Raw genomic sequence first — 50,152 nt, forward strand, 5'->3', positions numbered from 1 at the left:
TTTTGTTCCATAAAAAAAGGGTAGACGATTTCTCATCTACCCTGCGGAATGTGCACTAGTTGTGTGTTTGGCAAGCGTCGCATACACCTTCAAACTCAATATATGCGGCATGGATAGTAAAGCCGGGGGCGATCGCACCCTGAGCTGAGGCAATGTACTCTGCGTTCATTACGTCACCAACTTTACCACAAATGCTGCAACGGACATGAGCATGAGGGTTTGTATTACCGTCAAACCTTTTCTGTGATCCTGCATGTTCGAGCTTGAGAATATCTCCGCTCTCTGCAAGTACATCAAGGTTACGGTACACTGTGCCCAGACTAATGCGCGGCAACCGCTGTCTGACCATGTCGTACACTTCGTCTGCTGTCGGATGAGTAGTAACCTTGCAGAGCTCTTCCAAAATGACTTTGCGCTGCTTGGTCATACGAGTCTGTACAGCCATAGGTGCACCCCCTGTTAATAGTAATAGTTTTTACTATCGTCTTATCATAGGGATGTCAACAACCATTCACATAATATTTAGTGTACTGACTTACAAAGAAAAAGCCCTTGCTCAACGCAAGGGCTTTAACTCTTTGTCCTGTGTCCAGTACAATTATTCGGCCTGAAACACGCCACTCTTGCCGCCGGCCTTATATACAAGACGACAATCGCGGATGATAATATCTTTCTGCACAGCTTTGCACATGTCATAAATGGTCATAGCAGCAGTCTGAGCTGCCATGAGGGCTTCCATTTCTACACCAGTTTGAGATGTGGTGCGGGCTTCAGCCTCAATATGAATAGCGTTCTGTGCTTCTTTGATTTCAAAGCGTACGTCAACATAGCTCAAAAAGAGCGGATGACACAAGGGGATAAGTTCCCATGTGCGTTTTGCAGCCTGAATACCGGCTACTTTTGCAGTCGTCAGCACGTCACCTTTTGGCAGTGCCTGACGGAGAAGCAGATCAAGGGTGTTTGAAGAGACTTCAACCACAGTCCGTACAATTGCGGTTCGGCGGGTGTCATCCTTGTCGCCTACATCCACCATAGTGATGGAGCCATCTGTATCCATGTGGGAAAAACTCTTCTCGTCCATTAATCCACTCCCATTGCTTTTCCGGCTTTCTTGAACATTTTCTTAACTTTGGAAAGCGGTTTATCTTCTTCAAGTTCCGCAAATTCTTGAAGCAGCTCTTCTTGGCGTTTGGAGAGCTTAGTAGGGGTTTTAACGATAATTTCTACCATTAAATCACCCTGAGAAGCGCCGTAACCGAGGTTTGGCAAGCCGTATCCTTTCATGCGGAATACTTCACCACTTTGAGTTCCTTTCGGAATATCCATGGTGATTGGCTCGTCAAGTGTAGGCACTTCAATTTTGTCACCTAACGCGGCCTGTACGAAGGAGATTTCTTTGCTGATGATCAGGTGTTGGCCCTGACGTTCAAAGGTTTTATCTTCTTCAACAGTTAGCACGACATACAGGTCGCCCGGAGGGCCACCGTGAACGCCCGGTTCACCTTCACCACGAAGACGGAGACGGTTGCCAGTATCAACGCCGGCAGGAACTTTAACTTGCAGCTCTTTGGTTTCTTTGACAATTCCTACACCACGACATTTTGGACATGGGTTAGGGATTATCTGCCCTGAGCCGCCACAAACCGGACAAGGTCGGGATATTGAGAACGGTCCCTGACTCTGGCGAACTTGGCCTGAGCCATGACAGTGATTACATGTTTCGACAGAAGAACCCGGAGCAGCGCCGGAGCCGTCACACTCATCACAAACGACATTCTTAGGAATTTTTAAAGTGACTTCGTCACCGTGTGCAGCCTGACGGAAAGAAACAGTCAGGTTGTAACGTAAGTCTGCACCGGCTTGAGCGCGGGGGCCACGAGAGCCTCCACCCATATTGAAGCCGAAGAAGTCGCCAAAGATATCGCCAAAAGAGCCGAAGATATCTTCTGCGTTATTGAAGCCACCAAAGCCGTTGCCATCCACGCCGGCATGACCGAACTGGTCATAGCGGCTGCGTTTTTCCGCATCATGCAAAACTTCGTAGGCCTGGGAAGCTTCCTTGAATTTCTGCTCAGCTTCAGGGTTGTCCGGGTTCCTGTCCGGATGAAACTCCATAGCTTTTTTGCGGTACGCGCGTTTGATCTCATCTGCAGAGGATGATCGGGAAACCCCGAGTACCTCGTAATAATCTCTCTGGCTCATAGGAACTATTCAGCGTTATCCTGTTCGTAATTAATCTTCATGTCCACGCCATCAGCAAGTACTTTACCGGCAGCGATTTCACGAAGGGCAGTAACAACTTCTTTGTTTTTACTGTCTACGAGAGGCTCGTAGCCTTCACGGAACTGGTGAACACGTTTAATTGCCATCTGAACAAGAAGGAAACGGTTGTCTACACGTTCCTGACAGTCTTCTACTGTAATGCGGGCCATTGAGGACTCCTTATGTATGAATGCGGCTGTGCCGTTTTTTCAACAAAAATGTTACTGAGTAAAAGGAAGGCGCGCCCGTAAGTCCCGCAACAGCTGGCTCGAAACGGGGTACCACACACTTTCCCTTTGTAGCCGAACCCAACAAATTCCTTCAGGAAGTTCAGGGTCGGAATAGAAATACAATTCAACAAGCGGAATGCCTTCCGCTGCGTAAATATTCCAACTTAATGAAAGCAGGGCACTTTCCGGTCGATTTCGAACCGGCAGGCTTTGATACTGCATTTCACCAAGTCGCCAAATAAACAAATCCATCCCTGTAAGTTCACGATTGGTCAGGTCGTCGACCCATCCTTCCGCGGTCTTGGTGATGGTAATATTTCGAACTTGTTTGCCGTCAATGCGGGTAAGAGTTTGTTTAACTGCTTCCCCGACATTCACGTCGAAAATTGGTTTTTCCTGCAAGGCGAAAGCTGTAGTTTTAAGCTGTTTAACAAGGCCTTCAGAAAGTTTGATAGGCTCAGGCTGCCGGCTGTCTTTAGCTTTAAAACTGCCAGTTTCTTCATCTCGTTTAAAAATAACAAGTGTTGTCGGCTCCGACGAGCCTTCCTGCCATACAGAAATAGAAAAATCAGCAACGGCACCGAGCAGCGTTTCAGCTGACTCGCAGGATGCCCCGCCAGTTACAAGCGTGTGTATGAATAATTCGGCTGAGTTCTGGTTTACCGCGTGCTTCATAAGAGCTTCAGGATATGAAAAGGTAAATCCGTTATCAGTCCGTTCAAATTCCCAAGTTCCTGTGTCTTCTCCTTGCATCCGGATTTTTGTGATGCTGTCGGAAGGTATAGCAACAAGTCGGGAATCAATAAAAGTGGCAACGGGCTGATCTATAAGGGAAACCACTTCTGGGGTTACCATGCAGACCTGTCCATCGCCTCTGCGAGCATAAAAGACTTCGCCGCTTACTGCGGAGCGTCCAATTCCGAGATGCCAGAGGTCTTTGCCAGATAAAGTAATCCGGATTTTCGGGTTGTCCAGACCATAATCGAGTATCTTTTGAGGCTCGACTTCCGCACAATTTTGCGGAGGCATTTCACGTAGTTTTGTGAATAACAGTTCAATAACATCTTGGCGGGCAAGACATTTTTTTCCATTAAACAAAACAAACCAGCGTCCCTTTTCCCTGATAAAAGAAAAATGGCCGCTGTTATTAAGTAGATCAATCTTCTCTACAACCTCAGATGGTTGTGTAAACCAAGAAGCATTGCTCACGCGCGATGAGTTAGTGCGCTGATATTTTTGTACTCCTGCTACAACTCCGGCAGACAGGAGGAGCAGAGCAATAGCTACTAGTAGTGTTCTTTTCATAAACAACCGATCTGACGGTTTAGTTAATGATAACGTTTGGAACCATCGCCATCATCGCAATATTGTGCCTGTCTGCATTGGCAGAGTGTTCCCTGCTGATGAAGGTAATAAAAAAAATGCAGACTATCCGGCAAGCTTTGCAGTATACTTCGCAGTATAATGTCTGTCAATATGTCAAAAGGTTTTTAGGACAACTGTTCTAGCCGCCTGTCATTACAGCCCCTTTCTTTTTTTATTTTCAGTCCATCATAGAGGATGGGAAATCGTGCTTGCAGTATGCAGCACCAGCCTGTTAATGCCTCTACATCCTTCTGTGCGTTGATTACATTATTACCGCACGTATTATAGGTAATCTTGAGAAAAAAAGACCAGCTTGCACAGCACGGCTCATGTATCTGCACAATGCATGTTTTTAGCCATGAGCTGGTCGGGAGTTAGTGATGGCAAAAGAAAAATTAACCTATGTCCAGAAGCAATGCATCGGAAGTGCTGGCAAGTTGATGCAGCAAACAGAGATGATCCACCCCGGGGCACGGATTGGTGTTGCGATGTCGGGCGGTATGGATAGCTGGGTGCTGATGCGCACTTTGCTGCACCGTCAGAAAATAGTGCCGTTTACTTTTGAGATGATGGCGCTGCACATTAATCCGGGGTTTGATCATACCTGTCATGCACCTCTTGCCCCATGGCTTGTTGAGCACGGAATTCCCTATCATATAGAAACAACGACTGACGGCCCAGACGCACATTCGGATGTTAACCGCAATAACTCACCGTGTTTTTATTGTGCTATGAAGCGCAGAACGCGACTTTTTGAACTGTGTAAACAGTACAAGCTGACACATCTTGCATTTGGTCACAATGCTGACGATTTGGTCGGAACCTTCCTTATGAATTTATATGAGGGCGGCAGCGTTCGAGGAATGTCAATTAAAGAAGATTTCTTTGGTGGCGATCTTGCTGTTATCCGACCGTTACTTATGGTTAAAAAGGATGTTATTAGAAAGTGCGTTAAGCAGTGGGAGCTTCCATTGTGGGATAATCCATGCCCCTCAGCGTTTGATTCTCGCAGAAAGGATGTAATGGATGACTTCTGGGAGCTCGCAGGCAAGTATAAGAACCTGAAGCAAAACGTTTTTAACGGACTTTCCAGATGGCAGCTCGGCTTGACACTTGACTCTAAAGAGAAGTAACCTCGAAAATTATTTTTTTCACCCTAACTTCCGAGTATTCGAAAGATAATATGCTGTTTAATCGTTATCACGTTGTTGTCTTCAAGGACAATCAGGGACATTGCAAAAAAGTAAGCTTACGTGGCTGGTTTTTTGCCGGTGTCTTTCTGCTTATTCTTTCGTTAACCGCAGGTAACCTTTACTTGTGGAAGTTCTACCATCAATCTCAGACTCTTGCTCACGGGCTTGCTGAATCAGAAAAAACTATTTCTGAACAGAACAGTCAGATTTTAAGTATGGTAGATAAATTACGTATTGTTCAAAAAGACCTACAGCGTGTTCAGCAGTTTGATACCAAATTGCGTATTATGATTAATCTGGATAAAGATCAGGGTGATACTGCCACAGCTGTAGGTGGGGCAAAGACCAAAGATTTTGCTGATAATTACCTGCCGATTCACAGGCAGGAGTTGCTTGCGCGTAAGATTCATAGCTTTTTGAAAGATCTTAATACAGAAGTTCGTCTCGAAGAGGTTAACCAGCAGGAGCTAATTCAGACCTTCCGTAAAAATCAGCGATTACTGGCTGCTACGCCATCTATCTGGCCGACTGAGGGTTGGATTGCATCGCCGTTCGGTACTCGAAGATCTCCTTTTACAGGTCGTAAAGACTTTCATAAGGGGATCGATATCGCGAACAGAATTGGTACCCCTATTTATGCTACTGCGAACGGGCGAGTATCATTTACCGGTTCCGGTGGTGGATACGGTATCAACATGATGATTAACCACGGAGCGGGAGTAATTACTCGGTACGCTCATATGAAGCGATATGTGGTTAAGAAGGGGCAGAAAGTTAAGCGCGGAGAATTGATTGGTTACATGGGTAACACAGGACGTTCTACAGGCCCTCACCTTCATTATGAAGTAAAACTGAACGGCGTGGCGTTAAACCCAAAGAAATTTATTTTGAACTAAGATTGCATACGTTAAAGAGTCGTCCCCTGAGGGGCGGCTCTTTTTTTATGTGCGTTGTCTGCCCGTGGGCGGAATATTACGGCAATTGCTGCATTAGCGGAGTAGTGGTGAGCCTTATGCGATATTGTTAGTGCGCGGCTTAGTGCACAACAATAGAAAGGGTTTGTGTTACGTTTTGATAAGAAGAAAGCCTCGGGCAACATGTGTTGCCCGAGGCTTAACAGCAATAATCGACTGATAGAGGCTAGATTTTAGCGTTCAGTTTTTTCTGAGCGCCCATGCCACCAGCAGAAGCTTTAATGTTTTCAATACCGAGTTCTGACGCCAGAAGCATAGCTTCGTATGAGCGAAGACCGGTATTGCAGATCATGATAACCTCTTTGTCCTTTGGAATTTCACTGATGCGTTCAGCAATTTCTTCGTTAGGAATGTTGTGCCAGTGTTCAGGATGTGCTTCGCACATATCTTTTGCACCACCGGCAAGGCGGGTATCAATAAAGTAGTAATCGCCGCAGTCGCGCTCAGCCCAGCAAGTTTCAAAGTCTGCTGGATCCATGTATTTGTTCTGACCTGCGAGTACGTTATCAGCAACGTTTGCTACTGCGTTTACGATATCCATAGCAGAGGAGAACGGCGGAGAGTAAACAACTTCGAGGTTGGATACATCGTCGATGGTTGCGTGAGAAGAAATAAGTGGCACAACTGCGTTAATACGTGCAGTCAGTGCGTCGCCGAATTCGTTCATACCCTGCATGCCGAGGATACGGCGGGAAGGACGGTCAACAACGATCTGAAGAGACATAAGAGCTTTTTCAGGGAAGAAGTGTGCTCTGTCCATCTGTTCTACGTGAACGGAGATTGCGTCGAAATCGTTAGCAAGAGCCTGTTCAAGGGTAAGGCCGGCACCGCTGCAAGACATTTCAAAGAGTTTTACGCACCAGCTGCCGATACCGCCAGCCATGCTTGCGTCACCACCAGCGAGGTTTGTACCGATGATACGACCCTGACGGTTAGCCATTGAGCCGAGTGGGTAGAAACCGCGTTTTCCGGTTACGAGGTTAGGGATGGTTACGCAGTCACCACCGGAGTAAATTGCTGGATCAGAAGTCTGGAAGTGGTCGTTAACGATGATAGCACCGCGTTTGTCGCATTCGATACCTGCTTCAACAGCGATATCGGTGTTTGGAGAAACACCGACAGCAAGAATAACAAGGTCTGCTTCGATTTCGCGCTTGTTAGTGATAACTTTAGCAACCTTGCCGTCTTTGCCCTCAAAGCGAACAACAGATTCGTCAAGATATACGTTAACATCGTTGTTTTCGAGGTCTGCCTGAGCCATTTTTGCCAAAGACTTAGGCATGAAACCAGGAAGAACTTGACTCTGAAGCTCTACAACACTTGTGTTGATACCCCACATATCAGCAAATGCAACAGCCATTTCAAGGCCGATGAAGCCTGCACCAACAACTACAGCGTTGTTAACTTCACCGTTAGCAACAGCGTTTTTGATAACTTCAGCTTCTTCGAGGTTGGTTGCAGGTGTGATACCTTTAAGGTTTATGCCTTCAAATGGAGGCATATTAGGTTTGGAGCCGGTTGCGATTACGAGTTCATCGTAAGAAAGAACTTCTTTTTCACCGGTCATAACGTTTTCGATAGAAACTGTTTTGGCTTCGCGGTCAATAGAAGTAGCGCGGGTGTTAACAAGAACATCAACGTCTTTGTTCTGTTTGAAGAACGCAGCGTCGCGAACAATATGGTACGGAGTAGACTGAAGGTCTACTACGGTGTTTACTTCACCGGAAACAAAGTAAGGGATGCCGCAACCGCCGTAGGAAATACGCGGAGCCTGATCGATCATTGTTACTTTTGCGTCTGGACAAAGACGTTTGTAACGACAGGCAGCTTTTGGACCAAGGGCAACAGCACCAATAACAATTACGTGCTTAGACATAAGACATCCTCCGCAAAAGATGTGTAAGTCGGCGGCAGGCTCGCTCTCACAATGAACTGTCTGTCGCACAATTTACTGTAAAAATAAAAAGAAACAAATCAGTTAATACGTGCTCGCTGATGCAGCTGAACACCCCGTATAGCAGCAGGTTAGTAAAAAGCTAATTAGTAACCGCTGCGCCGTTACGGCGTTTTGTCCTTTAGCAAATCAAAAGGACAAGTGTGTGTCTGTACGTGCTCACCTTCGTTATTGATGGTGCATATACAGGCTGATACGACAGGGTCGTATCGCGTGTGGGTAGGACTAGCATGTTTTGCTTTTTTTGCAAGCAGTGTTTGTATGCTTGTTATATGCTACCAACAAAGTAGGATATTTGCCAATCATATTGATACTCATGTCCTTACAGGAACACAACTTTGCCGGTTCCAACTCTTACACGATGCCTTTCAGGCTTTCATTGATGCACATCAAGAGTAGTAACTACAATTCTGCTTCTGTCAAAAGAGTTGTTCCTGAGAACTTTGTTGGTCTTCAAACAAACCCGTCTGAGATATAATTATACCATGCTGTTCCGGCTACTATTTTACGGATTATTTTGAAGGTAGGAGCGTGTGGTGGAGAAAAGAAAGATGCCAGCTTGTTAAGCTGGCATCTTTTGTTGTTTGTATGAGGTCGGTTTATCCGAAATGGGTGGTGCTTGCTTTCATACCGTTTTTGGTAACAAAGAGTGCTTCACGTCCGTTAAGTCCTTCAATGAACTGAAGACCACGGTGTGTTTGCATGATAAAAGCAGCTGTTGCAAGAGCATCTGCTTCCATAACACTTGGTGCCATGACTGAGACTGATGCAACGTTATTCGGACTCATCCCAGACTGCGGGCTTACAAGGTGGTGGTACATATGGTTCTTGTCATAGAACACTTCGTAGCCACCAGATGTAGCCAACGCACCGGTATTCATTTGAATAACAGCCGGGTAATTTCCATTTTTATCCGGGTCTTGAACGGCAACAACCCATGGCTTGCTTCCGGCTTTTTCACCCATTGTGCGGATGTCGCCACCAGCATTAATCATGTGATTTTTGGCACCGTAAGCTGCGAGTACTGCGGATGCTTTATCAACAATGAAACCTTTTGCGATACCGTCAAGCGTTACGCCCATACCTTCACGATTAAGGCGGATGGAGTCACGTTTCTGAATAAGGGAGCTAGCATCAACAAGAGCAAGTGCTTCTTTGAATTCTGCTTTTGAGAGTTTCATTTCGCCGTTGCGGTTTGCTTTTTCAGTGAAAAGATCCACAACTGGTTTGATGGTGACGTCAAAAGCATTGTCAGAAAGCTTACTGATCAAGCGCGCATTGCGAACGACCTCTGCAAGTTCCTGAGGAATGCCTGAGAGACGTCCGTCTCTGTTTAAAACAGAAACCGGTGAATCGTTTTTGTATCGGCTGAGCAGGGCTTCAAGGCGAACCATTTCTTCAAAACTGCGGCCGATAGCTTCCTCTCCAAGTTGTTTGGATGGATGCAGAGCAGTTATGGTAACAACGGTTCCCATTAAGAAGCGGGTTTCCTGCACTTTGTAGTCTTTACCCACACGGGCGGCAGACGCTACTGCTGGCACGCCGGAGACAGCGGCACCAAGACCGAGCACACCGCAAGCCTGCAGGAACTGTCGACGAGATGTAGTCATAGTCTTCGCTCCTATTAGGCGTTAGTCTGTGGCTTTTCTGCTTCAGCGGCTTGCGCAGCTTCAGCAGCTTGTTTGGCGGCAGCTGCTTCCTGTGCCTTGGCAGAAATACCGACAGGGCACATCAAACGCAGGATGTCACGCGGACAGGCATCAACACATGCTTCTTCACAATCAGGACCGTATGCAAGACATGCAGCCTGATCGATTCGGATTTGACCGTCAACGTGGGAAATGGCTTTTGCAGGACATTTCTTCACGCACTTCATGCAGTTGATACAACCAGCTTCACACACATTCATAACAGCTTTCATTTTGTCCTTTGTGGAGCAGTAAACCTGAACGCGTGCGCGGCGTGGAATCATTTCGAGAACTTGGTTTGGACAAACGTTAATGCAAGCACCGCAAGCAACGCATTTGTCCGGATCAATTACAACCAAATCGTTCTCGATGTACATGGCATCAAACGGACATGCTTTAACGCAGTCTCCATAGCCAAGACAGGAGTATTTACAAGCATCAGCGCCGTCTTCAAGTAGGCCGGCTGCTGTACAGGACATAACACCCTGATACTCGAATTTCTTTTGAACTTTACCTTCATCCTTCACACAGCGGCGGAAGGAGATTTCCGGATCATCGCTACCGGCAGATTTGCCTGAGAGTTCTGCAACTGCAATAGAAACTTCCGCACCGCCTGCACAACACAGACCGGCAGAAACGTCTGGGTCAGTAATTACGGCAATAGCGTAGGCTTCACAGCCAGCATAGCCGCAACCACCGCAGTTAGCACCCGGAAGTGCTTCGCAAATTGCCTCTACTCTTGGGTCCTCTTCTACATAGAAGACACGGGATGCTGCTGAAAGCACAACCGCACAGAAAAAGCCCAGAGCTAGCAATGAAAGGACAGATGTTAAAACCATAATGCTATCCTTGTTGGTTTATCCCTCAATGGGAGTCTCATGTATATACCTCTGTACTAGGAGATCATGCCTTTAAAGGCCATGAAGGACAGAGACATGATACCAGCCATTACCAGAGCTGCAGGAACACCCTGCATGGACTTTGGCAGATGGGTCACTTCCAGTCGTTCGCGAATGGCGGCAAGCAAAACAAGTGCAAGCAGGAAACCTAATCCGGAAGCAAATGCATAGAACATTGAGAGCCCCAGATCGAATTCTTTACGCTGAACCAGAATTGCTACACCAAGCACTGCGCAGTTTGTTGTGATGAGGGGAAGGAAAATACCCAGCGCGTTGTAAAGCGGTGGAATAGATTTCTTCAGGAACATCTCAACGAGCTGTACGAGTGAAGCGATAACAAGAATAAACATGATGGTCTGCAAGTACCCGAGATCAAGCGGCAGAAGTACAAACTCCTGAATGAGCCAAGTCAACGGGGTTGCAATAACCATAACAAAGATAACCGCGCCGCCCATGCCCAGAGACACCCCTTTTTCCTTGGAACAACCAAGGTACGGGCACTGCCCCAGATATTGAGCAAGAACGATGTTGTTAACAAAGATCGCGGAGATAAACATCAGGAAATATTCCATACTATACTACCTCCTGTTACTTGCGGCCTGCACAGGCGCGGCAAGCGTGGCAACCTGTAGATGGGTTTTCCGGAGCAGGCTCACCACGACGTTTAGCCTGGACAATGCTCAAGTAGTTCATACCCGCAAGGATAAGACCGAGAGCGACAAAAGCGCCGGGAGCTGCAACCATGAATTTCACAGGCTCAAAAGAGGCGCCCATGATTTCCATGCCGAAGACAGAACCGGTACCGAACAATTCTCGAACTGCGCCGAGGAAGGTAAGAGACAGGGTAAAGCCGAGTCCCATTCCCAGGCCGTCAGCAACAGCCAGATGCACAGGGTTTTTTCCTGCAAATGCTTCTGCCCTGCCGAGAATAAGGCAGTTAACAACAATCAGCGGTACAAAGATACCAAGCTGCTGATATAATGGATAAGCGTATGCCTGCATCAGCAGTTCTACAGCTACTACAAGCGATGCAGCAACGGTAATGTAACAGGCAATACGAACTTTTTTAGGTATGATCTTGCGTATCAACGAAACAATAAAACTGGACAGGGTGATAACGAACACTACCGCCATCCCCATACCGAAACCGTTTTCTGCTGTGGTTGTAACCGCAAGAGTCGGACACAGACCAAGCAGGAGTCGGAACGGTGGAAGCTCCGCCCACAAGCCTTTGGAAAACTCTTTCCACATGCCGGCCATATTTTCCTCCTCAAATCGCGCAGGAAAGCGCGTTCACATTATTCTGAAGCCTTATTTGAAGGCCTGCAGAATCTCTTCTTTCAAGGCACCGTAGATTTTACCGGCATCTTGAACCGCAGCCACAGTACCACCGGAAGAAATGGTTGCGCCGGAAAGGGCGTCAATCACACCACCTTGAGACTTTAATTTAGCCTCATTCTCTGAGATGCCGCTGAACTGAGCTCGGAAATCCGGTTCAGCAATGCGGGTACCCAGTCCCGGGGTTTCTTTCATTGTGGTAATGCCGATACCCACAAGCTTGTTGTCAGCTGGATCAAACCCGACCATTACGCCGATGTTGTCACCGTAGCCGCCACCGAAGCCTTCAATAGCAACAGCTTTCAGTTCGCCGTCTACTTTGAGAGGGAATACGTTTACCGGCTTGTCGGTAAGAGGGTTTGTGAACTTTTTACGTTCCTGCACAGGGTCATTCGTATAGTCAGGCAGTACCTGTTTTAAGGAAGGGCCTTGTACGAATGTAAGCAACTGCAATTCAATGGTCGGTGCTGTCATCTGCTTGAGAGAAGATAACGCGAAGCCTGAGATACCACTGATGCAGGTTAACACAACGATCATCTTTAAGATTTCACGCATAGCTTACCTCGCTCCGAACGGTTTAGGCTTAATCATATCACAAAGCGGAGTGATCATATTTGCAAGAAGAACCGCAAAGAGAACACCGTCAGGGTACTGACCGTATGTGCGAATGAGTATGATAAGGAAACCGGCCATAAGTCCGAAAACAATTTTACCACCGCGCGTATTAGGCGAAGAGGTAAAGTCCGGCAGCAGGAAGAAAATAGCAAGCATTGTAGAGCCGGTGAACAAATGGAACAATGGGTTCGCATAGAGTTCAGGATCAATTGAGTAGTAGATGCCGCCGACAATAAGAACTGCAGCAACAGTGGCTACAGGAATTTCCCAAGTAATAACCTTACGGACGAGCAGTGCGATACCGCCAAGAAGGAGTGCTCCGACTTGAACAGCACCAAGTGCACCTAATTGATTGCCCATGAGGTATTCTTTCATTGACGCGTCTGCTATTGCGTCCATGCCGAAGTACTTAAGCTGGGAAAGCGGGTTAACCAGCGTGGTGTTCAGCATTGTTGCATCAATATTCATTTGCAGAGGCCATGATACTGTGCAGAATGCCCAGCCGACTGCGATTGCACAGATAGGTGCGCCACCGAAGTTACCCCAGAGCATTTTACCTAAAACCATGGTTGCTGCAGAGCCGGCTACTACCAGCCACCATTCGGCACCTGCCGGAAGGATGAACGCAAACAGTAAACCGGTTACGACGGCATGAAAATCGTCTATGCGAATTTCTTTTTCCATGATTTTGGAACAAAGAGCTTCAACGATAACTGCAGTGGCTATGGAAAGTGCCATAACCCGTACTGCTTCCATGCCGTACCAATAAATTGCACCGACGGCAGCCGGAAGCAATGCCAATAATATAGTTGTCATCATTCCCTTGATGGAAGTGCCGCAATGCATATGCGGTGCGGAGGCAACCTTCAGGAATGGAGCGGTGGGCAAAGATTGTTTCGCCATAATATCCCCTACTCTTCAACCTGCAGAGCACAAGCGGTGACCTGTGCTTCTTCAAGGGCTATTTTGTGTTTTCCAAGACGGATGTATTGGAGCATCGGACGGCGAGCTGGACAGTAATATGTGCAGAGACCGCATTCCATACAGGCACTGATGTTTTCCTGACGGCAGAAGTCAAGCTCGTTGAATTCTACGTAGCGGGAAATCATGTTCGGCTGAATACGCGAAGGACAATGCTGAATACAAGCACCGCAGCTGAAGCAGGCGTGATCCGAGATTGGTGCAGTTGCACCGGAAGGCATTACAAAAAGTGCATTTGTCTCTTTACTGATACCTTTATTCAGATCGCCTGTGGCAACGCCTCGCATTGGACCACCCATAATCACGGTGTCACCGTCAGCCACTTCAATGGAAGCGTCCTTGAGTAAAGCACCTACAGGAGTTCCGATTGCTGCAACAATATTTTTGCCTTCTACACAAACCACGGTGTGTGTAAGCGGCATACCGCTTTCAGCAACAGCACCAAGGTTATAGAGTGTGTGTAGATCAATAACGTTTACACCTTTCATGCTCTCTTTGCCGGTAATATTGGCAACAACGAGTTCATTAAGACTGTTTGGATATTGAGGGTTGATAAAAGCAATGTCGGAATCGTCAAAAGCTGCATTGGAACCTGTAGGCAAAGCTACAACTGATCGTGTGGCAGGAGACAGGCGTTTGAGCATTTCCATGCCGGCATTGATAGTTCCTTTCGCGTGCACAAGCATGCTTTCTGCATAGGTAATTCCCGGTTCGGGATTCAATGCATTGATAATGAGCAGCTCACAGCGTTTGATAAGTGGACGGATATCCACACCAAGACCTTTAAGAGCTGCCTGTAATTCTTCGCCTTCAAGGGCATCGAGAGAAACAGGATCAACGCTTGTCGGTTTTGGCTCTTCACCTTCAGCAGGAGCAGCAAGGTCTTGTGCTTTGACGATGACATAGCTGTCAGAAACTTCGGTTACAACACCGGTAATGCCGCAATGCATATCACCGATTTTTGCGTTCTTGTGGTCTGCCACAAGAAGGCCCGGGTATACTTCAGCTTTTTTCTTTACCGATTTTTTACCATGTCCATTAAGGGGGATACGCACTTCGAAAGGAACTGAACCAGTCTCAAATGCTCCTGTGTCCCCATGAGTCAGAATGAAAATATTCTTATTCATAAGACATCCCTATTTGAAATGACACTGGTTACACTGGTCTTTAGTATAAGGACCGACTTCGATTTCTTCATGACAACCCATACAAGATTGATGATAAGCATCCATCAAGTTAGGTACATCCGGATCATCGGAAACTTTAGAGTGACAGTCGCTACATGGTATAGGCTCTGCGTCTTCAGGAATGTTCCCGTCTTCATCAGCTTCATCAAGAAGTTCATGATGGCAGGTCTCACATTCCACGCCGTAATCGTCTACGTGTTTGGCATGGTCAAACACGACCATACCTGCGCTGTTGTCTAACAGCACACGCATAGGAACGGCCGCAGTTTCTGCGGGACGCAAAAAGCCGTAGCATGCAACGGCAATTAGAATCGCAGTGAGAATTGCGATTGGAAAGTATCTCGTTGGCAAGGCACACCTTCCTGATACTGGTGTTAAACCCGACCGACCGAGTAAGGGGGAAGAGATAGTCTGTTGGCGCCTTTTAACTAGAACATTTTTCCATTTTTGAAAAGGCTCACGGCGCCTTGTGTTCAGGAAAAATAACGGTATGTTATGACTATCAAAGTTCTTTTGTTTGGTTTCTCAATCAAATCAATATGTAATCGTTTTTCAATGAGTTTTTCAAAAGAATTTATTGTTGTTTCATACTGTTACTGAAAAAAGCTACTTGTTTTCAAAGCACCAAAACTACGATACAACACCTACACTTCAAAGAAATATACGGTGTAAAATATGCTTACTCAGACCAGTTCACAGGCGTTTAAAAAAATATTTACTTTTTCTGCCGGCTCCGAAACATTCGGCCTGCCGCTGCATCTTTTGCACGAGGTTGTTTATCCCGAACATATTACCAGAGTTCCGAAGGCTCCCGCTTTTATGGCGGGTATTCTTACCTATGGCTCTGAAACAATTCCCGTGCTTGATATCAGCAAAAAACTATGTCTTGCTGCACCATCGATCCGCGTTCACCATCCGGCAATCATAGTTAATGTTAATATTGATGGTGAAACAATGCAACTGGCTTTACTTGTTGAGAGATTTGGTAAAATAGTTCAGTTCAAGCATGCAGAAACTATTAAGCGAAAGAATATCCCGTTCAGCTCTAATTCTTCGAAAAGTAGTCAATTAGGGCAAAATTCAGCTGTCTACACTCAGTCGCGTGAAGCAATCCGAAAGTTTGTAAGTGAAGAGCTGTACAGGGCGGGGGTTCGTATCCGGCTTATTAATGAGGCAACGCTGTTTACGAAAGCGGAACTTACTTAATACAAGATTATTGTATTAATATGAGCCGTGTTTTTTTCTGTGGATCGCTTTAAAAGCATTGCGGAGATATTGCATGTTGCTTTTTTAGGACTGCATTTCTTTTTTATTTGATTTTATCGGTACTTCAGAACTGCTTTGTTAAGGCCATAAAATAGAAGGCATAAAAAAAGGGTCAACGACCCTTTTTTTATGCCTTAAGACGCGTGTTATGCTCTGCGTTCCCACAGTCGCATATCTTTCATCTTTTTACGACGCTCACGCTGGAGAGATTTACACACCAGCGGAGTGTTTTTCTTGTATCCACAACGAGCACGGTACTCTTCTGGTGTAAGTCCGTGTGTTGCAAGATGCTTTTTGGTTAATATTTTAAAGGATTTTCCACACTCAACACATGTAATAGATTTTTCCTTAATCGCCTTTTTAGGATCAATCATTTTACTTGCTGAATCATCATCAACTGCGCAGCTTGCACTAATTTCCTTAATTCCCCCGGCAAGCTTACGAACCATTGTTGTGATTTCTTCTTCTGTCATTGTCCTTACACTAGCTTGTGCTTTGACAATTTCCAGAGCTTCCTTCAAATAACTTTCCATGTAAAACTACCCCTCCTATCCATTAAATGAACAAGTATTATACCCAGAAAATGAAAAAATATTTAAAATAGTATCGCTGAAGCACGAATTATCTATTTATATGTCGGCATAAGAAAACTACTAAATCGTACTTAAGCACTAATAAACTCATGTTAAATGCACTGAAGATATACTACAGAACTGCATATGCACACAATAGAATTTTTTGCAGTTTTTTTTATAATACTACCGTATACAAATTACATTTTTCAACTATCGTAAATGTACAAATACTGTAAATTGTGTAGGTAGGACGCTATCGGGAGGAAGAGTGATATCTATAATTTTGATCACTTTTCAAATTCTTATGCATTTTGATAATAATCAGTAAGAGTAAATGTTTTTTCCTATTAAAATTAATCTGCTGGATGGTTAGATATTTTTTCTATTGAAAATGAAGCATAACAGCTGGAGTTATCAGATTGTTACTTTTTGTAGAAATATGTTCATGCATATAGCAAATTGATAAAGAAAGAAGGAGAAACACATCTGTATACTTAAATTTTCAAGAAGATGATGTTGAAGGTAGTAACATAACATGTTTTTTTACTTGAAACATTTTGCAGAGAGATTGATTGATGATACATAGCATTATGTATTTGTGGCGTTTTGTTTTAAAAAAGTAAGCAGTTACAAAGTAAGAAACTTTTTATGGATTTCTTTTTATCGCACTAGTTTGTAGTTCAAATCTTTTGTTTTTCATCACAATCCATTGAGATTGTATTGAAAAAAAATGTAATGCGGGAAATCAATTTTTATATGATCGTTATATTCTCTCTATTTTTCGCGAACGTTGTAGCTTATGATACATGTGCAGTTATTTTTATCAGAAATACCTTTTTCAGCTTATTGTAACACCTCAAGGAGAACTGCATAAATGGCTAAAACCATAGTTATTGGCGGAACACAGAGCGGCAGCGGAAAAACGTTGGTAAGTCTTGCTGTTATGGCTGCACTGACTCGACGAGGTTTAAAGGTTCAGCCATTTAAGTGCGGGCCGGATTTTATTGATCCGGGACTTCATAGAGCGGTGACTGGAAATGCCAGTATCAATCTAGATGGGTGGATGTTGTCGCAAGAGGCATGTGTAAATTCATTTGTAACAGCAATGAATTCAACTGAGGAGAAGCCTGATATTGCAGTAGTAGAAGGGGTGATGGGGCTCTTCGACGGCGCAAGTGGAAGCTCAGATGCCGGTTCCACAGCACAGATAGCGAAGTGGTTACAGGCGCAAGTTTTGTTAGTTATAGACGGCCGCTCCATGGCTCGGTCATTTGCTGCAATCGCGCATGGCTTTACAACCCTTGATCCTGACATTACTTTTGCAGGGTGCATTGCTAACAGAGTTGGTTCTCCCAACCATATTTCGCTAGTGCGTGAAGCGATGCAGACGTATTGCCCTGATATTTATGTGGCTGGTTACATGTCTCGTAATGAGGCTCTCACTCTTCCTTCGCGGCATTTAGGATTGGTGACAGCTGAAGAAGGTATTGTCTCCCCTGAGCGTATTACTGCTTTGGCTGACTGGGCAGATGCGCATATTGACTTTGAGCAGCTGTTATCCCGACTTCCTGAGCAGTCTTTGTTCCTTTCACAGAAAATTCACCGCAGTTCTGACATTGGTAGCAAGGTGCGGATTGCCGTTGCCCGTGATACTGCGTTTAGTTTTTGTTATCCCGACAACCTTCGCTTGCTTGAGGAAGCGGGAGCAGAAATTGTCTTTTTTTCACCGCTTAATGATCAAAGATTACCCGAATCCATTGACGGGGTATATTTGCCCGGCGGATACCCTGAGCTGTATGCAGAGCGGTTAAGTCTTAACGGTTCTATACGTTCAGCTATCCGAAACTTTGCTTTTTCAGGTAAGCCAGTTTATGCCGAATGTGGTGGATTTATGTTTCTGGCGAAAGATATTACGACTGATACCGGAACATTTCCAATGTGCGGTGTGTTTAATTTGCATTGTACAATGGACAAGCGCCATAGAGCTCTCGGGTATCGTGAAGTGGTTACAACTGAAGACTCTATACTTGGATCGGCCGGCATGACAGCCCGTGGTCACGAATTTCATTACTCCTATGTTGGAGAAGAATCTGACAGTGGCGCATTGTATTCAGTGACAGACCGTAAGGGAAACAAAACATCAACGTCCGGCTATGTTACGCACAACACTGTCGGCTCATATGTACATCTGCATTTTGCTTCACAACCGGAGCTTGCCGGGGAAATTGTTAAAGCGTGTTTAAGTACAAGGAATATTCATGACTAAGACTTCATTGCAGCCATATTTTTCCCCCGGGAATATAGAACAGCGGTCTTTTGAAATTATTGACAGCGAAGTACCAGAACCACGCCCGTTCTCCGGTCACGAATGGACAATAGCAAGGCGTTTAATTCATACGACTGCTGATTTTGATCTTTTGAATCATATCATGTTTCATGCAGACGCGATTGAAGCTGGTGTCAACGCAATCAAGAGTGGTTGTACTATTTTTACAGATACCGAGATGGCACGTTCAGGTATTCCTGTGCGTAGAACAACACCATTTGGTTGTTCTACTCAGTGTTTGCTTAATCGTCCCGATGTTGTCGAACAAGCTCAGAAAACAGGATCGACAAGAGCAAAAGCTGCTATGGATGCAGCCGCTCCAGAGATTGGCGGTTCTATTATAGCTATTGGTAATGCTCCCACCGCACTTATTCGTCTTATGCAGCATTTGGAGAACGGCGGAACTGCTCCTGCACTTATTGTAGGAATGCCTGTAGGCTTTGTTAATGCTGCTGAATCCAAAGAAATACTTCTTGCACAATCTAGTGTTCCTTATATAACCATTCGCGGACGAAAAGGTGGTTCGCCACTTGCAGCCGCTACAGTGAATGCTTTGGCGATACTCGCCGCCTCATAGATCTCTATTTTTTATTAACCGTTTTTTCAGCAAGTTGCAGTAAATCACTACAGTTGCTATAGTGATCTGTGGAGTTTTGACTTTTGCTAATGACAGTCTTTGACTGATAGGATGAAAAATGACAGATGACCCCCGTAATAATAACGGTTCGAGCGATGCCCCTAGTAATGAAAAGAAATTTGTAGATCCTGCTGATAGAATTGCAGCAGAGATTACTGGCATTACAGAACCTGAAGATGCCCTGCCGCCGATTACTCTGGATGAACTTCCGGAAACCATTCGTGAAGCCTGTACCCGAGCCGGATGGAATAAGTTGATGCCTGTTCAGGCTCATGCCATTCCATACGAGCTTGCCCGTAGAGACATTATGGTGCAGTCCCGAACCGGCAGCGGTAAAACCGGAACATACTTGCTTCCGGCTCTTGAGCGGGTCGATACATCGAAAAGTTATACACAGATGCTGGTACTTGTACCAACTCGTGAACTTGCGTTGCAGGTTGAGTATGAAGCTGAAACTCTTTTTAAAGATACAGGCATTACTTCTTGCGCAGTTTACGGTGGTGTTGGTTACGGGAAGCAGGTTGATAAGCTTAATAGCGGCGCACATGTTGTTATCGGCACACCGGGGCGTGTTCTTGATCATCTTATTCGTCATACATTAAATCTTTCAAAAACACGTATTCTTGTTTTTGATGAAGCAGATAGAATGCTTTCCATTGGTTTCTATCCTGATATGGTTGAAATCAAAGGGTATCTTCCACGTAATCGTTCAACATTCCTGCTTTCTGCGACATACCCTCCACGGGTTATTCAGCTTGCCGGCGAGTTTATGCACAAGCCGTCTATGCTGAGCCTTTCTCATCAGCAGGTGCACGTTGTTGATACTCCACATGTTTTTTACAACGCAAAGCCTATGGATAAAGACCGTGTTCTTGTTCGTGTGCTTGAGGTTGAAAATCCATCTTCAGCAATTATCTTCTGTAATACCAAAGCAAATGTGCATTACGTCACAGCTGTACTTAAAGGCTTCGGATATGATGCAGATGAACTTTCCGCAGATTTATCTCAGTCGAAGCGTGAGCGTGTATTGAAAAAACTGCGTGAAGGAAGGGTTCGTTTTCTTGTAGCAACAGATGTTGCAGCACGAGGAATTGATATTCCAGAACTTTCTCATGTGATTCTGTATGAGCCGCCTGAAGATCGTGAATCATATATTCACCGTGCGGGGAGAACAGGCCGTGCCGGTGCCAGTGGTGAAGTTATTTCACTTGTAGATATCATGCAGAAGCTGGAGCTTGAGCGCATAGGTAACTACTATAAAATTTCTCTTCAGGAACGTGAAACGCCTACAGATGAAGATGTTGCCGGTGTTGCGGGGCTTCGTCTCACCGCTATGCTTGAAGGGCGGTTGCGTGGGAAAACAGGTCTTGAGAAGGAACGTATGAAACGATTTGTTCCTCTTCTTAAAGAACTTGCACAAGATGACGAACAGCTTCTTCTGGCTGCTCAACTTTTAGATGAGCTTTATCAGCAGACATTGCATACGCCGCCTCCAGCTCCGGAAGCAAAAAAAGCGCAGCAGACTGGTGATGGTCAGAAAGGCCAGCGCAAGAAAAGCGGACAACAACGACGCCATACTCGTCCAAGGCGCAGAAAGCCCGCTCAAAAGCGCACTGAACAGCAATAGAATTTACCTCTTACAGGATGGTGCAATTAGTGCAGACGACGTATTCTGAATCCGATTTATTCGACAACTTTGATGCACTGCTTGATACATACGACGTAAGCAACGAACTCATGGTTTTTGAGTTTGGGAGGTTTAACTTTCTTCGTAAGAAGAAGGCGAAGCATGAAATGACAGCATTATTTTATGCGTTGTGGAAGCTGGCGCTAAAGCAATCTTTCCCAGAAGATTATGAATTGTATTTTTCCAGCTATTGTAAAGAGAAAAAGCTGGAAACGGATTCGACCGGAAATGCTACAATGCTCTACCGTAGCGTGGAAGTGTATAATACCTTGCTTGCGGAGCAAGGAACGAAAAACTTTTCTAATGTTGCAGACTTTTTAACTGAACAATTGATCAGTGATTCTGATAGAAAAGAGTATATTACGCTCAAACTGGCTTTATCGATCCGTTCTACGTACAACGTTATTTTTCAAAAGCTTATTTCGAACTAGCATTATATTTCAATTGGATACCGTACAATAGATCCAAAAAAAGGCGACCTCGCAACTGGTCGCCTTTTTTTTGGGAGGTTACCCCATAGGTAGTAAAACGTCTTTAGTTACAAATCTTATCGGCACCCCAGGCGAAGGCTTAATTTTTTTATGCTATTTTTTTGACACTCATGATGTTTTTAAGGTTATTTTAGCTCTTTTCAGCTTTTTTGTGCTTTTCATGTTGACAAAAACGTCCGCTATTCGATAAACACCGTCTTCACACGATGTGGGGCTATAGCTCAGTTGGGAGAGCGCTTGACTGGCAGTCAAGAGGTCATCGGTTCAACCCCGTTTAGCTCCACCACATTGCTTGTTAAGGCTTACAGATTTTCTGTAAGCCTTTTTTTGTGTCTTTTGAACATGTCCCTCGGCGTAGTCATGTCCCTGCATATCATTTCTTCCGTAACTGTATCCCGTATAACAAAGGGAGGTATCTTGTTGGAGGAAGGGATGGGCGAAAAGTGGGATTTTTATAAAGACTATGCTGATGAATGGCGCTGGCGCAGAAAAGATGCCGATGGAAAGCTTATCGCTGCCTCTCCCAGAGGTTTTTTGGAAAAGCGTGAATGTTTGGCGCACGCTATAGAATATGGGTATGTGCCGTAGATTTGCACCTTCTACGCTGGCGAATATCTTATGTTCAATCTCTCTGGTCTTAATCTAGATCATTGTAAGATACCTGTGATTATCAGACGCTTTTACATACTTTCGTAGTTAGTGCTTTGCGTATGTAAAATGTGTTCCACAAGATGGTGTGGCACATATGTTTTCAATTATTCAGGTGTCAAAATGAAGAAAATCCCTTCAATTTCAAGGCGTTCTTTTTTTAAAACGGCAGGTGTTGCCATCTGTGCTTCCGCTGTGTCCAGTCGAGATGCCCAAGGTTCTGGGTTTTCAGAAGAGTTGATGACTGTTCTTGATATTTCGAAATGTATTGGATGCGGTGAGTGCGTTGCTGCTTGTAAGGAGACAAATGCGCACAAATTTCCAAAGGTAAAAAAGCCGATTCCTAAAATGTTTCCCCCCCGTGTTAAAGTTGAAGACTGGTCAGATAAAAAAGATATTGATGATCGGTTAACGCCTTACAACTGGCTGTATATACAAAGTGCAGAAGTTGAACATCGCGGCAAAGAGTATGAACTTCACATTCCTCGAAGGTGTTTGCATTGTATTAATCCCCCGTGTGCAAATTTGTGCCCTTGGGGAGCAGCTCGAAAAGAGCATTCAGGCACTGTTCGTATTGATGAGGATATTTGTCTTGGCGGTGCAAAGTGTCGTACTGTCTGCCCTTGGCATATTCCTCAACGACAAAGCGGAGCCGGCTTGTATTTGGACTTACTTCCACGTTTTGCCGGTAATGGCACAATGCTCAAATGTGATCGGTGTTATGACAAGGTAGCGGAAGGCTCCTTGCCTGCTTGCATTGATGCGTGTCCCGAAGGTGTTCAGACAATAGGTCCTCGCAGTGAGATGATACGGTATGCAAAAGGCTTGGCTCTAGAAATGGACGGCTATTTGTATGGATTGAATGAAAATGGTGGAACCAACACTGTGTATGTTTCTCCTGTACCTTTCGAAGCTTTGGATCTTGTTGTTGAAAAAGGAAAAGGTAAACCGCATCTTGCTGCTGTTGAAAATTCGATGGCAAACGAAGAAACTCTGACTTCCGCGTTGATAGCTGCTCCTCTTGCAGGGTTTGCAGCTGGTGTTATTAAAGTTGTTTCTGATATTCGAAAGGGAAAGAGGTATGACTAATCTTTTGTTAAAGCTCTGGACTCCCGTACTCGTGTTATTGGGAATAACCGGAATGGGGCAGATGCCTATTTTTAAAAGGTATTATGTAGCGGATATTCCAGGGCTTGGCTGGTTGGGTGAGCCATATATAGTACACTGGATTCATTACGCAGCTGCCGCGCTTTTTATTTTTCTGGCAGCATGGTTTATCACGATATGGATAACAGAGCGAGGTAAGGTAACATCAACAGGTTGGATTCGGATTACGCTGTTGGCGTTACTTATTGTGACTGGGTATGTTCGTGTGATTAAAAATTTACCGGATGTTCATTTCTCTCCTCCGGTCATAATGCTCATTGACTGGACGCACCTCTTCTTTGCATTTCTTTTTGGAGTGGTGGCGTTATGGAGCTTGCTGACAGGAAAGCGACCCTACTTACGCGTAAGGGAATAACCAACGGCTAGCATAACCAATTTTGAAAAGACTCCTCTTTTTTGAGGAGTCTTTTTTTTGTGCTTGAAAATGGTGTTCATAATATGTTCGTAAAAGTGTTCGTAACTTTTTACTGTTATACACAAGTTAGCAACATTTAACGAACAATCTGTTGATAACTTTTTTAACTATTTAAATTTAAAAGAATAAGTTTGGTAGCGTGGTTGTTAATGGAGCCCAGAATGTAATGAGCAGAAGGTCTATGAGAAGCACCAGCAGAAAAGGAACAATTGCTGACGCTAATGTTCCTATACGTGTGTGGGCGATTGAACATGCAACGATGGTGCACACTCCAAGAGGAGGTGTAAGCATTCCTATAGCAAGGTTAACAACAACGATGGCTCCGAGTTGTACCGGATCAATTCCCAAAGCGGGAAGCATGGGAGTGAGAACCGGAACAAAAAGAATGAGCGCGGCGGTGGTTTCTAAGATAGTACCGGCTGCGAGCAACAGAATATTAATGAGCAGTAAAAGAAGTATTCTATTTTCAGTGAGAGAGAGGATGGATGTAGCGATGGTAGAAGGAATATCCTGAATCGCCATGTACCATGAGAAAATAGAAGCTGCGCAGATAATAAACATAACCACACTTGAGGTTATACTGGCAGAGATAATAAGATGCGGCAGAGCGCTGAGTCGGATTTCTTTATGAATAAAAAGTCCGACAAAGAGCGCGTATACAACAGCAACAGCAGCAGATTCTGTAGCAGTGAAAACACCGCCGAGAATCCCGCCGATAATGATAAACGGTGCACCGAGTGCCCAGATTGCTGAGCTAAAGGCGGTAAAAGCGTTGCGAAGAGAAAAGTTTTTTCGGGGGAGGTTCTGGTGCAGTTCAGACCGTTTAGCATTCCAGATGCAGACTCCCATTAGGCTGAGTCCCATAAGGATACCCGGGAGTATGCCGGCAGCAAAGAGTTTACCTATTGAGGTGCCTGTAAGTACGCCAAAGATAATCATAGGTATTGAAGGGGGAATAATAACCCCGATTGAACCGGCTGCTGCCTGTACTGCTCCTGAGAATGCCGGTGTGTATCCACGGCGAACCATGGAAGGGATAAGGATTGCACCGATGGCTGCGGTATCCGCGGCTGCAGAACCGGAAATACCGGCAAAAAACATGGCAGAAACTACAGAGACTGCTGCCAGTCCTCCAGAGAAATGTCCCACAAGTGCGTCAGCAAATGTAACAATTCTTCGTGAAATTCCACCTGCTCCCATGAACTGTCCTGCAATCATAAAAAGTGGAACAGCCATTAGAGGAAAAGAATCGGCTCCTGCATAGAGACGCTGGGTAATAAGGATCATGTTCATATTACCGTCAATGAGGAATGCTATAACAGCACTTAATCCGACAGAAACAGCAATAGGTACATTCAGACAGAAGAGAATAATGAGTGTGGCGAAGAGGAGTATGGTCATATTAACTCTCCTCAGTTGCAGAGGAGTCAGGGGTGTGAACCGTAGATCTCAACATGTCCGGTTGTGGAGTAAATTCTAAAATTTCAAAAATGCACGAAAGTGAGTGGACAAGCATGATTGCCCCACTGATAGGAATTGCTAAAAAAGGAATCATGCGTGAGATACCGAGCGTTGCCGTAGATTGGCTTTTAAGGAAAAAAGCAAATTGGAAACCGTACCACATCATGACAAAGAAAAAGACTGAACTGAGAATTTGTACTAGGATGGCTGCATGTTTTCTATTCTTTTCAGACAGCCCCCGCACAACGATGTCCAGTCCGATGTGAGCATGAGCTTTTAAAGCAACGGTAGCACCTAAAAAGGTAAGCTGGATAAGGAGGACTCGACCTAATTCTTCAGACCAGAAAAGTGAGTTGTTAAGCACATAGCGGAAGAATACTTGTGAGGCCGTAATGATAGCCATGGCTGCTCCGCATATACACAGTAGCCAACGGCAGAGCGTATCCAGAGTGTTACTGATAGTTGTGATCAAAGAAGCAATTGTGCGGAACATACAAGCAATCCGTTTACAGAGTTTGGGGAAACAGGTTCGATGGTATTTGTCAGAATCGCTAAAAATAAGGCCGCGCAGGTGCACGGCCATAAAGTTTTATTGTGTGGCGTTGAGAAGTTTTTCAAGTAGCGCCCGAGTGTTGGGTTCCTTGTACATGTCTATCTCTTTCATAGGGGCAACTTTTTTTCGGAATGAAGCCATGTCAGGTTTTTCATCTATAATCATTCCTTTTTCCTTGAGGGTAGCAAGATACTCAGCTTCTTTAGCACGGTTAACTGCCCGTTGGTATATTGCTGCATCTCGCATTGCTTTCATGAACATGCTTTGCGTTTTCTCTGGTAACGACTCAAACCAGTTGAGGTTCGCAATGTCGATATGTACGGAGTAAACGTGACCGGTTAAAGCGAGATATTTTTGCACTTCGTACAGTTTATATTCATCGAAAACCCATAGAGGGTTTTCTTGACCGTCAATGGTTCCTTGCTGAAGTTCCGAGTAGATTGGCCATCCCATCGGGGTCGGGTTTGCATCCAGAGTGCGCCACAGTTCTTTGTGGAATGTGGACTGCATGACTCGGAGCTTAAGCCCCTTAACGTCCTTTGCAGAATGGATTGCGCCGCGATTATTTGACAGATTGCGGAAGCCGTTTTCAGAAAATTGCAGCCCTTTAAAGCCAGCCTGTTCAAGGGAGTCGAGAGCTTCTCTGCCGACGGGGCCGTCAAGAACACGGTCTGCGGTGGCGTAATCTTTAAAGAGGAACGGGAAGGCGATAGCTTTGATTTCCGGTACGAAAGTATCGAAAGGCCCGAGAGTTACAATTGCCATTTGGATTGCGCCAAGTTGAACCTGTTGTAAGATTTCTGTCTCTTTTCCGAGAGAACCGGAGTGGTAAATTTTTACAGAGTAGTCGCCCGCAGAACGTTCTTTAATGAGTTCAGCAAATTTTTCAGCTGCAACGTACTGGGCGGAACCAGGTTTTGTTACTACGGCTAATTGCACCTGTGTGGCCGCCATCGCTGGAATTGCAAGGCAGATCATTGCAAGGACAAGAATACTATATTTACCCAGTTTCATAAGATCTCCGGTCTTGTTACATCTCAAGAAGGGCGGGAATGCCTACTGAAATCATATCATAATTACGGTTTCGCAACCATTGTTCACAACGTATTCAGCTTGTTTGTTACTGGATAGACTGCAATTGTAATAAAAATGGCAAACTATCGGATAACGGTAGCCCGTTATTTATTGTAACAGGAGGGAAAGTCAACAGACCTTTTTGTGAACATTTTTTTACAGAAAGCTGGTGCCAGATAATGTAGCTTCTTCATGCTGTATGATGAAAAGATATATATTTTATTTTGCTTTTTCGATTAGTTGAGTTGTTTGAGAGTGTAGAAGAGAATGCTATCTATGTCGTATGGACAGTTGCACTCTTCGAGTAAATAACTTATCGATTACGGTACCGTTATACTACTGAAGTTGCGAGGAAATCATGAGCCAGATGCCTTTGACTCACAAACGAATCGCCCGAATTCTGGGTGTTTCAGAGACAACTGTAAAAAGTTACAGACGTAAATTCCCTGATTGTATTCCTGTAGCAAGCAAGGGGAAGCCGATCCAGTTTACTGAAGAGGCGCTTGAAGTATGCCGTACCATACGTGATTTATTCAGTGCAGGGCTTTCTGTTGAAGAAACACACAGCAGACTTGCGGAGCTTTTTGAGTTTATTTCTCCACCGGTTTTTGAAGAACCGGAGGAAGAAAGTGAGGTTGTTGAAGTTGTTTTGCCTGATGACTACAAGCAGGCTATGAGCAGTCTTGCAACAAGTATGGTTAATCTCTCGTTGAAGCAGGAACAAATGTTGAAAAAAATGAGTTCAATTGAATCTCGTCTTCAACAGCTTGGATTGGCTGATGTGAATTCTGCTCCACCGTCCGCAGACCCTGTTTTATCTGAACTTCGTGTGTTAACGGAACGGACGGAGGCATTGTGGGATGCCATTTCTTGCTCAGTACCGCAGCAGACAGACTCTGGACAGAACGGTCAAGACTTGTCCACAGAAGTCGTTGATCAGTGCCAAAAGGCGAAGGTACATCGTCTGGTTCCATTGCGGGAAGCTATTTCACATGATCCACCAAGGACTATTTTAACACTCCCTCTACTGATTCAGGAGCGGGAAGGTGTCTATACTCCGCTCCACGGACGAGGTAACAGTCGTATTACCTTGAATGACTTGCGGGCATCATTGATGACACATTTTATTGATGATGACAGGTATACTATTCGCTGGTCAGAGAATAATTCCGGTTGGCAGCTTGATTTGTTGCAGGAAAGAGCCCACGTCCCGCATAATATTTGCTTAACAATGGCACAAACCTCAACGCTTCGCGGGTCGGTGATGGTTATTAAAGATATGACTACAAATGGTCATGAAATAACTCCCGGTGCACTTCAGGATTTTATTTCAGACGTGTACTCGCGCTAAACGGTGATAAAAAATAAGATAAGAGAAGGCTGGCAGTTACAAGATGCCAGCCTTTTTTTGTAGCTTTCAGTCTGAGTGCATTTTTGAAAAATACTGTAATTTTACGATGATGCTTTACTCGGTGTCATTGTGTACTCTAGACACAAATGGTGGTAATACGGTAATAGTTTAACGTACTCTACGTAAAGAATGTGGTGTGGTATCCATTCTTTTTAAGAATAACGGGGTATTGAGATGGGACAAGTTTTAGCTATTTGTGTGAGCACGAAAAAAGGCGAGCAAAAAAAGCCGGTAGACACTGCCGTACTTATTGAAGAGCATGGAATAGAAGGTGATGCGCATGCAGGCAGCGGCCGTCAGGTAAGTTTGTTGGCGGTTGAAAGTGTTGATAAAATGCGTCATAAACTGCCGACGTTGAAAGCAGGTGATTTTGCGGAAAACTTGTTGGTAAGTGGCTTTCCTATCACCTTTTTGCGTGTCGGTCAGCAGTTTACTATTGGCGATACATTGCTTGAATTAACGCAGATTGGTAAGAAATGTCATTCCAAGTGTGAAATCCATAAGGCTGTCGGTTTTTGCGTAATGCCAACAGAAGGGATTTTTGCACGGGTGCTTAAAGGCGGTACCATAAAAACGAATGATAAAATCACACTTATTTCATAGTGTGTTTAAATTGTTATATTAGCTTAGGCTGAAAAAAAGGGCTGTCCAACCATTGGTTGGGCAGCCCTTTTGATTGCTAGGTGCCGTATTGGCTTAGTAGCGGTAGTGGTCTGCTTTAAACGGACCGCTCTGGTCAACACCAAGGTATTCAGCTTGAGCTTCTGTAAGCTTGGTGAGTTTAGCGCCGAGGCGATCAAGGTGCAGGCGGGCAACTTCTTCATCGAGATGTTTTGGAAGAGTGTAAACTTTGTTCTCGAGAGAAGCATTGGACGCAAGTTCAATCTGAGCAAGCGCCTGGTTGGTGAAGGAGTTGGACATTACGAAAGATGGGTGGCCGGTTGCGCAGCCAAGGTTAACAAGGCGGCCTTCAGCAAGTACGATGATTGTACGACCGGACTGGAGAGTCCATTTATCAACCTGAGGCTTAATGTTGAGAACTTTACAACCGTTGTCGCCTTCAAGGTATGCCATGTCAATTTCGTTATCGAAGTGACCGATGTTACAAACGATGGCTTCATCTTTCATTTTTTCCATGTGTGCGCCGGTGATAACGTTAAAGTTACCGGTAGCAGTAACAAAGATATCTGCGGTATCGATAACGTCATCAATGGTAACTACGTCGTAGCCTTCCATTGCAGCCTGAAGAGCACAAATAGGGTCGATTTCAGTAACTGCTACACGAGCACCGAAGCCGCGCATGGACTGTGCACAACCTTTACCTACGTCGCCGTAACCGAGAATTACAACGGATTTACCAGCGATCATGATGTCTGTAGCACGTTTGATGCCGTCAGCGAGAGATTCGCGGCAACCGTAGAGGTTGTCAAATTTGGATTTAGTAACAGAGTCGTTAACGTTGATAGCTGGGAAAAGAAGTTTGTTTTCTTTTTCCATCTGGTAGAGGCGGTGAACACCAGTAGTAGTTTCTTCAGAAACACCTTTGATGTTTGCTGCGATGCGTGTCCATTTACCAGGGTTTTCCTGAAGAGAAAGCGCAACACGATCCATAACAATCTGGAATTCTTTGTTGTCGTATGCTTTTTCAACAATGGAAGCATCTTTTTCTGCTTCAACGCCTTTGTGGATGAGCATTGTTGCGTCGCCACCGTCATCAACGATGAGATCCGGGCCGGAACCGTCAGGCCATGTGAGTGCCTGCTCGGTGCACCACCAGTATTCTTCCAGTGTTTCACCTTTCCAGGCAAAAACTTTTGCCATACCGGAATCAACGATAGCTGCTGCTGCGTGATCCTGAGTGGAGAAGATGTTACAAGAAGCCCAGCGGATATCTGCGCCGAGAGCGTGTAATGTTTTGATAAGCATTGCAGTCTGAATGGTCATGTGCAGGGAACCCATAACTTTCAGACCTTTTAATGGCTTGGTTTCACCATATTTTCTAATGGTCTCCATGAGACCCGGCATTTCACGTTCGGAAAGCTGCATTTCTTTGTGACCAAAGTCGGCAAGAGACATATCGGCAACTTTATTTTCAAGGCTCAGATCGAGCTTGATGGCGCGGCTTGCGTCTGTCATTTCTCAATTTCTCCTAAGAAATTTATTGTGTATTTTCTGCTACAATAAGATGAATGGTAAGCCCGTTACGAACAGGGTGGAGTGAGCTTTGACGTAATGAAAAGCCCGCTTCTGTAAGTTTTAGAGCTAAATTTGTCATATCAAAACCGAGCCAGCGGTCACCGTAATCTGCACGCATTTTTTCATTATCGTGCTTATCAAAGTCGGCCAGAACAAGCAGACCGCCTTTGCGGAGAACGCGTCGGATTTCTTTCAGTGACTTTCCTGGATGGGAAAGGTGATGCAATACCATGTTGATAGTTGCGAAGTCTGCTTCTCCGTCACGTAACGGCAGGTGTTCCAGATCGCCGATACGCAGGGAAACTCTATCTTCGTCTTCAACAAGTCTTCGTTTGGCAAGCTCAAGCATGCGCGGAGAACCGTCTACACCGATAATTTTCAGTGAACGTTCCAGCATACGCTCGAGAAGGGTGCCTGTGCCGCAACCCAGATCAACAGCAACTTTGCAGCGCGGCATACGCTCTATAATAGCACCCGGTAAATCGAATTCGCCGATAACCTCGCGGTTCAACTGATCCCAGTCTTCAGCAATGGCATTAAAGAACTGCTTTGTTTTACGAACGCGTTCTTCAATAATGGTTGCTGCCATTTCCATGTCTGATTCGAGGGTTTCATCTTCATCGATGAATGCTGAGACAGCATCAATAAACTCTCTTCCTTCGCCTTCTGTCGGGGCACTGTAGAAAACCCATAATCCGTCACGGCGGGAGCTGAGAAGCCCTGCTCCTGTGAGGATTTTAAGATGGCGGGATACACGGGACTGCCCCATCTCAAGAATGGTAACAAGCTCGTTTACACTGAGCTCGTACCTGTTGAGGACGTGCAGTAATCGTAAGCGGGTTTCATCTGCCAGCGCTTTGAATACAGGAAGAATGGTCGACATATTATAATCCTATGCTATTTTCGGCTGTCTTGATTGAGTTGCATCAAGAAAAGTTGATACAGCTTTATCTAAGGTTGGAGATACAGTCAAGTAAATCAAACCGGATTAACAATAAGTGCATTTTCCGGAAAAGCGTTGGGGGGAAACGATTTTCGACTTTCATAATTGCGCTACGTTTGGATAACTCGCACTATTACTGAATGGGGATCTACGTGATTCGAGAGGAGTTTTTCATATAAATTGACTGTAACAAGTGGCGTACAATGATGGGTAGGCATTCAGAGCGGAAGAAAAGTAAGCGGGTGGCTGTGATCGGTGCGGGGCCGTCAGGGATTGCCTGTGCCCGCTATCTTATAAAGCACGGGGCTTCGGTTACTGTTTTTGAAAGGCATTCTTCTGTCGGTGGGCAGTGGGATCATACTTCTCCCTACAGTGCGGTGTGGCCTTCAATGCATTCAAACTCCTGTTCCCTGACGACACGCTTCAGTGATTGTACCTATTCTTCAGATATTCCAATATTTGCCTCCTGTTCTGATATTGCAGATTATTTACGACGCTACGTAATACAGTTTAAAATTGCAGAAAATGTGTTGTTGAACACAGAGGTAACTCATCTAGATAACGTTACAGATCAGACCGATATGACAGGGCGTTGGCTGCTTACATGGCGACACAAGAACGGACATGAATTTACCGGTCTGTTTGATGCGGTTGTACTTGCTACAGGTAGATGCTCCGTTCCTATTTTGCCTGAGGTTTCTGGGGCAGCATCATTTTCCGGCTCGCTGGGGGTGATTCACTCTAAAAATTATTCTGGTGCAGATGTATATGCCGGGAAACGGGTTGTTGTTGTGGGTGGTAGCACAAGCGGGTGCGAGATTGCCTCAGATATAGCCAAGGTGGCTTCTGCAACAATCTCTTCTGTACGCAGGTCTCGATACGTTTTTCAAAAAATAATGGGTGGAAAGCCTGCCGAATACATTAACCTGACTCGGTATGGTGCGTTGCGAAGTGAGGTGATTGCGCCTGAGCAGGGGCTTGCAGAGTTTAAAGAATTTATTGTGTCGCGCTGTGGTACACCGGATCAATATGGTGGAATCAGACCTTCCGAAAATATAGCGGAGGCCGGAGCGACTATGAATCAGGAGTACCTGCTTTTTATTGCTGAAGACAGAATAGTGCAGAAGCCTTCAATCTCACACATTGCCGGACAGAACGTATACTTTTCAGATGGCTCACGGGTGGAAGGCATCGATGGAATTGTTTTATGTACAGGTTTTGCGCTTTCGCTTCCTTTTCTTAGTGAGCAGGTTCGCGAGGTGCTAAAAGCTGAAGCACATCATATTCCTTTGGCGTGGTATACCATTCACCCAGAGTTGGGCGGGCTTTATTTCGCGGGGTTTGGTTTGCCTATTGGTTCAATGTGTCTTGTAGCAGAGCAGCAGGCTCGATTTATTGCGTACCAATGTTGTGAGGTGCTTCCTCACTATTCCAAAGCTGAAGTTTCTCAGACTGTTTCTGAGTATATGTCTGCACCCATGTTACATGGCAATTTTTATGTGCATCAATTGGCAATTCAATATGCACGAATGGGCGGTTTTGAGGCAAATATTGAAGCATACCCAGAGTTAGCACGGTATCTGCTTTTCGGCCCACTGACTCCTGCATCATTCAGGCTTTCTGGAGTTGATGCACTCCCCGATGCTCCAAAGCGTGTGGTTCAAGAGGCTGGGACATTTAATCAGATGATAACTCCCGTGTTTACACAGCAAGAGGTAGGGCTTTTACAGGAACTTGAAGCGATGAAAAAGAGTGCTGAGTTCTCCGCATGTGTTCGTCGCATCATGAAAGCACAGAAAGTTTTGAAAGGTGGAAGTCGATGAACCATACGTCGCGTTCTTCTTCAGGACAGACTCGAGTTGCTGTAATCGGTGCCGGTGCATCCGGTCTTGTTGCTGCTCGTTTTTTATTGAAACACGGGACGGATGTTGTGGTGTACGAACAACATAGCGGGCTTGGTGGGCAATGGGATCATACGTCTCCTTACAGTGCTGTCTGGTCGGATATGCGCACGAATACATGTTCTGTGACCACACGTTTTAGTGACATGAAGCATCATGAAAACGTCCCTCTTTATCCGCGAAATCAAACTATCCTTGAATACTTAAATAGATATGCAGATGTTTTTGGCATTGTGGAGTCCATTCGATTTGAAACGCGGGTATTGCTTTTGGAACAGCTCGAAAATGTGTGGAAAATTACTTCCGTGTATCAAGAGCGTGTTGAGTATACGGATGAATATGATGCTGTGGTGATTGCCTCAGGAAGATTCAGAAAACCTTATGTTCCTGACGTTGAAGGGCTGCATACCTTTACCGGTAAGGGGGGCATTTCACATTCGTATCGATACAAGGAGCCGGATACATTTAGAGGTCTGCGTGTACTGGTCGCCGGTGGGAGCATTAGTGCATATGAAATCTCTACGTCATTAGCTATGGAAGGTGCCAAGCAGGTCATTACGGCAGGGCGCAGAGCGAAATATATTTCCGGACGGCTCTATCAGGGGCGTTCGGTAGAATATCTCAGGCATACACGATATGCTAGAATGCTGAGTGAGTTGATGCCCCGAAAGGAAATATTGGAACGAACGAAAGCGTTTTTACTCAAGACGATGGGGGCTCCGGAGCAGTTCGGGGCTATTGCACCGGATGTTGATCCTGAAGTTGCGGGATTTTCAACAAGTGAAACGTATCTACCGATGGTTGCAGAGGGACTTATTCAACCAAAACCTTGGATTTCACGTATTGCTGGTACCACAGTTTATTTCTCAGACGGCAGTGTTGAGCGTGAAGTAGATGCGATTGTATTTTGCACAGGATATGACCTTGAGATTCCTTTTTTGAGTGAAGCGTTGAGAGATCAGTTACAACCGACACGTCAACATTTGCCGCTTGCGTGGTACACTTTTCATCCTGATATTCCAACACTGGCTTTTCTTGGGTTTTGGTTTCATTCCGGTTCGGTGTTTGTTTCCACTGAACAGCAGGCACGAATGGTTGCATATGAATTTTGCGGTGTTAATAAGGCAACTACACGTGCAACACGCATGAAGGATTATAAAAAATATCTGGCAACGCAGCATATGCACGCGAAAGTGAGTTTGTACACGTTTTCTCACTTGTTATCTGAACTTGGAAGATTTTCACCAGATTTGTCTGAGCATCCAGATTTGGCGAGATATTTACTGTTTGGCCCTATTACACCCTCAACTTTTCGTTTGAGCGGGATTGATGCGGTAAGTGATGCCCCGCAACGGATTATTTTTGAGGCTAGTCAATATGGTATTATGAAGGAGGGAGTGTTTAGTGAAGATGAAAAGGCAAAGCTTAGGGCGTTAGCCGTATTAAAAAATGATTCTAATTTTACACGCTATGTTCAAAAAGTTATTCGGCGCAACTGATGATGAGCAGACGCTTTTCTAGCGAGTGACTGGCTTTTTTTGTTGGTAACACTGCTTTTTCGGCAAAGTAATCTGGACAAAATTCTTGCATGTGGTTTCAGCTTGCTATACTGCTTGCTCGAAGTACACAGGCACATAGATACGGATATTTTAACTTGCAGAACAGATTTTGCTGCGAGACATCCGCACAGACTGCCTGCCCAACAGGAGCGTTTTAAATGCTGTTATCAGGTTCGCGCCAGCGAACAGAGTTTATTAAGTACGGTATAAAAACCGCACTTGCTGCACTTCTTTCTTACTTTTTAGCTTCACTCACTGATCCGGACTTAGGATTCTGGGCTGTCATTAGCGCTGTTATTGTTATGCAGCGTAACGTTGCCGCATCTATGCAAATGTGCGGGTATCGCCTTGTGGGCACCGCCATCGGCGCGACAATGGGGATGACTGCTTTGTATATAGTTCCACCTACAGATCACGGACGTCTTGCAGGGTTTCTTGTAACAGTAGGGCTTTGTGCCTATCTAAAACGCTACACCAACCGCTTTTCCATGGCAGCCATCACTGTCACTATTGTCATGCTCGCTCCTCAAGCCTCGGGCGACTATATTCACTATGCTCTCTTCCGTGTTGCAGAAATCACCATTGGTGTCTGTTCAACGTTTATTGTTGCGCTTCTTATCTGGCCGCATCATGCCAGTGCGGAGCTGAAAGAGCGCCTTCAGGAGCAGTTCACGCGCTGTGCAGATAAGTACGATATAATCGTCAATTCATTCATGGCACTTACATGTACATCTTGCAAAGGGATGCTGGCTGATCTTGAAGGAGAGATTCACTACAACCGTGAATTATTTCGGGGATATCTTCGTCATGAACGATTGTTTGTTGATGATGATTCCGCAATGCTTGATATTAAAATAGAGACGCTTGTTCAGTGTGTAGAACACCTCCACGCCATGCTCCATGTTGTAATGGAGTTGCGTGACAGCAAATATTGCATTGTTATGGAAGCAGAAATACGTAAGGTTGTAAAAGAATCACAGGATGTGATGCGGGCAGTCGGTCGAAATATGATTCCAGATACACGCAAGCTTGAGCAGGCGCTGTACAGTGCGGATAAGCATCTTGAAGGTCTACGCGCGGACGGTATGATCCAACGAATTTCTATGCGCGATATGATGCAGATTGTCAGCTTCTACCATAGTGCTCAGCAGCTTGGTGAAGATCTACTTATTTCTGTTAAGAAACAGAACAAATACAAAAGAGTGTAAGGGTGGCTGGCTTCCATACAGAGCCGGCTTACCTTATCAAGACTTTTTATGCACCCTTTGACCTCGAATGTTTTGTCTTGTTTCAAAGGCTACTGGATTTGAAAACGTAGTTTTTTGTTTGAACTATTTGATATAAAAACGTTTTTTGTAACAGGTACGTGTCGTGAGGACGTATGGAACATCGCGCAAGTAAAATGCTGACAAAGCTATTGTACGAAAAGGGCGGGGATAGAAATATGCCGCTTGTGCCGTTATGGCAGAACTGGGATATGGTTATGGGAGAAGAGCTTGCAGAGCTTGGACGCCCGCTCGGTCACAAAAATCGTACGATTATCATCGGCGCTGAAGATAACATGGCGCAGTATGAACTTTCTGCTCAGACATATGAGATACTTGAGCGTGTGAATGCATTTCTTGGTAAAGATATGTTTGATACTGTGCAGGTAGAGCTTATGCAAGGGAGAGAGCCTTTGGATAAGCTGACTATTCCTGTATTCAAAGAAGCACGGCCGAAAATTCCGCCGCGTCCTAAAGATCTTGGAAACTTGGAGCACATTCTTGATCCAGATTCCCCAGTAACAAAATGCTACAAAAAGTATGTTGCTATGTATGATGGAAAAAAGAACGATTCTGAGGAGTAAGACTCACTGCTTTTTTGCTGATTCTATCTGAAATTACAAAGTAAAGAGCAGTTTTTTGTAATGGATTAAGGGTACTGGTATTATCTCGGTGCGGTGTGTCTGTTGAGGACTTACTCAGCAATAGAGATGGGAGTACCCGTTTTGTATTCGCGTGCTGCACGGACGAAATTGACAGCCCAGTGTGGTTCTCCAAGAGCAAATAGATGTGTGTAGGATGCAAACACATTCTTGTAGATAACCCCATCAAGGCGTTCGCCCATTCCAAATCCTTTCGACATGCGGAAACCGAATGTCGGTTTTTCATTTTCAACGATACATTTTGAGTAGTGAAACTCGTGTCCGCGAACTACTGTTCCAACAGGATGGTACGGGTTTGGTTCAATGACTTCTGCGTCAATGTAGCCGAGTCCTTGTGGACGTTTGCAGAGTTGGGTTTCAACAGGAAGCACGCCTGCCATGGGGGAGATGGTTTCTTCCTGCACCAGTGCCTTGCAAAGATACATAAAACCACCGCATTCAGCATAGATAGGCATTTCATTTTCTGCGAGCATACGTACGTGTTCGCAGATTTTTTTGTTTGCAGTAATTGCCTCATGCATGGTTTCTGGAAAACCGCCTCCTAGGTACAGAGCATCGATTTCCGGCCAGTCATCATGGGCGGTTACTGAAAGACGAATAAGCTGAGCGCCTGCGTGTTGCAGAGCTTGCAGGTTTTCATCGTAGTAGAACCAGAGAGCGTCGTCATGCACATAGCCGATACGAGGAGCAGTGGTTGGAACGAGTTCTGGGCAGCTTGGCATTGTGGTTGCGCATGGAGTGTCTATTTTTTTAGCTTCATTTGCCCCTCTAGAGACTTTTTCGGTCACATCCCACACATTCGGTTGCTCAGGAGTTTTAGAGGCAGCAGAAGCTATTTGCCACATTTTTTCTACATCAAGGTGCTCTTCGATAATATCTGCGACTTGTTCCAGTGCGCTATTGGTTCCTTCGTACTCTGCGTTGGAGATAAGCCCCATATGGCGTTCAGGAATCGGGTTGTGTTTTATTTTTGGAAGACAGCCGAGCACAGGGACATCTGTGTAGTGCTCAATAGTTTGACGAAGGATGGAACGGTGACGGTCTGTTGCAGTCCTGTTCAACACAACACCTGCGATATGGACACCTTCTTCAAAATTAAGCATGCCCGTCAGGATAGCCGCGGCAGTACGCGTCATCTTTGTGCAGTCCATAGCCAAAACGACCGGAGCATCGATGATGCGAGCCAGCTCAGCTGTGGAACAGGTTCCAGTTACATCTTTTCCGTCAAAGAGACCGCGATTTCCTTCAATAAGCGCACCCTGATAGCCGGAAGATGCGGTGGCAAAGAGTGAGGTCAGTGTAGCGTTATCGAGAAGATATGGATCTAGATTTGTGCATGGGTGTTGTGCAGCAAGCGCCAGCCATTTTGCGTCGATGTAGTCAGGTCCTTTTTTGAAAGGCTTGATTACTCGACCTGTTCGACTCCACGCTCTGGTAGTGCCGAGACTGGTAATGGTTTTTCCAGTGCCGCCGTTAAGACCGGCAATTATGAGTCTTGGAAGGGTCATACTGTACCTGCTGCACATGCTTGCTGATAGGATAAAACAAGGGCTTAAAAACAGAAAGAGCGTATGGACCTAAGCCCATACGCCTTACGCTCTGTAGAACAAAGAAATTAATCTTCGTGCTCAGCTGCAGCCTGTTTGCCTGCACCTTTAAGACCGTACATAGTAGTGGAACCGGAAGACCAGTATTCCATTACTTCGGATTTAACGAGCTCGGAGAGAATCTTTTTTACAGCACGAGGTTTCATATCCGGGAAGAGCGGAAGAAAGTCGTTGAAGTAAAATTTAGATTTGCTCTTAGATTTGGACTCAATGAAGTCAACAATAATTTTAGTTGATTCTTCCATGGGAAGCCCCTTTAGCGTTTAAGCGTTAAACCGGGCGAGGGAAAACCCTCGCCCGGCGTATATTCTAATGTAGCCAGTGCTTAGAACTTGAACTGGGTAGTCTGACGCCAGGTGTAGTAAGCGTGGTCACGGAAGTCATCGATGAGGTGGTGGGAGAATTCGAAGCCGGTAAGCTCGAAGAATTTTTCCCAACCGATACGCTCAATCCAATCGCCGAGACGCTCGTATTTCATAGCGCTGTCAGCGTAGATGTCGATGATCTTTTTGATTTTCTCAGTAAGTGTAGGCCAACGAGGAGTTTCGTTAGGAATGTACGCTACAACTACTTTAGAGAATTTAGGCTGGGAGATACGGTTAGAAACCTTACCACCAACCATGATTACTACGCCGTCGCCTTCGCCATCGGAGATAGGAAGAGCTGGACACATGGTGTAGCAGTTACCACAGTACATGCAACGCTCGTTCTTAATAGCGATGGTGTTAACTTTCTTACCTTCGAGTTCAACCTTAGTAGGACGAACTGCAGCGGTAGGACAAGAAGCAACTGCAAGAGGAATCTCACAAAGCTGGTCAGTCCACTCGTGGTCGATCATAGGTGGTTTACGGTGAATACCTACGATACCGATGTCGGAGCAGTGTACAGCACCACACATGTTGAGACAACATGCGAGGGAGATACGTACAGGTGCTGGGAGACGGTGATCCTGGAAGTCAGCGAAAACTGTATCCATTACAGCTTTAACTGGACCGGATGCGTCAGTAGCAGGGGTGTGGCAGTGTACCCAACCCTGAGTGTGAACGATGTTGGAAATACCAGCACCAGTACCACCTACAGGGAATTTGTTGGAGCCACCATCGAATTTACGAGAAGCAAGATCTTCTTTGAGAGCAGCGAGTTTGTCTTCGCTGTCAGTCATAAATTCAACGTTGTTACGAGTAGTGAAGCGGAGGTAGCCGTCACAATGTTTGTCAGCAATTTCGCAGATTTCGCGAATGTGAGTAACAGACATAAGACGAGCAGCACCTACACGAACGGTAAATACTTTATCACCGGATTCACCAACGTGTACCAGTACGCCTGGCTCGAGGATTTCGTGGTATGCCCACTTACCTTTGTTAGCCTTGATTACTGGAGGAAGGAATTCGGTAAATTCACGAGGACCGATATCTGTGATACGGCCTTCCATTGGTTTAGCTGGATTGTAACCAGAAGAGATGAATGCCATGTTATTGTACTCCTCTTCTTAGCGCTGGTGGCGCTTACGGTATTCGTTGATGTCACGGTCCCAACCACCAGGTACTTCTTCTTCTTTGAAGAAGATGTATGGGTTGTGACGAGGTTCCTGAACGTTGTGAGCAGTTGGTTCCTGACCTACAACTTCGAGGAGTTTCTGGAGGGAAAGACGACGCATGGTCTCACCGAGACGCTCGCGGTTTTTGCCTTCTTCCATCCACCAATCCCAAATGTTTTCTACAACTTCTTTGATTTCATCAAAGTCGTCTTTAGCTTCAACAAATGGAACTACGAGGGAGGACATCTGTGCGCCATCAAGGATAGGTGCTTTAGCACCACACAGGATGGATGCGCCACGCTCGTCACCAATGCGGAGAGCACGAGGCATGGTGTTGATGCAGTGCATACAACGTACACATTCAGAACGATCGATAGCGAGTTTGCCACCTTCCCACTTCATAGCAGAAGAAGGACAACGGTTGATAACTTCAGCTTCGATGTCAAATGCACCCCAATCTTTACCGGAGTGTGCGCCTGCGTTTGGCTTGAATTCGCCAGCAACGTAAGCAGCTACAGCTTCCTGATCGATTTTGATGCTGTCTTTCCAAGTACCAACAACTGAGAAGTCGGAGCGAGCCATAGCAGCTACACAACCGTTAGGACAGCCGTCGAACTTGAATTTGAACTTGTATGGGAATGCTGGACGGTGAAGTTCGTCCTGGTATTCCATGGTCAAGTTGTAAGAAGCAGCCTGAGTGTCGTAACATGCGTATTCACAACGGGACTCGCCGAGACAAGCAGCAGGAGTACGCAGGTTAGAACCGGAACCACCAAGGTCGTTGTTAAGATCGTGGGTTACTTCCCAGAAGATCTCTTCAAGCTGAGGAGTGGTAGTACCGAGGAGTACGATGTCACCGGTAGCGCCGTGCATGTTGGTAAGACCAGAGCCACGGAGATCCCAGATGTCACAGAGCTGACGAAGGAAGTCGGTGGTGTAGTATTTACCAGCAGGCTGGTTCAAACGTACGGTGTGGAAATGTGCAACGCCAGGGAACATTTCTGGCTGGTCACAGTAACGACCGATAACGCCGCCGCCGTAACCGAATACGCCTACGATGCCGCCGTGTTTCCAGTGAGTTTCACCGTCGTTGTAAGAAAGTTCCAGAACACCGAGGAGATCGTCAGGACAATCTACAGGGATCTGGTAATCAAGGCCTTTAGGGTTAGCAGCACGCATTGCTGCTTCCTGCTTAATGTCGGATACGAAACTTGGCCATGGGCCGGTTTCGAGCTGATCCAACATAGGAGTTGCGTGTTTCGCCATTACCTTACCTCCACAAAAAGTTGGTATGTGTTTTTACACCAGACACTTTCCATCCCACCGCAGGCGATCTGAGGAGCGGTCAAGATGGACGCACCTTACACGGAGCAAATCTGGTCTAAGATTTTGTTCCTGAAAAAGGGCGTGATTTTTTGGACAAAGTTATCTCTTGCTAGAAAGAACGCCTCGGTTTGTCAAGTGGATTTGACAAGTTTATGTATAGCATTCTCTATTTGTAAGTTGCAGAAAAACAACGCAAACCCCCCGTCATATGCTGACAATTTAAGTTTGCAGTGCAGGGGTAACATAACGAACTTTCATAGAAAGAAAGTATATAATTTCCTAAGTTCTTTTTTTCACAAATCTGACCCTCTACAAAAAAGATAGAAAGATTAAAGTGTAATAAAATGTAAAAATTTTTTGATGGAGGAAAATGCGGTTCAATCTTCTTAAAATCGGGGTTCTCCAGACTTGACCTTGAGGCATAAATGAGGTCAAAGCCACACAAGAACTAAGTGAGGTTTGTGATGAAAGATCAGCTTGGACACTACTACCATCCGGCACCGAATGATAAAAAAACCCGTGTGTATGTTCGTCGTAATGCAGATGATATAGAATTTCGTCTTTGGCGTTCTGACAACGAGCAGGTATGGGACCAGCACGGCTGGGTGCCTTATGAAGCCATTAAGCAGGCAGCAGAAATGTACAAAGAAATGGGGCGCGATGCTGACCCGATGCTTTTTTATGATATCTCTGTTGCAAAAGTATTGCTTAACGAAAATTAGCAACACTGTGCATACGTACAAAGCATATTGTATTTTTTGTGCAATTAACGGCAGTTCCTTTACGAAAGGAACTGCCGTTATTTTTTTGTCGTCTGTCTTGGTTGTAGGTGGTGGTTATATAATGTTACGGGAAATACGACGGGTATTTTGTGATATCTTGAAATTCGGGTGAGTAATTTTTTTCGGGCGCAAAAACATGTTGCGCAGATTGCGTATCAGTTGAATAATCAACGAGTTCTGAGCGTTGATTCTGTCGTCCTCTTTACCTTCGTGTAATGGGGACTTTGTTTAGTTCATGATTTTGCCTTTTTTGTAAAATCGTGTACTGTGACCGATGCAACAAGAGATGAGGTGATCATGTCCCGCCGATGGATTGAAGCCAACAGGGAAGAGTTTGCACGCGATATCCTGCGTGATTTCTGTATGGTATCGAGTATTCTTGAAGAACAGTTTGAGCGTTTTGCAGACTCGGGTGCGGTATCGTTTACCCAGGTTCGGGATCTGCTGGGCAGTACTATGAACAAGGGATTGCTCTGGCGCTTGAAGGATACAGCACATCATTTGCTCAGAACTGATTCACAGGCTCCTGTGGTCGCGAAAGCTTTGGATTGGGCTATCAGTTATGTATTCCATGAATGCATTAAGCTGAAAGAGGATGCCTACCAGCAACAGCACTATGCGCCGATGTTTAAGGCTCTTGAGCAACCCGCCGCTGAAAATGGCATTCAGGATGTTGTTGAACCCTTTTCACAACTTCTTGGAGAAACCCGCGAGAGTATGTCCCGCGAGGTAGCTCGTATCTCTTTCCTGCTTGCACGCTGTAAAACTCTCTTTTGTATTTATTGCGCTCATAATAAGCAGAACTTGTTACTTTCACGTTTACTGTATTCGCGAAATAGACTGGTTCGAAGAGTTTTCGGCGAAGACTATGAAACACTAATCTCATCTATTTACGGAACGGTGCCGGAAGAAATGTATGTTCTGGCAGCAGAAGGGCTTTCGGAAGGAGGACGCCTGGATGAGGCGTTAGAGGCAGCTATAGAAGCAGAGCAGATTAATCCTGCGTGTACCAGAGCTGCTACAGTGCGCCAAAAAATTGAAGAATTGTTAAAGGACTCGTCTCCAAGGAGGGTAAAGAACTGTGACCTTGTTTCATCTAAACCGCGCGACATCGAAGCTTAAACTTGAAAACCTTGAACAAGGTGAGTACTTCCGCGATCTGTTTCCTTACAAACAGATAAGCCGTATCGCGTTTGATGATGTTTTTGTGGCACCGCGCCCTGCGGAGCCAATGTTCATCACCGATACGACATTTCGTGATGGTCAGCAGGCAAGACCCCCGTATACGGTTAAGCAAATTGAAACCATTTTCGACATGCTGCACAGACTTGGTGGCAGAAGCGGACTTATCCGTGCCTCCGAGTTTTTCATGTACTCAGATAAAGACAAGCGCGCCATTGATGCCTGCCGATCAAGGGGCTACAAATATCCGGAAATTACCGGATGGATTCGTGCCCATAAAAATGACTTGAAAATAGCTAAAAGTATGGAGTTTAAAGAAGTAGGCATGCTTACTTCTGTTTCTGACTACCATATCTACCTTAAGCTGGGACTTGATCGAGAGCAGGCAATGCGTAACTACCTTGAGGTAGTAGAACAGGCGTTAGCCTGGGGTATTTCTCCGCGTTGTCATTTTGAAGACATTACCCGTGCAGATATTTATGGTTTCTGCCTGCCGTTTGCTGAAAAACTTATGGATCTCTCTCGTCAGAGCGGGCTGCCTGTTAAAATTCGTATGTGTGACACCATGGGCTACGGGGTTCCGTATGCCGGAGCAACGCTTCCGCGTTCTGTTCCGCGTCTTGTGCGTGCCTTTACGGATGAAGTTGGTGTTCCAAGTGAATGGTTGGAATGGCACGGACATAACGACTTCCATAAAACACTTGTTAACGCTGTAACTGCATGGCTGCATGGTTGTGGCGGTGCAAACGGTACGTTGCTTGGCTTCGGTGAGCGTACTGGTAACTCGCCTATTGAGGCGCTGATTATCGAGTACATTTCTTTGACCGCTCATGATGAAGCTGCAGATACACGTGTAATCAGTGAAATCAGTGAATACTTTGAGCGTGAACTTGAGTACAAAGTGGCTGACAACTATCCGTTTGTCGGTCGCGACTTTAACGCAACAAGTGCCGGTATCCACGTAGATGGACTTGCTAAAAACGAAGAGATTTACAACGTTTTTGATACAAGCCGTCTGCTTAATCGTCCTGTTCCGATCATTATTACGGATAAATCAGGTAGAGCCGGTGTGGCGTACTGGATTAACCAGACCCTTAAACTTACTGGTGACAGCGAAGTTTCCAAGCGCCATCCTGCCGTGGGTAAAGTGTACAACCGCATTATGGAGGCATACGAAAACGGGCGTTCTACATCTGTTTCTAACAAAGAAATGGAACGTCTTGTGCGTCGCTACATGCCGGAAATGTTCCGCACTGATTTTGACAACCTTAAAGAGGTTGCTCATAACCTTGCAGCGCACCTTATCTCAAAATTGTCTGTGGATTGTAATGTTATCCTCGCAAAGGAAAACTACGGATGTCTTACAGATTTTGTGCATGACTATCCGTTTATTCAGTATCTCTACCTTACAGACAGTGAGGGTGGCTTGATTGCCTCTGAGATTACAGATGAGCGATTTAAAGAAAAATATGAAGTGCTTGAAATCGGGTATGACTTCTCATCCCGTGAATGGTTTAAGAAGCCGGTTCAGACCGGAAAACTGCACATTACCAACCTGTACACATCTCACTTCACAGGACAGCTTATTTTGACAGTATCTGCCCCAGTGACTGACGGTGATGATAATATTACCGGTGTAATCGGTGCAGATATTATGCTCGAGCAGCTCTTGCAACGAGAGTGCGAGCTTGAAGAAGAACGCAAACCCGGCGCTCTTTGTTAGATAACGTAAAGACGATAGAAGGACGCATGTTGGCTCTTGCCGCATGCGTTCTTTTAATATTATAGCCAATGAATATTCTATCTGTGATATTTTTTATATTAGGAGTATTCGTTGCGAGTTCTAATTTTTTCCCTTTGTATTGCCTGTCTCATATCCCTTGTCGGGTGTGGAAAAAAGCATATAGCTTCCCCGCAGGGATATTCTACCCATACTAAAGCTAAGCCAAAACCAGCCGGTTCCTACACAGTATGGGGCAAGAAATACAAAACATTGGCTTCCTCCCATGGATTTGTTCAATACGGTAAGGCTTCATGGTACGGTAAAAAGTTCCATGGCAGAAAGACTGCTAATGGTGAACGGTATGATATGTACGGAATGACAGCCGCGCATAAGAATCTGCCGTTTGGCACCGTGTTGCGCGTTACCAATATGACAAACAAACGCTCTGTTATCGTACGTGTTAACGATAGAGGGCCGTTTGTGGAGGGGCGTATTATTGACCTGACTCATTCAGCAGCAAAAAAGCTTGATATGATTGGACCTGGTACTGCGCAGGTTAAAATTGAAGCAATTGGTGGCCCAGGGCAGACTGCTGTTGCTTCTTCAAAAAAAAACAAAAACGGGACATTTTACGTCCAAATTGGTTCGTTCGGGGATAAGTTCAACGCTCAGACCCTTAAGCAGCAAGTTATCCGTGATGGAAGATCTTGCAGGCTTCAGCAGGATGTACGCTCCAGTATCTGGAAAGTGCATGTAGGCCCATACTTTACATATACTGCTGCTGAGCGAGCCAAAAAGTCGCTGAAGAATAAATTTACCGGAGCATTTATTTATGCTGGAAATTAGACACAAAAAAACCCGCGTTAGTGCGGGTTTTTTTGTAAAATCTACAGACACACTGTGCTAAGCAGGGTGTGCCTGACGAACCGGCCTACGAACTAACCGTTCAGCTCAGCGCGGAATTTGCGGGACAGACGGAATACAACAACCTTGCGTGGAGGCAGGGTGATGGTTTCGTCAGTCTGCGGGTTGCGGCCTTTACGAGCTTTTTTGTCGTAAGCTTCAAGTTTGCCGAATCCGCTGATAAGAAGTGCGTGATCTTTTTTGATTGCGCTCTTCATGATATCTAACAAGGATTCAACGAGGTTTTTAACTTCTGCGCGGTTCCTGTCAGTCTTTTCGTAGATGGAATCTACAATATCAGCTTTTGTAAGGGTTTTCCCTTCCATGTTATCCTCCCATTTTCGTGGGGTAACGGCTCTTATATGTGCTGCCGAATGCTGGTGGCTAAATGCTGTGCCTCTTCAATAGAGTCGTATGCTACCTGTTGCCAATGCTTCAGGCCATCATCACTGAAGCGGGGTATCAGATGCCAGTGAGCATGGAATACAAGCTGTCCGGCATCTGGATGGTTGTTCATGAATATATTCAACCCTGTTGCCCCCGTAGTGGCAAGTATAGCTTTGCCAACTATCTTTTGTGCATTGATGATGGCGGGGGCTAAGTCAGCTGGAATATCAAAGATATTACCATAGTGCTGCTTAGGAATAATAAGCGTGTGACCCTTGTTTACCGGACCAATGTCTAGAAAAGCCAGTACGTTGTCGTCTGAGTAAATTTCCGCGCAGGGAATCTCGCCTTTGATAATCTTGCAAAAAATACAATCTTGAGTACTCATAGTGCTGTAATGATTTTTTGTTACATGGTTCTGGTAATCGACTGGATGATTTTATCTTTTCCAGTCATGCGTCGCGCTGTGTATATACTCAATGTCTACGAGCAATCAAGTTTTTTTACGTAATTTTATATGTTTACACTGTTGACCCGCATTTTGTCCGCTATTTATAGGGAAAACGGGCCATAATTGCTGCTTCCTTTGAGTAAATGTAGTGATTGTATAGTTTTTTCATTAAGAAAAAAACAGGAAAAATTAGTATATAAAGGTGGTTACATTGGAATGATCTTCTGTCATCCAGAACCTTCAATAAAAAAGCCTCGAATCCTTCCTGTCTTCATGCCCTTTGCCGGTTGTAAAACCCGATGTGTGTATTGCTCTCAGACGGCTCAAACAGGAACTGCTGAATCACAACTTGAAAATATTTACATATCGTTACAACAACTTCTCGAGAAAGCAGAAGAAGGTTCAGGATATGAAGTTGCATTTTACGGCGGCACCTTTACAGCACTTCCATTCGAGTGGCAAAAACGCTTTGTTGCTTTGGCTGGTGCACATAGGAGCACTGGCAAAGTTACTGCTGTTCGATGCTCAACACGCCCTGATGCGCTTGATGAAAAGCAATTGCTGGTATTGCAAAAATCGGGGTTGCAGACTGTTGAGCTAGGCGTACAGTGTTATAATAACACAGTATTACAGAATAGCAAGCGAGGGTACACTGAAGAGATGATAGTAAGTGCTTGCAATATCGTAAGAAAGGTTGGGTTAAACCTCGGTATTCAGCTGCTTCCCGGTCTTCCGGGGATGGATGAAAAAATATTTCAGAATGATATAGAAAAAACCTGTGCATTGGCTCCTGATATCGTTCGTTTATACCCATGTTTGGTATTCAAGAATACAGTGTTAGCTTCTTGGTATTCACAGGGGAAATACATTCCATGGACGCTGGAGGCGACAGTTAATTCTTTAGGCGCAGGACTGCTAAAGCTTTGGCAGCATGATATTCGTGTAATACGGATAGGTGTAGCGCAGGAAGATGGTTTGACTGAATGCCTACTTGCTGGCCCTTTTCATTCAGCTATGGGGAATATGGTACGCAGTCAGGCATTGCGGTGCTTATTGATAGAAAAAATGCAAAAGCTCAATAAGCCATTTTCAAGGCTATTTTTGCCACAACGGTATCAAGGTGAGCTCTGGGGATATAAAGGGACGCACAAAGAATTCTGGAAGGAGCAGGGGATGCTTCCGGAGAATGTTCTGACGTGGAGTTTTCCTTTTTTCCAAATGGACTAAAACGCCTTTCCCCGTCAGGTGGTATTATCACGCAGATCATGAAATGTGATCTGCGTTTTTTTGTGCAAAAAAAGCCGGAGGGTGAAATACCCTCCGGCTGGAACTACGTTGTTTGCGCGTGGCTATGCGCTGACCACATTACATTAACTAGTAAGAGTACTGGAAGCCGATAGCAGCTTTGAAGATAGCTTCTTCACCGTTAACAGACTTGTAGTCTGGGTTCAGGTAGCCGAGTTCAACGATAGCTGCGAGGTTTTCGTACATCTGCCAGTTAGTATCAAGGTTGAATTCCCATGCTCTATCTTCGTCTGTTGGGAAGGTATTAACAGTACTTGAGCTTGAGTAGTCAGATGTACCCTGCATGTAAGCAACTTTGAAGTCATGTGTTACATTTTCAATGAAAGAGAATTCTGTGAACCCAAGAACAACGCCAAATGTACCGATGCCGGATTCGGTGAATGCGTTATCTGTGGTGTCAAAGAAGCCGCCGTCAGTACCGAGGTTGGTAAGAGCAAGGCCGCCAGCAGAAATGATAGGCATGTAGTTGCCGTCACCAGTTGTGCTATCGTCATCACCGGAAGCGTACCAGAGGTCGAGAGTTGGGGTGAAGTATTCTAATTTGTAGTCACCGTGGAGGAGTACGTAGAAGCCACTCTGGTCACGGCTGCTTGTGCTGTCACCAACTGCCATTTCAGAACCATCAGACCAGCCCCAAACGAAGTCGAAGGCAAGGTTGAGGTTTTCCCAGTAATGGGATTTAGCAGAAAGGCCAACCCACCATACGTCACGATCTTCAGTAGCGGTAATAACGCTGTCAGTTTCAGTCAAAGTAGTGTCAACACCGTCAACAGTTATCTCTGTTACTCGTGTAGAAGTAGCGCTAGAATGGATATCTGCGTTACGGCCGATTGCAGCGTATGCTACGTAAGGAACAACTGTTACTGGTTCAAAGTTGAGACCAGCAATGATGGTGAATACATCATACTTAGAGTTGCTTGTAGGAGTGTTACGTGTTGCGTAGTCTTCTACGTCAACAGCACGTGCCCAAGCAGCAACAACGTTGAAACGTTCTGAGAAAGAGTAGTTAGCAACGATAGCTGCTACGTCATCATCAAGAACAGGGTTGTTGTTAGCAAGGGAAGGAAGTGCGAGACCTTGGAGACCCATGCGGAGAGAAAGTGCAGTGTGAGGAACCTGGTAGTCTAAGTAGAGACGTTTAGTTTCTACGTTGATACCGTCAGTACCAAGGTCGCCACCGCTGTTTTCATCACCCCAAGTGATGGTACCAACTTCAAGGTAGTAAACACCTTTCAGGGATTCGTTAGCAATGATGTCAATTTTGGTACGTAAGCGCTGAATAGCGTTGAAATAAGCACCTTCGCTTGCATTTCTTTGGCTGTCACGTGGGCCAGCATTGTCCAGCCACTGGAATGCCATGTCGAGTGTACCGGAAGCCTTAAATTCAGTAGCGGAGCTTGAAGCTACAGCGCCGAGCACCATAGTACAAGCAAGCATCAGGATAATAATGCGTTTCATGTGTAAAAATCCTTCTTTCTTTAAAACTGCTAAAAGATTGTGGTCAATAATCTTTTGAGATTGTGGTCAATAATCCCAACGCAGGTCTGCAGATGTTGTATCGCAAAATTTAAGAAGTGCACAAGTTTTTTCTCATTATTTTAAGTAATTATAATGCCCCTCTAATGCTTCGAGCCAGAGTTTACGGGGTGTTTGTAGGGTAAAAAAATTTAAACGCAGCTAGATTTGTCCTTTTGAATGTGTAATCAGTCTAAAAAAGAATTTTCCTGCTTAAGTATTCATTATCTAAGTGTTTTCTTCTTGTCGTGAGAAAAAGGTAGAGAAAAAATAAAAAAGAACTTGCAGGCCATTCGTAAATTACGTAGAAGCTCTTTCGCTTGAGAGGAACACCTGTTAGCAAATGCATAGCGTGTTTGTAAAAGAGGTTGACTTGCCAAGCTGGATTCACTATCAAGTGTTTCCTCAAAGTGGGCGGTTAGCTCAGTTGGGAGAGCATCGGCCTTACAAGCCGAGGGTCACAAGTTCGAGCCTTGTACCGCCCACCATTTATGCGGAGCCGTAGTTAAGT

48 protein-coding genes and 2 tRNA genes are annotated in these 50,152 nt (G+C 45.2%); 23 read left to right on the plus strand and 27 right to left on the minus strand.

The genetic code is table 11. From position 1 onward, the window contains the following. Nucleotides 1-55 precede the first annotated feature (55 nt). From QZY95_RS12830 to QZY95_RS12850, 5 genes are all read right to left on the minus strand, one after another. Complete coding sequence (locus QZY95_RS12830) at nt 56-445, minus strand: transcriptional repressor (protein ID WP_290924137.1); 390 nt, start codon at nt 443-445, stop codon at nt 56-58. A gap of 153 nt (nt 446-598) precedes the next feature. After that, on the minus strand, nt 599-1,081 hold the full coding sequence (gene moaC, locus QZY95_RS12835) for a cyclic pyranopterin monophosphate synthase MoaC (RefSeq protein WP_290924139.1): 483 nt from the start codon (nt 1,079-1,081) through the stop codon (nt 599-601). After that, nucleotides 1,081-2,202, minus strand: coding sequence for a molecular chaperone DnaJ (gene dnaJ, locus QZY95_RS12840; RefSeq protein WP_290924140.1), 1,122 nt, complete (start codon nt 2,200-2,202; stop codon nt 1,081-1,083). Before dnaJ ends, moaC begins: the two co-directional genes overlap by 1 nt. A 5-nt stretch (nt 2,203-2,207) precedes the next feature. Next, nucleotides 2,208-2,432: a DNA-directed RNA polymerase subunit omega gene (gene rpoZ, locus QZY95_RS12845; protein WP_290924142.1), complete on the minus strand. Its 225-nt coding sequence runs from the start codon at nt 2,430-2,432 to the stop codon at nt 2,208-2,210. A 51-nt stretch (nt 2,433-2,483) separates the two neighbouring features. Continuing rightward, complete coding sequence (locus QZY95_RS12850) at nt 2,484-3,797, minus strand: DUF4340 domain-containing protein (RefSeq protein WP_290924144.1); 1,314 nt, start codon at nt 3,795-3,797, stop codon at nt 2,484-2,486. A gap of 440 nt (nt 3,798-4,237) precedes the next feature. Between QZY95_RS12850 and QZY95_RS12855 the strand changes: the two genes are divergently transcribed. Together QZY95_RS12855 and QZY95_RS12860 are read left to right on the plus strand one after the other, a co-directional pair. Beyond that, a complete protein-coding gene (locus QZY95_RS12855) occupies nt 4,238-4,990 on the plus strand; it encodes a tRNA 2-thiocytidine biosynthesis TtcA family protein (protein WP_290924146.1) in 753 nt (250 codons plus the stop codon). A 50-nt stretch (nt 4,991-5,040) separates the two neighbouring features. Continuing rightward, complete coding sequence (locus tag QZY95_RS12860) at nt 5,041-5,946, plus strand: M23 family metallopeptidase (RefSeq protein WP_290924148.1); 906 nt, start codon at nt 5,041-5,043, stop codon at nt 5,944-5,946. A 244-nt stretch (nt 5,947-6,190) separates the two neighbouring features. Here QZY95_RS12860 and QZY95_RS12865 read toward each other — a convergent pair whose 3' ends face one another. The 9 genes from QZY95_RS12865 to QZY95_RS12905 all read right to left on the minus strand — a co-directional run bounded on the left by QZY95_RS12865 (nt 6,191) and on the right by QZY95_RS12905 (nt 15,037). Then, a complete protein-coding gene (locus tag QZY95_RS12865) occupies nt 6,191-7,900 on the minus strand; it encodes an FAD-dependent oxidoreductase (protein WP_290924150.1) in 1,710 nt (569 codons plus the stop codon). A 677-nt stretch (nt 7,901-8,577) separates the two neighbouring features. Beyond that, nucleotides 8,578-9,588, minus strand: coding sequence for an FAD:protein FMN transferase (locus tag QZY95_RS12870; RefSeq protein ID WP_290924152.1), 1,011 nt, complete (start codon nt 9,586-9,588; stop codon nt 8,578-8,580). 14 nt (nt 9,589-9,602) lie between these two features. Further along, entirely contained in the window at nt 9,603-10,505 is a 903-nt protein-coding gene (rnfB, locus tag QZY95_RS12875; RefSeq protein ID WP_290924154.1) for an RnfABCDGE type electron transport complex subunit B, read from the minus strand. Nucleotides 10,506-10,561: 56 nt separating this feature from the next. After that, the gene (locus tag QZY95_RS12880) at nt 10,562-11,137 is read right to left on the minus strand and encodes an RnfABCDGE type electron transport complex subunit A (RefSeq protein ID WP_290924156.1); all 576 of its coding nucleotides are present in this window, start codon (nt 11,135-11,137) and stop codon (nt 10,562-10,564) included. Between the two features lie 16 nt (nt 11,138-11,153). Beyond that, nucleotides 11,154-11,825 carry an electron transport complex subunit E gene (locus QZY95_RS12885; RefSeq protein ID WP_290924158.1) on the minus strand — a complete coding sequence of 224 codons (672 nt, stop codon included), beginning with the start codon at nt 11,823-11,825 and terminating at the stop codon, nt 11,154-11,156. A gap of 51 nt (nt 11,826-11,876) precedes the next feature. Further along, a complete protein-coding gene (rnfG, locus tag QZY95_RS12890) occupies nt 11,877-12,458 on the minus strand; it encodes an RnfABCDGE type electron transport complex subunit G (RefSeq protein WP_290924160.1) in 582 nt (193 codons plus the stop codon). Between the two features lie 3 nt (nt 12,459-12,461). Beyond that, entirely contained in the window at nt 12,462-13,421 is a 960-nt protein-coding gene (locus QZY95_RS12895) for an RnfABCDGE type electron transport complex subunit D (protein WP_290924162.1), read from the minus strand. Between the two features lie 8 nt (nt 13,422-13,429). Further along, a complete protein-coding gene (locus QZY95_RS12900) occupies nt 13,430-14,626 on the minus strand; it encodes a 4Fe-4S dicluster domain-containing protein (protein ID WP_290924164.1) in 1,197 nt (398 codons plus the stop codon). A 9-nt stretch (nt 14,627-14,635) separates the two neighbouring features. Beyond that, nucleotides 14,636-15,037, minus strand: coding sequence for a cytochrome c3 family protein (locus QZY95_RS12905; protein ID WP_290924167.1), 402 nt, complete (start codon nt 15,035-15,037; stop codon nt 14,636-14,638). Between the two features lie 324 nt (nt 15,038-15,361). Here QZY95_RS12905 and QZY95_RS12910 point away from each other — a divergent pair, with 324 nt between their 5' ends. Then, nucleotides 15,362-15,892 (plus strand): chemotaxis protein CheW, encoded by a 531-nt coding sequence (locus QZY95_RS12910; protein WP_290924169.1) that lies wholly within the window; start codon nt 15,362-15,364, stop codon nt 15,890-15,892. A gap of 206 nt (nt 15,893-16,098) precedes the next feature. Here QZY95_RS12910 and QZY95_RS12915 read toward each other — a convergent pair whose 3' ends face one another. Next, complete coding sequence (locus QZY95_RS12915) at nt 16,099-16,485, minus strand: MucR family transcriptional regulator (RefSeq protein WP_290924171.1); 387 nt, start codon at nt 16,483-16,485, stop codon at nt 16,099-16,101. 916 nt (nt 16,486-17,401) lie between these two features. Between QZY95_RS12915 and QZY95_RS12920 the strand changes: the two genes are divergently transcribed. The 8 genes from QZY95_RS12920 (at nt 17,402) to QZY95_RS12955 (ending at nt 23,838) form a co-directional block, all read left to right on the plus strand. Next, nucleotides 17,402-18,793, plus strand: a complete 1,392-nt coding sequence (locus QZY95_RS12920; protein WP_290924173.1) for a cobyrinate a,c-diamide synthase — start codon at nt 17,402-17,404, stop codon at nt 18,791-18,793. Continuing rightward, on the plus strand, nt 18,786-19,430 hold the full coding sequence (locus QZY95_RS12925; protein ID WP_290924175.1) for a precorrin-8X methylmutase: 645 nt from the start codon (nt 18,786-18,788) through the stop codon (nt 19,428-19,430). Before QZY95_RS12920 ends, QZY95_RS12925 begins: the two co-directional genes overlap by 8 nt. A 118-nt stretch (nt 19,431-19,548) precedes the next feature. After that, nucleotides 19,549-21,117, plus strand: a complete 1,569-nt coding sequence (locus tag QZY95_RS12930; RefSeq protein WP_290924177.1) for a DEAD/DEAH box helicase — start codon at nt 19,549-19,551, stop codon at nt 21,115-21,117. A gap of 29 nt (nt 21,118-21,146) precedes the next feature. After that, nucleotides 21,147-21,608 (plus strand): hypothetical protein, encoded by a 462-nt coding sequence (locus QZY95_RS12935; RefSeq protein WP_290924179.1) that lies wholly within the window; start codon nt 21,147-21,149, stop codon nt 21,606-21,608. A gap of 270 nt (nt 21,609-21,878) precedes the next feature. Continuing rightward, a tRNA-Ala gene (locus QZY95_RS12940) sits at nt 21,879-21,954 on the plus strand. Nucleotides 21,955-22,100: 146 nt separating this feature from the next. Next, complete coding sequence (locus tag QZY95_RS12945) at nt 22,101-22,256, plus strand: DUF1508 domain-containing protein (RefSeq protein WP_290924181.1); 156 nt, start codon at nt 22,101-22,103, stop codon at nt 22,254-22,256. A gap of 183 nt (nt 22,257-22,439) precedes the next feature. Beyond that, a complete protein-coding gene (locus QZY95_RS12950; protein ID WP_290924183.1) occupies nt 22,440-23,405 on the plus strand; it encodes a 4Fe-4S dicluster domain-containing protein in 966 nt (321 codons plus the stop codon). Continuing rightward, on the plus strand, nt 23,398-23,838 hold the full coding sequence (locus QZY95_RS12955) for a hypothetical protein (RefSeq protein WP_290924185.1): 441 nt from the start codon (nt 23,398-23,400) through the stop codon (nt 23,836-23,838). Before QZY95_RS12950 ends, QZY95_RS12955 begins: the two co-directional genes overlap by 8 nt. Nucleotides 23,839-24,015: 177 nt before the next feature. On the opposite strand, the gene QZY95_RS12960 is transcribed toward QZY95_RS12955, so the two are convergent. The 3 genes from QZY95_RS12960 to QZY95_RS12970 all read right to left on the minus strand — a co-directional run bounded on the left by QZY95_RS12960 (nt 24,016) and on the right by QZY95_RS12970 (nt 26,926). Next, entirely contained in the window at nt 24,016-25,299 is a 1,284-nt protein-coding gene (locus QZY95_RS12960) for a TRAP transporter large permease (RefSeq protein ID WP_290924188.1), read from the minus strand. 1 nt (nt 25,300) lies between these two features. After that, nucleotides 25,301-25,762 (minus strand): TRAP transporter small permease, encoded by a 462-nt coding sequence (locus tag QZY95_RS12965; protein ID WP_290924190.1) that lies wholly within the window; start codon nt 25,760-25,762, stop codon nt 25,301-25,303. 186 nt (nt 25,763-25,948) lie between these two features. Further along, nucleotides 25,949-26,926, minus strand: coding sequence for a TRAP transporter substrate-binding protein (locus QZY95_RS12970; RefSeq protein ID WP_290924192.1), 978 nt, complete (start codon nt 26,924-26,926; stop codon nt 25,949-25,951). A gap of 418 nt (nt 26,927-27,344) precedes the next feature. Between QZY95_RS12970 and QZY95_RS12975 the strand changes: the two genes are divergently transcribed. Together QZY95_RS12975 and QZY95_RS12980 are read left to right on the plus strand one after the other, a co-directional pair. Further along, entirely contained in the window at nt 27,345-28,337 is a 993-nt protein-coding gene (locus tag QZY95_RS12975; protein ID WP_290924195.1) for a MerR family transcriptional regulator, read from the plus strand. Nucleotides 28,338-28,571: 234 nt separating this feature from the next. Next, the gene (locus QZY95_RS12980; protein ID WP_290924198.1) at nt 28,572-29,000 is read left to right on the plus strand and encodes an MOSC domain-containing protein; all 429 of its coding nucleotides are present in this window, start codon (nt 28,572-28,574) and stop codon (nt 28,998-29,000) included. 93 nt (nt 29,001-29,093) lie between these two features. On the opposite strand, the gene ahcY is transcribed toward QZY95_RS12980, so the two are convergent. Both ahcY and QZY95_RS12990 read right to left on the minus strand, forming a co-directional pair. Next, nucleotides 29,094-30,533, minus strand: a complete 1,440-nt coding sequence (gene ahcY / locus QZY95_RS12985) for an adenosylhomocysteinase (protein ID WP_290924200.1) — start codon at nt 30,531-30,533, stop codon at nt 29,094-29,096. Nucleotides 30,534-30,555: 22 nt separating this feature from the next. Beyond that, the gene (locus tag QZY95_RS12990) at nt 30,556-31,476 is read right to left on the minus strand and encodes a metalloregulator ArsR/SmtB family transcription factor (RefSeq protein ID WP_290924202.1); all 921 of its coding nucleotides are present in this window, start codon (nt 31,474-31,476) and stop codon (nt 30,556-30,558) included. Between the two features lie 263 nt (nt 31,477-31,739). On the opposite strand from QZY95_RS12990, the gene QZY95_RS12995 reads away from it, so the two are divergent. From QZY95_RS12995 to QZY95_RS13010, 4 genes are all read left to right on the plus strand, one after another. Beyond that, nucleotides 31,740-33,359, plus strand: coding sequence for an FAD-dependent oxidoreductase (locus QZY95_RS12995; protein WP_290924204.1), 1,620 nt, complete (start codon nt 31,740-31,742; stop codon nt 33,357-33,359). After that, entirely contained in the window at nt 33,356-34,936 is a 1,581-nt protein-coding gene (locus QZY95_RS13000) for an FAD-dependent oxidoreductase (RefSeq protein WP_290924206.1), read from the plus strand. Before QZY95_RS12995 ends, QZY95_RS13000 begins: the two co-directional genes overlap by 4 nt. A 218-nt stretch (nt 34,937-35,154) precedes the next feature. Further along, a complete protein-coding gene (locus QZY95_RS13005; protein ID WP_290924208.1) occupies nt 35,155-36,204 on the plus strand; it encodes an FUSC family protein in 1,050 nt (349 codons plus the stop codon). Nucleotides 36,205-36,377: 173 nt separating this feature from the next. After that, nucleotides 36,378-36,845: a DUF721 domain-containing protein gene (locus tag QZY95_RS13010; protein ID WP_290924209.1), complete on the plus strand. Its 468-nt coding sequence runs from the start codon at nt 36,378-36,380 to the stop codon at nt 36,843-36,845. A gap of 110 nt (nt 36,846-36,955) precedes the next feature. On the opposite strand, the gene QZY95_RS13015 is transcribed toward QZY95_RS13010, so the two are convergent. The 4 genes from QZY95_RS13015 to dsrA all read right to left on the minus strand — a co-directional run bounded on the left by QZY95_RS13015 (nt 36,956) and on the right by dsrA (nt 41,333). Then, nucleotides 36,956-38,431 carry a cobyrinate a,c-diamide synthase gene (locus QZY95_RS13015; protein WP_290924210.1) on the minus strand — a complete coding sequence of 492 codons (1,476 nt, stop codon included), beginning with the start codon at nt 38,429-38,431 and terminating at the stop codon, nt 36,956-36,958. A 107-nt stretch (nt 38,432-38,538) separates the two neighbouring features. Continuing rightward, entirely contained in the window at nt 38,539-38,775 is a 237-nt protein-coding gene (locus QZY95_RS13020) for a dissimilatory sulfite reductase D family protein (protein WP_290924212.1), read from the minus strand. Between the two features lie 80 nt (nt 38,776-38,855). Further along, on the minus strand, nt 38,856-40,001 hold the full coding sequence (gene dsrB / locus QZY95_RS13025) for a dissimilatory-type sulfite reductase subunit beta (RefSeq protein WP_290924214.1): 1,146 nt from the start codon (nt 39,999-40,001) through the stop codon (nt 38,856-38,858). Between the two features lie 18 nt (nt 40,002-40,019). Further along, nucleotides 40,020-41,333 (minus strand): dissimilatory-type sulfite reductase subunit alpha, encoded by a 1,314-nt coding sequence (gene dsrA / locus QZY95_RS13030; RefSeq protein WP_290924216.1) that lies wholly within the window; start codon nt 41,331-41,333, stop codon nt 40,020-40,022. A 524-nt stretch (nt 41,334-41,857) separates the two neighbouring features. Between dsrA and QZY95_RS13035 the strand changes: the two genes are divergently transcribed. From QZY95_RS13035 to QZY95_RS13050, 4 genes are all read left to right on the plus strand, one after another. Further along, a complete protein-coding gene (locus QZY95_RS13035; protein WP_290924218.1) occupies nt 41,858-42,115 on the plus strand; it encodes a hypothetical protein in 258 nt (85 codons plus the stop codon). 357 nt (nt 42,116-42,472) lie between these two features. Further along, nucleotides 42,473-43,297: a hypothetical protein gene (locus tag QZY95_RS13040; protein ID WP_290924220.1), complete on the plus strand. Its 825-nt coding sequence runs from the start codon at nt 42,473-42,475 to the stop codon at nt 43,295-43,297. Beyond that, nucleotides 43,257-45,080: a cache domain-containing protein gene (locus tag QZY95_RS13045; RefSeq protein WP_290924222.1), complete on the plus strand. Its 1,824-nt coding sequence runs from the start codon at nt 43,257-43,259 to the stop codon at nt 45,078-45,080. The genes QZY95_RS13040 and QZY95_RS13045 overlap by 41 nt, the downstream gene beginning before the upstream one ends. 111 nt (nt 45,081-45,191) lie before the next feature. Next, entirely contained in the window at nt 45,192-45,926 is a 735-nt protein-coding gene (locus QZY95_RS13050) for a septal ring lytic transglycosylase RlpA family protein (RefSeq protein WP_290924224.1), read from the plus strand. 92 nt (nt 45,927-46,018) lie between these two features. Here the strand turns inward: QZY95_RS13050 and QZY95_RS13055 are convergent, their stop codons facing one another. Both QZY95_RS13055 and QZY95_RS13060 read right to left on the minus strand, forming a co-directional pair. Further along, the gene (locus QZY95_RS13055; RefSeq protein ID WP_020000871.1) at nt 46,019-46,309 is read right to left on the minus strand and encodes an integration host factor subunit alpha; all 291 of its coding nucleotides are present in this window, start codon (nt 46,307-46,309) and stop codon (nt 46,019-46,021) included. Nucleotides 46,310-46,341: 32 nt separating this feature from the next. Continuing rightward, a complete protein-coding gene (locus tag QZY95_RS13060; RefSeq protein ID WP_290924227.1) occupies nt 46,342-46,758 on the minus strand; it encodes an HIT family protein in 417 nt (138 codons plus the stop codon). Between the two features lie 279 nt (nt 46,759-47,037). On the opposite strand from QZY95_RS13060, the gene QZY95_RS13065 reads away from it, so the two are divergent. After that, complete coding sequence (locus QZY95_RS13065) at nt 47,038-48,048, plus strand: radical SAM protein (RefSeq protein WP_290924229.1); 1,011 nt, start codon at nt 47,038-47,040, stop codon at nt 48,046-48,048. Nucleotides 48,049-48,195: 147 nt separating this feature from the next. Here QZY95_RS13065 and QZY95_RS13070 read toward each other — a convergent pair whose 3' ends face one another. Continuing rightward, complete coding sequence (locus tag QZY95_RS13070) at nt 48,196-49,584, minus strand: outer membrane homotrimeric porin (protein ID WP_290924231.1); 1,389 nt, start codon at nt 49,582-49,584, stop codon at nt 48,196-48,198. Between the two features lie 469 nt (nt 49,585-50,053). Here QZY95_RS13070 and QZY95_RS13075 point away from each other — a divergent pair. Further along, a tRNA-Val gene (locus QZY95_RS13075) sits at nt 50,054-50,129 on the plus strand. The last annotated feature ends 23 nt before the right edge of the window (nt 50,130-50,152 follow it).

The organism is Halodesulfovibrio sp., from assembly GCF_015482765.1.
Lineage (GTDB): Bacteria > Desulfobacterota > Desulfovibrionia > Desulfovibrionales > Desulfovibrionaceae > Halodesulfovibrio.

Excerpts from the sequence above, each read along its gene's own strand:
- QZY95_RS12980 (WP_290924198.1), top strand. The coding sequence starts at position 28,572 with ATGGGACAAGTTTTAGCTATTTGTGTGAGCACGAAAAAAGGCGAGCAA.
- QZY95_RS12930 (WP_290924177.1), top strand. The coding sequence starts at position 19,549 with ATGACAGATGACCCCCGTAATAATAACGGTTCGAGCGATGCCCCTAGT.
- QZY95_RS12855 (WP_290924146.1), top strand. The coding sequence starts at position 4,238 with ATGGCAAAAGAAAAATTAACCTATGTCCAGAAGCAATGCATCGGAAGT.
- QZY95_RS13070 (WP_290924231.1), bottom strand. The coding sequence starts at position 49,584 with ATGAAACGCATTATTATCCTGATGCTTGCTTGTACTATGGTGCTCGGC.
- QZY95_RS12990 (WP_290924202.1), bottom strand. The coding sequence starts at position 31,476 with ATGTCGACCATTCTTCCTGTATTCAAAGCGCTGGCAGATGAAACCCGC.
- QZY95_RS13035 (WP_290924218.1), top strand. The coding sequence starts at position 41,858 with ATGAAAGATCAGCTTGGACACTACTACCATCCGGCACCGAATGATAAA.
- QZY95_RS12955 (WP_290924185.1), top strand. The coding sequence starts at position 23,398 with ATGACTAATCTTTTGTTAAAGCTCTGGACTCCCGTACTCGTGTTATTG.
- QZY95_RS13010 (WP_290924209.1), top strand. The coding sequence starts at position 36,378 with ATGGAACATCGCGCAAGTAAAATGCTGACAAAGCTATTGTACGAAAAG.
- QZY95_RS12995 (WP_290924204.1), top strand. The coding sequence starts at position 31,740 with ATGATGGGTAGGCATTCAGAGCGGAAGAAAAGTAAGCGGGTGGCTGTG.
- QZY95_RS12975 (WP_290924195.1), top strand. The coding sequence starts at position 27,345 with ATGAGCCAGATGCCTTTGACTCACAAACGAATCGCCCGAATTCTGGGT.
- QZY95_RS12965 (WP_290924190.1), bottom strand. The coding sequence starts at position 25,762 with ATGGCTATCATTACGGCCTCACAAGTATTCTTCCGCTATGTGCTTAAC.
- QZY95_RS12880 (WP_290924156.1), bottom strand. The coding sequence starts at position 11,137 with ATGGAATATTTCCTGATGTTTATCTCCGCGATCTTTGTTAACAACATC.
- QZY95_RS12860 (WP_290924148.1), top strand. The coding sequence starts at position 5,041 with ATGCTGTTTAATCGTTATCACGTTGTTGTCTTCAAGGACAATCAGGGA.
- QZY95_RS12915 (WP_290924171.1), bottom strand. The coding sequence starts at position 16,485 with ATGGAAAGTTATTTGAAGGAAGCTCTGGAAATTGTCAAAGCACAAGCT.
- QZY95_RS12970 (WP_290924192.1), bottom strand. The coding sequence starts at position 26,926 with ATGAAACTGGGTAAATATAGTATTCTTGTCCTTGCAATGATCTGCCTT.
- QZY95_RS13040 (WP_290924220.1), top strand. The coding sequence starts at position 42,473 with ATGTCCCGCCGATGGATTGAAGCCAACAGGGAAGAGTTTGCACGCGAT.
- QZY95_RS13060 (WP_290924227.1), bottom strand. The coding sequence starts at position 46,758 with ATGAGTACTCAAGATTGTATTTTTTGCAAGATTATCAAAGGCGAGATT.
- QZY95_RS12945 (WP_290924181.1), top strand. The coding sequence starts at position 22,101 with ATGGGCGAAAAGTGGGATTTTTATAAAGACTATGCTGATGAATGGCGC.
- dsrB (WP_290924214.1), bottom strand. The coding sequence starts at position 40,001 with ATGGCATTCATCTCTTCTGGTTACAATCCAGCTAAACCAATGGAAGGC.
- QZY95_RS12925 (WP_290924175.1), top strand. The coding sequence starts at position 18,786 with ATGACTAAGACTTCATTGCAGCCATATTTTTCCCCCGGGAATATAGAA.
- moaC (WP_290924139.1), bottom strand. The coding sequence starts at position 1,081 with ATGGACGAGAAGAGTTTTTCCCACATGGATACAGATGGCTCCATCACT.
- ahcY (WP_290924200.1), bottom strand. The coding sequence starts at position 30,533 with ATGACAGACGCAAGCCGCGCCATCAAGCTCGATCTGAGCCTTGAAAAT.
- rnfB (WP_290924154.1), bottom strand. The coding sequence starts at position 10,505 with ATGGTTTTAACATCTGTCCTTTCATTGCTAGCTCTGGGCTTTTTCTGT.
- QZY95_RS12895 (WP_290924162.1), bottom strand. The coding sequence starts at position 13,421 with ATGGCGAAACAATCTTTGCCCACCGCTCCATTCCTGAAGGTTGCCTCC.
- QZY95_RS12830 (WP_290924137.1), bottom strand. The coding sequence starts at position 445 with ATGGCTGTACAGACTCGTATGACCAAGCAGCGCAAAGTCATTTTGGAA.
- QZY95_RS13065 (WP_290924229.1), top strand. The coding sequence starts at position 47,038 with ATGATCTTCTGTCATCCAGAACCTTCAATAAAAAAGCCTCGAATCCTT.
- QZY95_RS12910 (WP_290924169.1), top strand. The coding sequence starts at position 15,362 with ATGCTTACTCAGACCAGTTCACAGGCGTTTAAAAAAATATTTACTTTT.
- QZY95_RS12870 (WP_290924152.1), bottom strand. The coding sequence starts at position 9,588 with ATGACTACATCTCGTCGACAGTTCCTGCAGGCTTGCGGTGTGCTCGGT.
- QZY95_RS13000 (WP_290924206.1), top strand. The coding sequence starts at position 33,356 with ATGAACCATACGTCGCGTTCTTCTTCAGGACAGACTCGAGTTGCTGTA.
- dsrA (WP_290924216.1), bottom strand. The coding sequence starts at position 41,333 with ATGGCGAAACACGCAACTCCTATGTTGGATCAGCTCGAAACCGGCCCA.
- QZY95_RS12900 (WP_290924164.1), bottom strand. The coding sequence starts at position 14,626 with ATGAATAAGAATATTTTCATTCTGACTCATGGGGACACAGGAGCATTT.
- QZY95_RS12920 (WP_290924173.1), top strand. The coding sequence starts at position 17,402 with ATGGCTAAAACCATAGTTATTGGCGGAACACAGAGCGGCAGCGGAAAA.
- rpoZ (WP_290924142.1), bottom strand. The coding sequence starts at position 2,432 with ATGGCCCGCATTACAGTAGAAGACTGTCAGGAACGTGTAGACAACCGT.
- QZY95_RS13055 (WP_020000871.1), bottom strand. The coding sequence starts at position 46,309 with ATGGAAGGGAAAACCCTTACAAAAGCTGATATTGTAGATTCCATCTAC.
- QZY95_RS12865 (WP_290924150.1), bottom strand. The coding sequence starts at position 7,900 with ATGTCTAAGCACGTAATTGTTATTGGTGCTGTTGCCCTTGGTCCAAAA.
- QZY95_RS12960 (WP_290924188.1), bottom strand. The coding sequence starts at position 25,299 with ATGACCATACTCCTCTTCGCCACACTCATTATTCTCTTCTGTCTGAAT.
- QZY95_RS12885 (WP_290924158.1), bottom strand. The coding sequence starts at position 11,825 with ATGGCCGGCATGTGGAAAGAGTTTTCCAAAGGCTTGTGGGCGGAGCTT.
- rnfG (WP_290924160.1), bottom strand. The coding sequence starts at position 12,458 with ATGCGTGAAATCTTAAAGATGATCGTTGTGTTAACCTGCATCAGTGGT.
- dnaJ (WP_290924140.1), bottom strand. The coding sequence starts at position 2,202 with ATGAGCCAGAGAGATTATTACGAGGTACTCGGGGTTTCCCGATCATCC.
- QZY95_RS13015 (WP_290924210.1), bottom strand. The coding sequence starts at position 38,431 with ATGACCCTTCCAAGACTCATAATTGCCGGTCTTAACGGCGGCACTGGA.
- QZY95_RS12950 (WP_290924183.1), top strand. The coding sequence starts at position 22,440 with ATGAAGAAAATCCCTTCAATTTCAAGGCGTTCTTTTTTTAAAACGGCA.
- QZY95_RS13020 (WP_290924212.1), bottom strand. The coding sequence starts at position 38,775 with ATGGAAGAATCAACTAAAATTATTGTTGACTTCATTGAGTCCAAATCT.
- QZY95_RS13005 (WP_290924208.1), top strand. The coding sequence starts at position 35,155 with ATGCTGTTATCAGGTTCGCGCCAGCGAACAGAGTTTATTAAGTACGGT.
- QZY95_RS12850 (WP_290924144.1), bottom strand. The coding sequence starts at position 3,797 with ATGAAAAGAACACTACTAGTAGCTATTGCTCTGCTCCTCCTGTCTGCC.